The 55,562-nt window shown below is 73.1% G+C and carries 53 protein-coding genes, 1 other RNA gene and 1 pseudogene (2 of these 55 running past the window's edge); 25 read left to right on the top strand and 30 right to left on the bottom strand.

The window, feature by feature from the left end; genetic code table 11:
* From qcrA to ATJ88_RS10910, 3 genes are all read left to right on the top strand, one after another.
* Positions 1-793, top strand: partial view of a cytochrome bc1 complex Rieske iron-sulfur subunit gene (qcrA, locus tag ATJ88_RS10900; protein ID WP_098463843.1) — the 3' portion only. 257 nt of this gene lie to the left of the window's left edge; 793 of the gene's 1,050 nt are visible here — the last part of the coding sequence; the start codon falls outside the window, past its left edge; it ends in the stop codon at positions 791-793.
* A complete protein-coding gene (gene qcrB, locus ATJ88_RS10905) occupies positions 790-2,490 on the top strand; it encodes a cytochrome bc1 complex cytochrome b subunit (RefSeq protein ID WP_098463844.1) in 1,701 nt (566 codons plus the stop codon). Before qcrA ends, qcrB begins: the two co-directional genes overlap by 4 nt.
* Before the next feature lie 171 nt (positions 2,491-2,661).
* Complete coding sequence (locus tag ATJ88_RS10910) at positions 2,662-3,288, top strand: superoxide dismutase (protein WP_098463845.1); 627 nt, start codon at positions 2,662-2,664, stop codon at positions 3,286-3,288.
* Positions 3,289-4,305: 1,017 nt separating this feature from the next.
* On the opposite strand, the gene ATJ88_RS10915 is transcribed toward ATJ88_RS10910, so the two are convergent.
* The 3 genes from ATJ88_RS10915 to ctaC are packed head-to-tail and all read right to left on the bottom strand — an operon-like array spanning position 4,306 to position 7,450.
* Positions 4,306-4,707: a cytochrome c oxidase subunit 4 gene (locus ATJ88_RS10915; RefSeq protein ID WP_098463846.1), complete on the bottom strand. Its 402-nt coding sequence runs from the start codon at positions 4,705-4,707 to the stop codon at positions 4,306-4,308.
* Positions 4,704-6,524, bottom strand: a complete 1,821-nt coding sequence (ctaD, locus tag ATJ88_RS10920; RefSeq protein ID WP_098463847.1) for an aa3-type cytochrome oxidase subunit I — start codon at positions 6,522-6,524, stop codon at positions 4,704-4,706. The genes ATJ88_RS10915 and ctaD overlap by 4 nt, the downstream gene beginning before the upstream one ends.
* On the bottom strand, positions 6,524-7,450 hold the full coding sequence (ctaC, locus tag ATJ88_RS10925; RefSeq protein WP_098463848.1) for an aa3-type cytochrome oxidase subunit II: 927 nt from the start codon (positions 7,448-7,450) through the stop codon (positions 6,524-6,526). Before ctaC ends, ctaD begins: the two co-directional genes overlap by 1 nt.
* A 274-nt stretch (positions 7,451-7,724) precedes the next feature.
* Here ctaC and ATJ88_RS10930 point away from each other — a divergent pair, with 274 nt between their 5' ends.
* Positions 7,725-8,888, top strand: a complete 1,164-nt coding sequence (locus ATJ88_RS10930) for a cysteine desulfurase family protein (RefSeq protein WP_098463849.1) — start codon at positions 7,725-7,727, stop codon at positions 8,886-8,888.
* Complete coding sequence (locus tag ATJ88_RS10935; protein WP_098463850.1) at positions 8,885-9,184, top strand: sulfurtransferase TusA family protein; 300 nt, start codon at positions 8,885-8,887, stop codon at positions 9,182-9,184. The genes ATJ88_RS10930 and ATJ88_RS10935 overlap by 4 nt, the downstream gene beginning before the upstream one ends.
* Positions 9,185-9,279: 95 nt before the next feature.
* Here ATJ88_RS10935 and ATJ88_RS10940 read toward each other — a convergent pair whose 3' ends face one another.
* Together ATJ88_RS10940 and ATJ88_RS10945 are read right to left on the bottom strand one after the other, a co-directional pair.
* A complete protein-coding gene (locus ATJ88_RS10940) occupies positions 9,280-9,630 on the bottom strand; it encodes a HesB/IscA family protein (protein ID WP_098463851.1) in 351 nt (116 codons plus the stop codon).
* Positions 9,631-9,704: 74 nt separating this feature from the next.
* Entirely contained in the window at positions 9,705-10,220 is a 516-nt protein-coding gene (locus ATJ88_RS10945) for a hypothetical protein (protein WP_098463852.1), read from the bottom strand.
* Positions 10,221-10,255: 35 nt separating this feature from the next.
* Between ATJ88_RS10945 and nadA the strand changes: the two genes are divergently transcribed.
* From nadA to ATJ88_RS10960, 3 genes are all read left to right on the top strand, one after another.
* Positions 10,256-11,470, top strand: a complete 1,215-nt coding sequence (gene nadA, locus ATJ88_RS10950) for a quinolinate synthase NadA (protein WP_098463853.1) — start codon at positions 10,256-10,258, stop codon at positions 11,468-11,470.
* 14 nt (positions 11,471-11,484) lie between these two features.
* Positions 11,485-12,084, top strand: coding sequence for a DJ-1/PfpI family protein (locus ATJ88_RS10955; RefSeq protein ID WP_098463854.1), 600 nt, complete (start codon positions 11,485-11,487; stop codon positions 12,082-12,084).
* Positions 12,085-12,147: 63 nt separating this feature from the next.
* Positions 12,148-12,702, top strand: a complete 555-nt coding sequence (locus ATJ88_RS10960) for an acyl-CoA thioesterase (protein WP_098463855.1) — start codon at positions 12,148-12,150, stop codon at positions 12,700-12,702.
* A 24-nt stretch (positions 12,703-12,726) separates the two neighbouring features.
* Here the strand turns inward: ATJ88_RS10960 and ATJ88_RS10965 are convergent, their stop codons facing one another.
* The gene (locus ATJ88_RS10965; RefSeq protein WP_098463856.1) at positions 12,727-14,115 is read right to left on the bottom strand and encodes a dipeptidase; all 1,389 of its coding nucleotides are present in this window, start codon (positions 14,113-14,115) and stop codon (positions 12,727-12,729) included.
* A gap of 56 nt (positions 14,116-14,171) precedes the next feature.
* Between ATJ88_RS10965 and ATJ88_RS10970 the strand changes: the two genes are divergently transcribed.
* Positions 14,172-14,828 (top strand): DUF3043 domain-containing protein, encoded by a 657-nt coding sequence (locus ATJ88_RS10970; protein WP_098465287.1) that lies wholly within the window; start codon positions 14,172-14,174, stop codon positions 14,826-14,828.
* A 49-nt stretch (positions 14,829-14,877) separates the two neighbouring features.
* Positions 14,878-15,891, top strand: coding sequence for an aldo/keto reductase family protein (locus tag ATJ88_RS10975; protein ID WP_098463857.1), 1,014 nt, complete (start codon positions 14,878-14,880; stop codon positions 15,889-15,891).
* Between the two features lie 65 nt (positions 15,892-15,956).
* Here ATJ88_RS10975 and yczE read toward each other — a convergent pair whose 3' ends face one another.
* Entirely contained in the window at positions 15,957-16,880 is a 924-nt protein-coding gene (gene yczE, locus ATJ88_RS19120) for a membrane protein YczE (protein WP_342744846.1), read from the bottom strand.
* Between the two features lie 60 nt (positions 16,881-16,940).
* Between yczE and yczR the strand changes: the two genes are divergently transcribed.
* Positions 16,941-18,377, top strand: coding sequence for a MocR-like transcription factor YczR (gene yczR, locus ATJ88_RS10985; RefSeq protein ID WP_098463858.1), 1,437 nt, complete (start codon positions 16,941-16,943; stop codon positions 18,375-18,377).
* A 2-nt stretch (positions 18,378-18,379) separates the two neighbouring features.
* Here yczR and ATJ88_RS10990 read toward each other — a convergent pair whose 3' ends face one another.
* From ATJ88_RS10990 to ATJ88_RS11005, 4 genes are read right to left on the bottom strand one after another with little or no spacing between them, the layout of a single operon-like run.
* Positions 18,380-18,589: a hypothetical protein gene (locus tag ATJ88_RS10990; RefSeq protein ID WP_098463859.1), complete on the bottom strand. Its 210-nt coding sequence runs from the start codon at positions 18,587-18,589 to the stop codon at positions 18,380-18,382.
* Complete coding sequence (locus ATJ88_RS10995) at positions 18,586-19,665, bottom strand: quinone-dependent dihydroorotate dehydrogenase (protein ID WP_098463860.1); 1,080 nt, start codon at positions 19,663-19,665, stop codon at positions 18,586-18,588. Before ATJ88_RS10995 ends, ATJ88_RS10990 begins: the two co-directional genes overlap by 4 nt.
* Positions 19,662-20,108: a hypothetical protein gene (locus tag ATJ88_RS11000; RefSeq protein ID WP_098463861.1), complete on the bottom strand. Its 447-nt coding sequence runs from the start codon at positions 20,106-20,108 to the stop codon at positions 19,662-19,664. The genes ATJ88_RS10995 and ATJ88_RS11000 overlap by 4 nt, the downstream gene beginning before the upstream one ends.
* Positions 20,105-20,464 (bottom strand): hypothetical protein, encoded by a 360-nt coding sequence (locus ATJ88_RS11005; RefSeq protein WP_098463862.1) that lies wholly within the window; start codon positions 20,462-20,464, stop codon positions 20,105-20,107. Before ATJ88_RS11005 ends, ATJ88_RS11000 begins: the two co-directional genes overlap by 4 nt.
* 62 nt (positions 20,465-20,526) lie before the next feature.
* Here ATJ88_RS11005 and ATJ88_RS11010 point away from each other — a divergent pair, with 62 nt between their 5' ends.
* A complete protein-coding gene (locus tag ATJ88_RS11010) occupies positions 20,527-22,026 on the top strand; it encodes a leucyl aminopeptidase (RefSeq protein ID WP_098463863.1) in 1,500 nt (499 codons plus the stop codon).
* A 138-nt stretch (positions 22,027-22,164) separates the two neighbouring features.
* Here the strand turns inward: ATJ88_RS11010 and ATJ88_RS11015 are convergent, their stop codons facing one another.
* Entirely contained in the window at positions 22,165-22,533 is a 369-nt protein-coding gene (locus ATJ88_RS11015) for an oxidoreductase (RefSeq protein WP_098463864.1), read from the bottom strand.
* Between the two features lie 276 nt (positions 22,534-22,809).
* Here ATJ88_RS11015 and sucB point away from each other — a divergent pair, with 276 nt between their 5' ends.
* The gene (gene sucB / locus ATJ88_RS11020; RefSeq protein WP_098463865.1) at positions 22,810-24,579 is read left to right on the top strand and encodes a 2-oxoglutarate dehydrogenase, E2 component, dihydrolipoamide succinyltransferase; all 1,770 of its coding nucleotides are present in this window, start codon (positions 22,810-22,812) and stop codon (positions 24,577-24,579) included.
* Between the two features lie 142 nt (positions 24,580-24,721).
* Here sucB and ATJ88_RS18345 read toward each other — a convergent pair whose 3' ends face one another.
* The 3 genes from ATJ88_RS18345 to ATJ88_RS11035 all read right to left on the bottom strand — a co-directional run bounded on the left by ATJ88_RS18345 (position 24,722) and on the right by ATJ88_RS11035 (position 29,535).
* Positions 24,722-26,017, bottom strand: coding sequence for a protein kinase family protein (locus tag ATJ88_RS18345; RefSeq protein ID WP_170023602.1), 1,296 nt, complete (start codon positions 26,015-26,017; stop codon positions 24,722-24,724).
* A 91-nt stretch (positions 26,018-26,108) separates the two neighbouring features.
* Positions 26,109-27,206, bottom strand: a complete 1,098-nt coding sequence (locus ATJ88_RS11030; RefSeq protein ID WP_098463867.1) for a Gfo/Idh/MocA family protein — start codon at positions 27,204-27,206, stop codon at positions 26,109-26,111.
* Positions 27,207-27,258: 52 nt separating this feature from the next.
* Entirely contained in the window at positions 27,259-29,535 is a 2,277-nt protein-coding gene (locus tag ATJ88_RS11035) for an MMPL family transporter (protein ID WP_098465288.1), read from the bottom strand.
* Positions 29,536-29,571: 36 nt separating this feature from the next.
* Here ATJ88_RS11035 and ATJ88_RS11040 point away from each other — a divergent pair, with 36 nt between their 5' ends.
* The 4 genes from ATJ88_RS11040 (at position 29,572) to ATJ88_RS11055 (ending at position 32,643) form a co-directional block, all read left to right on the top strand.
* Entirely contained in the window at positions 29,572-30,081 is a 510-nt protein-coding gene (locus ATJ88_RS11040; RefSeq protein ID WP_098463868.1) for a MarR family winged helix-turn-helix transcriptional regulator, read from the top strand.
* A 9-nt stretch (positions 30,082-30,090) separates the two neighbouring features.
* Entirely contained in the window at positions 30,091-30,831 is a 741-nt protein-coding gene (gene lipB, locus ATJ88_RS11045; RefSeq protein ID WP_098463869.1) for a lipoyl(octanoyl) transferase LipB, read from the top strand.
* 61 nt (positions 30,832-30,892) lie between these two features.
* Positions 30,893-31,903: a lipoyl synthase gene (gene lipA, locus ATJ88_RS11050; protein WP_098463870.1), complete on the top strand. Its 1,011-nt coding sequence runs from the start codon at positions 30,893-30,895 to the stop codon at positions 31,901-31,903.
* Between the two features lie 11 nt (positions 31,904-31,914).
* Positions 31,915-32,643, top strand: a complete 729-nt coding sequence (locus ATJ88_RS11055) for a DUF4191 domain-containing protein (protein ID WP_098463871.1) — start codon at positions 31,915-31,917, stop codon at positions 32,641-32,643.
* Between the two features lie 47 nt (positions 32,644-32,690).
* On the opposite strand, the gene ATJ88_RS11060 is transcribed toward ATJ88_RS11055, so the two are convergent.
* On the bottom strand, positions 32,691-33,137 hold the full coding sequence (locus ATJ88_RS11060) for an RDD family protein (protein WP_098465289.1): 447 nt from the start codon (positions 33,135-33,137) through the stop codon (positions 32,691-32,693).
* 135 nt (positions 33,138-33,272) lie between these two features.
* On the opposite strand from ATJ88_RS11060, the gene glnA (ATJ88_RS11065) reads away from it, so the two are divergent.
* Positions 33,273-34,697, top strand: coding sequence for a type I glutamate--ammonia ligase (gene glnA / locus ATJ88_RS11065; RefSeq protein WP_098463872.1), 1,425 nt, complete (start codon positions 33,273-33,275; stop codon positions 34,695-34,697).
* Between the two features lie 215 nt (positions 34,698-34,912).
* The gene (locus ATJ88_RS11070; RefSeq protein WP_098463873.1) at positions 34,913-35,545 is read left to right on the top strand and encodes a hypothetical protein; all 633 of its coding nucleotides are present in this window, start codon (positions 34,913-34,915) and stop codon (positions 35,543-35,545) included.
* Positions 35,546-35,762: 217 nt separating this feature from the next.
* Here ATJ88_RS11070 and ATJ88_RS11075 read toward each other — a convergent pair whose 3' ends face one another.
* The 9 genes and pseudogenes from ATJ88_RS11075 to glnA (ATJ88_RS11115) all read right to left on the bottom strand — a co-directional run bounded on the left by ATJ88_RS11075 (position 35,763) and on the right by glnA (ATJ88_RS11115) (position 46,666).
* A complete protein-coding gene (locus tag ATJ88_RS11075) occupies positions 35,763-36,638 on the bottom strand; it encodes a hypothetical protein (RefSeq protein ID WP_211287501.1) in 876 nt (291 codons plus the stop codon).
* Positions 36,631-37,293 carry a helix-turn-helix domain-containing protein gene (locus ATJ88_RS11080; RefSeq protein ID WP_141538657.1) on the bottom strand — a complete coding sequence of 221 codons (663 nt, stop codon included), beginning with the start codon at positions 37,291-37,293 and terminating at the stop codon, positions 36,631-36,633. The genes ATJ88_RS11075 and ATJ88_RS11080 overlap by 8 nt, the downstream gene beginning before the upstream one ends.
* Before the next feature lie 76 nt (positions 37,294-37,369).
* A pseudogene (locus tag ATJ88_RS11085) lies at positions 37,370-37,513 on the bottom strand (citrate/2-methylcitrate synthase); the annotation flags it as partial.
* A gap of 59 nt (positions 37,514-37,572) precedes the next feature.
* A complete protein-coding gene (locus tag ATJ88_RS11090; RefSeq protein ID WP_098463876.1) occupies positions 37,573-38,904 on the bottom strand; it encodes a cytochrome b/b6 domain-containing protein in 1,332 nt (443 codons plus the stop codon).
* The gene (locus ATJ88_RS11095; RefSeq protein WP_098463877.1) at positions 38,901-39,878 is read right to left on the bottom strand and encodes an electron transfer flavoprotein subunit alpha/FixB family protein; all 978 of its coding nucleotides are present in this window, start codon (positions 39,876-39,878) and stop codon (positions 38,901-38,903) included. Before ATJ88_RS11095 ends, ATJ88_RS11090 begins: the two co-directional genes overlap by 4 nt.
* Positions 39,879-39,889: 11 nt before the next feature.
* Positions 39,890-40,666: an electron transfer flavoprotein subunit beta/FixA family protein gene (locus ATJ88_RS11100; RefSeq protein WP_098463878.1), complete on the bottom strand. Its 777-nt coding sequence runs from the start codon at positions 40,664-40,666 to the stop codon at positions 39,890-39,892.
* A gap of 240 nt (positions 40,667-40,906) precedes the next feature.
* Positions 40,907-42,001 carry a DUF808 domain-containing protein gene (locus tag ATJ88_RS11105; RefSeq protein WP_098463879.1) on the bottom strand — a complete coding sequence of 365 codons (1,095 nt, stop codon included), beginning with the start codon at positions 41,999-42,001 and terminating at the stop codon, positions 40,907-40,909.
* Between the two features lie 182 nt (positions 42,002-42,183).
* A complete protein-coding gene (locus ATJ88_RS11110) occupies positions 42,184-45,306 on the bottom strand; it encodes a bifunctional [glutamine synthetase] adenylyltransferase/[glutamine synthetase]-adenylyl-L-tyrosine phosphorylase (protein WP_098463880.1) in 3,123 nt (1,040 codons plus the stop codon).
* A 22-nt stretch (positions 45,307-45,328) separates the two neighbouring features.
* Positions 45,329-46,666, bottom strand: a complete 1,338-nt coding sequence (gene glnA, locus ATJ88_RS11115; RefSeq protein WP_098463881.1) for a type I glutamate--ammonia ligase — start codon at positions 46,664-46,666, stop codon at positions 45,329-45,331.
* A 107-nt stretch (positions 46,667-46,773) separates the two neighbouring features.
* Here glnA (ATJ88_RS11115) and panB point away from each other — a divergent pair, with 107 nt between their 5' ends.
* The gene (panB, locus tag ATJ88_RS11120; RefSeq protein WP_098463882.1) at positions 46,774-47,676 is read left to right on the top strand and encodes a 3-methyl-2-oxobutanoate hydroxymethyltransferase; all 903 of its coding nucleotides are present in this window, start codon (positions 46,774-46,776) and stop codon (positions 47,674-47,676) included.
* Positions 47,677-47,702: 26 nt separating this feature from the next.
* Here panB and ATJ88_RS11125 read toward each other — a convergent pair whose 3' ends face one another.
* Positions 47,703-47,903, bottom strand: coding sequence for a hypothetical protein (locus tag ATJ88_RS11125; protein WP_098463883.1), 201 nt, complete (start codon positions 47,901-47,903; stop codon positions 47,703-47,705).
* Between the two features lie 28 nt (positions 47,904-47,931).
* On the opposite strand from ATJ88_RS11125, the gene ppgK reads away from it, so the two are divergent.
* Positions 47,932-48,696 carry a polyphosphate--glucose phosphotransferase gene (gene ppgK, locus ATJ88_RS11130; RefSeq protein WP_098463884.1) on the top strand — a complete coding sequence of 255 codons (765 nt, stop codon included), beginning with the start codon at positions 47,932-47,934 and terminating at the stop codon, positions 48,694-48,696.
* Positions 48,697-48,761: 65 nt separating this feature from the next.
* Here the strand turns inward: ppgK and ATJ88_RS11135 are convergent, their stop codons facing one another.
* On the bottom strand, positions 48,762-49,085 hold the full coding sequence (locus tag ATJ88_RS11135; RefSeq protein ID WP_098465290.1) for an STAS domain-containing protein: 324 nt from the start codon (positions 49,083-49,085) through the stop codon (positions 48,762-48,764).
* Positions 49,086-49,246: 161 nt separating this feature from the next.
* Positions 49,247-49,861: a GNAT family N-acetyltransferase gene (locus ATJ88_RS19025; RefSeq protein ID WP_098463885.1), complete on the bottom strand. Its 615-nt coding sequence runs from the start codon at positions 49,859-49,861 to the stop codon at positions 49,247-49,249.
* Here ATJ88_RS19025 and ATJ88_RS11145 point away from each other — a divergent pair.
* From ATJ88_RS11145 to ATJ88_RS11155, 3 genes are all read left to right on the top strand, one after another.
* The gene (locus ATJ88_RS11145; protein ID WP_098463886.1) at positions 49,860-50,279 is read left to right on the top strand and encodes a hypothetical protein; all 420 of its coding nucleotides are present in this window, start codon (positions 49,860-49,862) and stop codon (positions 50,277-50,279) included. The genes ATJ88_RS19025 and ATJ88_RS11145 overlap by 2 nt on opposite strands.
* Before the next feature lie 66 nt (positions 50,280-50,345).
* Complete coding sequence (locus ATJ88_RS11150) at positions 50,346-51,743, top strand: 3' terminal RNA ribose 2'-O-methyltransferase Hen1 (protein WP_098463887.1); 1,398 nt, start codon at positions 50,346-50,348, stop codon at positions 51,741-51,743.
* A gap of 34 nt (positions 51,744-51,777) precedes the next feature.
* Positions 51,778-54,288, top strand: coding sequence for a polynucleotide kinase-phosphatase (locus ATJ88_RS11155; protein ID WP_098463888.1), 2,511 nt, complete (start codon positions 51,778-51,780; stop codon positions 54,286-54,288).
* Between the two features lie 79 nt (positions 54,289-54,367).
* Here the strand turns inward: ATJ88_RS11155 and rnpB are convergent.
* Together rnpB and ATJ88_RS11165 are read right to left on the bottom strand one after the other, a co-directional pair.
* Positions 54,368-54,763: RNase P RNA component class A (gene rnpB, locus ATJ88_RS11160), an RNA gene on the bottom strand.
* Between the two features lie 36 nt (positions 54,764-54,799).
* Positions 54,800-55,183: a tautomerase family protein gene (locus tag ATJ88_RS11165; RefSeq protein WP_098463889.1), complete on the bottom strand. Its 384-nt coding sequence runs from the start codon at positions 55,181-55,183 to the stop codon at positions 54,800-54,802.
* A gap of 90 nt (positions 55,184-55,273) precedes the next feature.
* Between ATJ88_RS11165 and ATJ88_RS11170 the strand changes: the two genes are divergently transcribed.
* A protein-coding gene (locus ATJ88_RS11170) for a YaaA family protein (RefSeq protein ID WP_098463890.1) crosses the window boundary here: on the top strand, positions 55,274-55,562 show its start. 545 nt of this gene lie beyond the right edge of the window; 289 of the gene's 834 nt are visible here — the first part of the coding sequence; the start codon lies at positions 55,274-55,276; its stop codon lies beyond the right edge, outside the window.

The raw sequence follows: 55,562 nt of genomic DNA on the forward strand, positions 1-55,562 counted from the left end.
GATCCTCCTGGGCGTGACGATGGCGATCTCGCTGCTCGGCATCGGGTTCGCCGCGATCCACTGGGCCAAGTCGCTCATGAGCGACCACGAGCACGTCGACGAGCGCCACGAGCTCAAGAGCTCCCCCGAGGTCCGTGAGGTCGCCATCGCGCACCTCGCCGACGGCGTCGAGGACTCCGGCATCGCCCGTCGCGGCGTGCTCAAGGGTGCCGCCGTGTCCGCGCTCGCGCTCTTCCCGCTGACCTTCGCCGTGCCGCTCATCTCGAGCGTCGGCGGCGACTGGAACGTCGCGAAGTTCAAGCACACCATCTGGGAGCGCGGCACCCGCCTCGCGTACGACCCCTCGGGTCGCCCGATCAAGGCGTCGGACCTCACCGTGGGCTCCGTCGCGCACGTCATTCCCGAGGCCACCGAGGAGTACATGGCCTCGCACGAGTGGATCACGGAGAAGGCCAAGGCCGTGGTCCTCCTGGTACGCCTCAACCCGGCGGACATCCGTTCCGACCAGTCGCCCGAGGGCGAGACCTGGTCGTACGACGGCATCGTCGCCTACTCGAAGATCTGCACCCACGTCGGGTGCCCGGTGGCCCTCTACGAGCAGCAGACGCACCACCTGCTCTGCCCGTGCCACCAGTCGACCTTCGACATGGCCGACGGCGCCAAGGTCGTCTTCGGGCCCGCGAACCGACCCCTGCCGCAGCTGCCCATCGCCGTCGACGACGAGGGCTACCTCATCGCGCAGGACGACTTCGCCGAGCCCATCGGACCGAGCTTCTGGGAGCGTCTGAAGTGAGCACCGACACCCGCGCGTCCACCGACGCGCCCACCACACCGGCCGGCAAGGCAGCCGACTACCTCGACCAGCGCACCAGCATCGGTGTGGCGGTCAAGGAGTTCGCCCGCAAGGTCTTCCCGGACCACTGGTCCTTCATGCTGGGCGAGATGGCGCTGTTCTCCTTCGTCGTCCTGCTGCTGTCCGGCGTCTTCCTCACCATGTTCTTCGAGCCCTCCATGGCGCTCGTCGAGTACCACGGTGACGGCCCCGAGACGATGCACGGGCAGCTCATGTCCGTCGCCTTCGCCTCCACGCTCGACCTGTCGTTCGAGGTCCGCGGCGGTCTGCTCATGCGGCAGATCCACCACTGGTCCGCCCTGATCTTCATGGCCGCGATCGTCGTCCACATGATGCGCGTGTTCTTCACCGGCGCGTTCCGCAAGCCGCGCGAGATCAACTGGCTCGTCGGCAGCCTGCTCATGATCCTCGGCCTGGCCGCCGGCTTCTCCGGCTACTCCCTGCCGGACGACGTGCTCTCCGGCAACGGTCTGCGCATCACCGACGGCGTCGTCAAGTCGATCCCCGTGGTCGGCTCGTACATGTCGTACATGATCTTCGGTGGCGAGTTCCCGGGCGAGCACATCATCCCGCGCCTGTTCACCGTGCACATCCTGCTGGTTCCCGCCCTGATCCTCGCGCTCATCGGCGTCCACCTGTTCCTCATGGTGCTGCACAAGCACACGCAGTACCCGGGTGGCGGCCGCACCGACAAGAACGTCGTCGGCTACCCGCTGTTCCCGGTCTACGTGGCCAAGATGGGCGGCAACTTCTTCATCGTGTTCGGCATCCTCGCCCTCATGGGCGCCACGATGGCGATCAACAACGTGTGGAACTACGGCCCCTACGACCCCTCCCCCGTGTCCGCCGGCGCGCAGCCCGACTGGTACATGCTGTTCCTCGAGGGATCGCTCCGCCTCATGCCGGGTTACGGCACCGAGTGGGTCCTCTTCGGCTACACCCTGTCGTGGAACATCCTCGTCCCGGCCGTCATCGTCCCGGGCCTGCTCTTCACGTTCATCTTCGCGTACCCGTTCATCGAGGCCAAGGTGACCGGCGACAAGCGCGAGCACCACGTGCTCGACCGCCCGCGCAACGTCCCGGCCCGCACCGGTCTGGGCGTCGCGTTCCTCACCGCGTTCATCATCCTGGCGCTCGCCGGGTCGAACGACCTCATCGCCACGCACTTCGGGCTCTCGATCAACGAGATCACCTGGGTGTTCCGTGTCCTGATCTTCGCCGGACCGGTCATGGCGTACTGGATCACCAAGCGCATCTGCCTGGGCCTCCAGCGCAAGGACCGTGAGCTGGTCCTGCACGGTCACGAGACGGGCCGCATCGTGCGGTTCGCCAACGGCGAGTACATCGAGGTCCACCGTCCGCTCGACGAGCAGGAGCGCTGGCTGCGCGTCAACTACGACGCCCACAAGCCGCTCGAGATCGAGCCGGCCACCGACGCTCGCGGCGTGAAGCGGCGCGGGTACCGGAAGGACAAGTCCTGGCAGAGGCTCTCGCGCTTCTTCTACGAGGACCGTGTCGAGCCGGTGACCCCGGCCGAGCTGGCCGCGGCGCACTCCCACGGCGAGCACGACGAGATCGCCCAGAACTCCCCCGCGGAGGTCACCACGGGGGCCGAGAACGTCGATCAGGAGCGCTGAGACTCCTGACGGGCTGACAAGGACCCGCGAGCCACTCCCCCGTGATCGGGGGCGGTGGACCGCGGGTCCTTGTCTACCCCGGCCGTGACGGTGCGTCACACCGCCACCCACGGTTCGACGACATGACGCCGCGCGATCGCCAGCGCGGCCCGAACTGGAAGGTACCTGAGCATGGCTGTCTACACGCTCCCCGACCTGCCCTACGACTACAGCGCCCTCGAGCCGCACATCAGCGGCAAGATCATGGAGCTGCACCACGACAAGCACCACGCCGCGTACGTGGCCGGCGCCAACACGGCGCTGGAGCAGCTCGAGGCCGCCCGTGCGTCCGGTGACCTCGGTGCGATCAACCTGCACGAGAAGAACCTCGCGTTCCACCTCGGCGGGCACACCAACCACACCGTGTTCTGGAACAACCTCTCCCCCGAGGGCGGCGGCGAGCCCGAGGGCGAGCTCGCCGAGGCGATCAAGGACCAGTTCGGTTCCTTCGCCGCGTTCCAGGCGCAGTTCGCGGCCGTCGCCAACGGCATCCAGGGCTCCGGCTGGTCCGTGCTCGGCTGGGACTCGATCGGTCAGCGCCTGGCCATCTTCCAGCTCTTCGACCAGCAGGCCAACGTGCCGGTCGGGATCACCCCGATCCTCATGCTCGACATGTGGGAGCACGCCTTCTACCTGGACTACCTCAACGTCAAGGCGGAGTACGTCAAGGCGTTCTGGAACATCGCCAACTGGCAGGACGTCGCCGCTCGCCTCGAGCGCGCGCGCACCCAGACCTCGGGTCTGATCGTCCCCGCCTGACCCACACCGGCGTCGCCAGCGACGCCGCACCGACAGGCCCGTCCACGCTCCCGCGTGGGCGGGCCTTCGTCGATCCTGCGCCCGCGACTCAGCGCAGCCAGGCGCGACTCAGCGCAGCCAGGCGCGACTCAGCGCAGCCAGACGCGACTCAGCGCAGCCAGACGCGACTCAGCGCAGCCAGGCGCGACTCAGCGCAGGTCCCGCGCACCGGACTTGGACCCCGAAGTCAGTGCGGTCGTGCGTGATCAGGGCCAACGCCGCTCGGCCTTTCACCGACAACAACGAGGTGATGGCCTGGATGTCCCCGCGGTGTCGACCAACGACCCTCCCAACGGCCTGAGGGGGGCATCCATCGCCGAGGTGGTAACGGCGACCCGATCTCGCGAGAGACAGGACGTCGATGCCGTCCCGATCCTTTGCGCGGGACCGCCCACACCCACGACCGATCGCACCTGTGTCCCTCGTGCGCCTGACGGAAATCACCACTCTGGGCGCGGATCACGACCACCCGGTCCGTCGTGAACCCTTGCCGGAAATCTCTCGCCGCGACGAACCGATCACCCGCCGATCACGTCATCCCGCCATGCGCGACGGCACGTCTATGCCCGCGGGGCCTTCGAGCTTGCAGGCCTGCAACCACCTCTACCGGTCACGATCCACGGCGACGGCGGTTCCACGGGCGCGACCGGAAGCCAAGCTGTCTCGGCCCGTCCAGTGGAGAACTCGCCCGACCTGTGACGAGCATCTGCCCGCGCCGGGACTCGCGCTGGCCGTCGGTCTTCTCGTTTGGAGTCTCTCCGGAAAGGTGTCACGGGACTGTCCTGCACGGACTTGGCGGACCGCCCAGAGCGGAGAGGACGGGCGTCGGCACTCGGCCGACATCGAGGCCACGCAGCAAGGGATCTCGCGCTGACTCGCGCCGGCCAACGCTGACTCGCGGGGCTGTAAGGAGGGAGCTGGAGACGACGAAGGGCCCGTCGCACCGAGGTGGTGCGACGGGCCCTGCGAACGGAGAGGTCAGTGCGCGTGCTGGCCGCGGCTGAACTCGAAGACCCAGCCGACGAGGCCGATGACCCCGACGATGAGGCTGATGTAGAAGACCCACCAGCCGACCGCGAGCCCGAGGAACGCGATGGCGGCGGAGGAGCCGAGCACGAGCGGCCACCAGGACCAAGGGGCGTACACGCCCTGGTCGCCGGCGCCCTGCTCGATCTCGCCTTCCTCGTCGTCCTCAGGACGCGGGTCGGTGTGCTTGGCCTGGACGACCAGGTAGGCACCGATCATCGCCATGAGGGCGCCCACGAGGGGGATCCCGAGGTAACCGACGGGCTCCTGGAAGTCGCTCAGGAAGCCGTAGACGACCCCGACGACGACGAAGAAGGGCGCGAGCCAGACGAACAGGCGGATCTCGATCTTCACTTGGTCGTCTCCTCGTCCTCGGGACGGTCGGCGTCGATCACCGTGGTGGTCGACTGCTGCTTCTCCTCGGCGAGGCTCTCCACGTACTCACGGTGCCCGTTGCGGTCGGGGCCGCCGTAGATCTGCTCCGAGAGGCCCTTCCGCTGGTCGTGGTTCTCCATCGCGGCGACCTCGGGGTGGTGCAGGTCGAACGCGGGCGACTCGCTGCGGATGCGGGGCAGCGACGTGAAGTTGTGCCGCGGCGGCGGGCAGGAGGTCGCCCACTCCAGCGAGCGGCCGTAGCCCCACGGGTCGTCGACCTCGACCTTGGGCGCGTTGCGCCAGGTCGTGTACACGTTCCACAGGAACGGCAGCGTGGAGGCGGCGAGGATGAACGCGCCGACCGTGGAGAGCTGGTTCTCCCAGGTGAAGCCCTCGTCCGGCATGTAGTCGGCGTAGCGGCGGGCCATGCCCTCGACGCCGAGCCAGTGCTGGACCAGGAACGTCATGTGGAAGCCGACGAACAGGATCCAGAAGTGGATCTTGCCGAGCCGCTCGTTGAGCATGCGGCCGGTGAACTTGGGCCACCAGAAGTAGAAGCCGGCGAACATCGCGAACACCACGGTGCCGAACACGACGTAGTGGAAGTGCGCCACGACGAAGTAGGAGTCGGACAGGTGGAAGTCGAGCGCGGGGCTGGACAGGATGATGCCGGTCAGGCCGCCGAAGAGGAAGGTCACGAGGAAGCCGATCGACCAGAGCATCGGCGTCTCGAACGTGATCTTGCCGCGCCACATCGTGCCGATCCAGTTGAAGAACTTCACACCGGTCGGGATGGCGATGAGCATCGTCATGAAGGCGAAGAACGGCAGCAGGACGGACCCGGTGACGTACATGTGGTGAGCCCACACGGTGACGGACAGCGCCGCGATGGCGATCGTCGCGTAGATCAGGCCCTTGTAGCCGAAGATCGGCTTACGGCTGAAGACCGGGAAGATCTCCGACACGATGCCGAAGAACGGCAGCGCGATGATGTACACCTCGGGGTGCCCGAAGAACCAGAAGAGGTGCTGCCACAGGACGGCACCGCCGTTGTCCGGGTTGAAGACCTGCGCGCCGAAGCGGCGGTCGGCACCGAGCGCGAACAGCGCGGAGGCCAGCGGGGGGAACGCCATCAGCACGAGGAGGCTGGTGACCAGCGTGTTCCAGGTGAAGATCGGCATGCGGAACATGGTCATGCCGGGGGCACGCATGCAGATGATCGTGGTGATGAAGTTGACCGCACCGAGGATCGTGCCGAAGCCACCGAGGGCCAGGCCGAACACCCACAAGTCTCCACCGAGCCCTGGACTGAACGTCGTGTTGGACAGTGGCGCGTAGGCGAACCATCCGAACGAGGCGGCGCCCTGCGGGGTGAAGAAGCCCGCGGCGGCGATGAGACCACCGAAGAAGAACAGCCAGTACGCGAACATGTTGAGTCGCGGGAAGGCGACGTCCGGCGCGCCGATCTGCAGGGGCATGATCACGTTGGCGAAGCCGGCGAACAGCGGGGTCGCGAACAGCAGCAGCATGATCGTGCCGTGCATCGTGAAGAGCTGGTTGTACTGCTCCTTGCTCTGCACGATCTGGATGCCGGGCATGAAGAGCTCGGCACGGATCAGCAGGGCGAGGATGCCTCCCACGGCGAACCAGAAGAACGACGTGATGAGGTACATGTACCCGATCGTCTTGTGGTCGGTGGAGGTGATCCACTTGATCACCGTCCGACCCAGGGTCTGGCGCTGCGGCCGCAGACCCGGGATCAGGTCCGCGCCGTGCGCGGTCTCGGTGGCTGCCATCAGCCCTCGACCTCCACGGTCTCGTCGTGCGCGGCACCCGAACCGGGGTGCTGCTGGCGGTTGAGGTCGAGCCCGAGCTCGCCGGTCTGGCCCTTGTCGCGGAGCTCGTCCATCTTCGCGTCGTAGGTGGCGCGGTCGACGACCTGGACGTTGAAGAGCATGCCGGAGTGGAACTCGCCGCAGAGCTCGGCGCACTTGCCGGCGTAGGTGCCCTCACGCTCGGGGACGACCTGGAACGTGTTCGTCTTGCCCGGGATCATGTCCATCTTGAACAGGAACGCAGGGATCCAGAACGAGTGGATGACGTCGCGGGAGTCGACGGTGAACTCGACCCGCTCCCCCACCGGCAGGTAGAGGGTGGGGAGCTTGTCGGACGTGCCCACGGCGCCGTCGATCTCGTCCTCGGCGGTCTCGGAGCCCGGCTCCAGCAGCTGCTGGCCGGTCTCGTACACGTCGTCGTCGAGGTAGTTGAAGTCCCAGCTCCACTGCTTGCCGATGACCTGGATGCTGACGTCGGGCTCCTCGGAGGTGTCGAGGATCGCCGTCATGTCGCGGTTCGTGTAGAAGAACAGCACGAGGATCATCAGCAGCGGGACGATCGTGTACATGATCTCGAGCGGCATGTGGTAGCGGGTCTGCACGGGCAGCCGGTGGTCGTCGCGACGCTTGCGGTAGGCCGCGACACACCAGAGCATGAGGCCCCAGGTGATGATGCCGACGATGAGGGCGGCGACCCAGGAGCCGACCCAGAGGTCGGTGATGCGTCCCGTCTGGTTGGTCACCTCGCCGTCCTCGTAGCCGGGGAGGTAGCCGCGGGAGGCGGCGTCGCTGGCGCAACCGGTGGCGAGACCCGCGACGACGACGGCGAGCGCCGTCGCGCGCAGCGCCAGCGATCGCCGGTTGCGGGGGGTTCTCTTCGAGTGCAAGGGGGGCCTTTCACGTCTCGTCCGACCGACGGCCCCAGGAGCAGGGCGCACGGGTAGACATTCGTCCTCGATGGGAGCAGCCTAGCGCGACCTTCACGGGTTCGACGCCAGAAGCACCCGAGTCCTACGTGACGCCGACCAGCACGTCCGTCGCCATCCGGAGCGTTGACGACAGCCTCCGGGCGGGTGTCAGATCGGTGGACCGGATCCGGTGCGCGCGGGGCATGATGGCCAGGCGCTCCCGCACCGTTCCGCACCCCGAGCCGAGGCCCGTGTGACACATCCCACCACCGCTCCCCCGCCCCGCACCCACCTCGACAACGGCGGGTCCGCGCCCCTGCACCCCCTCGCGCGCGAGGCGCTCGCGCAGGCCCTCGCGGACGGCTGGGCCGACCCCCGGCGCCTCCACGCGGAGGGCCGGCGCGCGGCCGCGCTGCTGGAGGGCGCCCGCGAGGCGGTGGCCACGGTGCTCGGCGCGCGCCCGCCGGAGGTGCGGTTCACGCCGTCGCACACGGCGTCCCTGCACGCCGCCGTGGCGCAGGTGTCCCGGGCCCGGCGCCGTCAGGGGCGCGACGTGGTGGTGGCAGCCACCGAGCGCGCCGCGACCCTGCACGCGGCCGAGCACGCCGCGCGGCAGGCCGACGGCCGCCGGGTCGTCGTACCGGTTGACGGCGTCGCCCGGGTGGACGTCGAGGGGTTCGTGGCGGCCCTCGGCGCGGACGGCGCCGCCCTCGCCGCGCTGCAGCACGCCAACGGCGAGGTGGGCACGGTCCAGCCGCTCGACGTCGTGCACGCCGCGGCGCGGGAGCACGGCGTGCCCCTGCTGGTCGACGCCGGGTCGAGCGTGGGTCACCTCGCGGTGCCGCACGCGTGGGACGTGCTCGCCGCCGACCCCGCCGACTGGGGCGGCCCGGCCGGCGTGGGCGTGCTCGCGGTGCGGCACCGCACCCGCACGGCCCCCGTCGGCCCCGAGGACCCGGACCCGTGGGCGCCCGGCGGTGTGAGCGTGCCCCTGGCGTTCGCGGCCGCCGTGTCCCTCCAGGCGGTGGAGGCGGACCGGGTCGCGCAGGACGCCCGGCGCCGTCGCCTCGTCGAGCGGATCCGGTCGGTGGTCGCCGGTGTCCCGGACGTCGAGGTGGTGGGCGACCCGGACGACCGGCTCCCGCACGTGGTGACGTTCTCGTTCCTCTACGTGGACGGCGAGGCGCTGGTGACGGAGCTCGACCGGGCGGGGTTCGCGGTCGGGTCGGGGTCGGCGTGCACCGCGGCCACGCTGGAGCCGTCGCACGTCCTCGCGGCGATGGGCGTCCTCACCCACGGCAACGTGCGCGTCGCGCTGGACCGGTCGACGACCGACGACGACGTCGAGCGCTTCCTGGCCGTGCTGCCGGGCGCGGTGGCGCGGGTGCGGGCGATGCTCGGGGCGGACGGGCTGTGACGACGCCCGGCGGGACGCCTGACGCGGCCGCCCCGGAGCACGTGGTGGACGCGCGCGGTCTGCGCTGCCCCCTGCCCGTGGTCCGGCTGGCGGCGCTGGCACGGGACCTGGCGCCCGGAACCGTGGTCGCCGTCCTGGCGACCGACCCCGCGGCCCGGCACGACGTCCCGGCGTGGGCCCGGATGCGCGGTCACGCCACGACGGGCGAGGAGCTCGTGGAGCCGCCTGACGGCGACGGTCGCGCGGACGACCCGCACGAGCGCTGGTGGCGGCTCACGGTGCGCCTGGGCGGCTGAGGGGCCCGGGACGACGCGAGCCGCCGGACCGTCCCCGAGGGGATCGGTCCGGCGGCTCGGGCCGGGTGGGACCGGAGCGCGTCCGGCCGACCGGGTCAGCTGAAGGAGCCCCCGCAGGCGCAGGCCTCGCCGGCGTTGGGGTTGTCGATCGTGAAGCCCTGCTTCTCGATGGTGTCCGCGAAGTCGATCTTCGCGCCCTCGAGGTAGGGGACGCTCATGCGGTCGACGACGACCTCGACGCCGTCGAAGTCGCGCAGCGCGTCGCCGTCGAGCAGGCGCTCGTCGAAGTAGAGCTGGTAGATCAGGCCGGAGCAGCCACCGGGCTGCACGGCGACGCGCAGGCGCAGGTCGTCGCGGCCCTCCTGCTCGAGGAGGCTGCGGACCTTGTCCGCGGCGACCTGGGAGAGGTCGACGCCGTGCGTGGCGATGTCGGTCGTGTCGGTCATGCTTCCTCCAACAGGCTCAGGCGTGCGGCTGTTCCCGATCCTACGCCTGCGTGGGCGCACGTCGATGACGGCGGTCACACCGGGCCGGTCGCGTCCGTGCGCGGGGCGGGGCACCAGGTGCGGGCGACGCGCGCGACGCGGCCCGGGTCGACGGGGTCGCCGACGTCGTGGGCGCCGGCGACCCCGGCGGCGGCGAGGGCACGCCGGGTGGTGCGGTCCTCACCGGTCAGGACGACGACGGGCACGGCGTGTGGCGCGGCGGCGCGGGCGGCCTCGGCCACGGGGCCGTCGTGGAGCGCGGCGGTGTCGAGGACCGCGACGTGGACGACGACGAGGTCGGCGGCGCCGACCTGCTCGTGCAGGCGGGCCAGCGCCGTCGGCACCGGGGGCGCGGTGACGCTGCCCAGGCCGAGCGCCGTCGTGGGGACGAACACGCCGGCCGGGGCGGTCGCGACGTCCGGCCCCGGGTGCACCGTGCGGGACGGGGGCGGCAGGACGACCCCGTCGACGGTGCACCGCGGCGCGGCCCCGGACCACAGGGCGGCGAGGTCGGCGGAGGCGTCGTCGGCGGTCACCAGGAGCACGTGCACGACTCGATCGTGGCACATCCTGGCGTCGTGGGAAGATGGCCCTCGTGAGCACTCTGCTGAACGAGACCTCGACGTTCGTCGAGCCGGCCGCGTCCCCGCTGCTGCTGCTCGGCCAGGGCCGCGACCTCGCCTCGGAGCGCGGGGTCGAGTGCACGGGCGCGCTGCCCGCGGCGTCCGACCCCGACCTCGTGGAGCGCGCGAGGGCGGCCCGGGCGGCCCTCGGCGACCGGGCGTTCGTCCTCGGCCACCACTACCAGCGCGACGAGGTCATCGACTTCGCGGACGTGACCGGCGACTCGTTCAAGCTCGCCCAGCGGGCCGCGGCCCGCCCGGAGGCGGAGTTCGTCATCTTCTGCGGCGTGCACTTCATGGCCGAGTCGGCGGACATCCTCACCACGGACGCCCAGCAGGTCGTGCTGCCGGACATGGCGGCGGGCTGCTCGATGGCGGACATGGCCGAGATCGGTCAGGTCGAGGAGGCCTGGGCCGTCCTGGAGGACGCCGGGATCGCCGGCGACACCGTGCCCGTGACCTACATGAACTCGACGGCCGCGATCAAGGCGTTCACGGGTCGCCACGGCGGCACGGTGTGCACGTCCTCGAACGCCCAGGTGGCGCTGCGCTGGGCGTTCGACAAGGTCGGCGGCGTGGACGGCACGGGCAAGGTGCTGTTCATGCCGGACCAGCACCTGGGCCGCAACACCGCCGTGCTGCAGCTCGGCATGAGCCTCGACGACTGCGTGGTGTTCGACCCGCGCAAGCCCGGTGGCGGCCTGACCGCCCAGGAGCTGCGGGACGCCCGGATGATCCTGTGGCGCGGGCACTGCTCGGTGCACGGCCGGTTCTCGGAGCGCAACGTCACCGACGTCCGCGCGAAGGTGCCCGGCGTCAACGTCCTGGTGCACCCGGAGTGCAAGCACGAGGTCGTCACGGCGGCCGACCTGGTGGGCTCGACGGAGTTCATCATCAAGACGCTCGACGCGGCCGAGCCGGGCTCGTCGTGGGCCATCGGCACGGAGCTGAACCTGGTGCGTCGCGTCGCCGCGGCCCACCCGGACAAGCAGGTGCACTACCTGGACTCCACGGTGTGCTTCTGCTCGACGATGAACCGCATCGACCTGCCGCACCTGGTGTGGGCCATGGAGTCCCTGCTGGAGGGCCGCGTGGTCAACCGGATCGTGGTCGACGCGGACGACGCCCACTGGGCCCGCGTGGCCCTCGACCAGATGCTGGCGCTGCCGGGGATCTGACGGGAGCGCACGCGATGAGCACCGACGGCGGGCTCCACATCGGCGTCTTCGTCTTCGACGAGGCGGAGGAGCTCGACGTCGTGGGCCCGTTCCAGGTGCTGGCGCAGTGGCAGGAGCACTCGGGGCTCAAGCCGCACGTCAGCACGTTCTCGCGCGACGGCGAGGGGGTCCGGCTCGCGAAGGGCATGCGGCTGGTCCCGGCGCGCTCGGCGGACGACGTGGGCCCGCTGCACCTGCTGGTGTACCCGGGCGGCTGGGGCACCCGGACGCTGCTGGCCGACCCCGACCACCTGGAGTGGTTGCGGCAGGTGCGCGCGCAGACGCCGGTCCTGGCGAGCGTGTGCACCGGTGCGCTGGTCCTGGCCGCGGCGGGACTGCTGGCGGGCCGCCCGGCCACCACGCACCACGACCACTACGACGACCTGGCGCGGATCGACCCGAGCGTCGTGGTGGACACCGAGGCGCGGTTCGTGGACGACGGCGACGTGGTGACGTCGGCGGGGGTGTCGGCGGGCATCGACATGGCGCTGCACCTGGTCGCGCGCCTGGAGTCGCCGGAGGTGGCCCGCGCGGTGCGGCACGCGATCCAGTACGACCCGGCGCCGCCGGCGTGACGGGTCCGTACGTCGCCCGCACAGATATCTGATACCGGACGTCACTGGTATAACGTCCCGGCCATGAGCCGCATGCTGCACCTCGCCCGGGCGACCCTGCTCCCCCGCAAGCCGCTGCCGGGGTTCGGGGCGCTCGACACCTCGACGACCGACCTGCGCGTCCACCCGGGCGACCTGGACCTCTACGGGCACGTCAACAACGGGACCTACCTGCAGATGATGGACGTCGCCCGGTCGAACCTGCTGGCCGACCTCGGCGGCCTCGGTCGCCTCAAGGAACGCGGCTGGTACCCCGTGGTGGCGTCCTCCACGATGAGCTACAAGCGCTCGCTCATGCCGTTCGAGAAGGTGCGCGTCGCGACTCGCGTCCTCGGCTGGGACGCCCGCGTCGTCTACCTGGAGCAGGTGTTCACCGTCGGCGGCTCCCACCGGGCCCGCGGCTGGGTCGCCGGCCGGTTCCTCGGCAAGGACGGCTCCCGGGTCGCGCCGCACGACGTCCTCGCCCTCCTCGTCGACGGCGAGGCCCCCGCGAGCCCCGCGCTGCCCGACGACGTCGCCGCGTGGGCCGTGGCCGTCGACGTCGCCCACCGCGAGGTCGCGGACCGTCCGGGCCACTGAGCCCGGACGGTTCGCGCGCCGACGTCAGACCGAGGCGGGGCGCCCGATCTCGCGCAGCAGCAGCGCCTCGGCGAGGACGACCTTGCGCAGCTCGCCCAGGTGGACGGACTCGTTGGCGCCGTGGGCGCGGGAGTCCGGGTCCTCGACGCCGGTGACGAGCACCGCGGCGTCCGGGTAGGACTCCAGCAGGTCGGCGATGAACGGGATCGAGCCGCCCACGCCGATGTCGACCGGGTCGGTGCCCCACGCCGCCGCGAACGCGGCGCGCGCCGCCTGCATCGCGGCCGAGTCGGCGGGCGCACCGAACGGCTTGCCGTGCTCGTGGGGCGTCCACGTCACGCGCGCACCGAACGGCGCGTGCGCCTCCAGGTGGGCGCGCAGGGCGTCGTCGGCGGCCTGCGGGTCCTGGCCCGGCGGGATCCGCAGCGAGAGCTTCGCCGAGGCGCGCGGCGCGATCGTGTTCGACGCGTGCGCGACGCTGGTCGCGTCGATGCCGATGACGGCCAGCGCCGGCTTGGTCCACAGCCGCCCGGCGAGGCTGCCCTCGCCGGACAGCCTGACGCCGTCCAGCACCGAGGAGTCGGCGCGGAAGTCGGCCTCCGCGTAGTCGACCTCGGGCTCCGGGCCCGTCACCAGACCGTCGACCGCCACGTTGCCGACCTCGTCGTGCAGGGTCGCCACCAGCCGCGCCAGCAGCGTGTTCGCGTCCAGCAGCGGACCCCCGAACATCCCGGAGTGCACGGCGTGGCCGAGCGCCTCGACGGTCACGACGCCGTCGACCAGCCCGCGCAGCGACGTCGTCAGCGCGGGCACCCCGACCTTCCAGTTCGTGGAGTCCGCGACGACGATGACGTCCGCGGCGAGCAGCTCGTGGTGGTCGGCCAGGAAGCGGGAGAAGCTCGGCGAGCCGGACTCCTCCTCCCCCTCGACGAACACCGTCACGCCGACGCCCGGGTCGGCGTCGGCCGCCGCCAGGACGCGCAGCGCCCCGACGTGCGCCATGACGCCCGCCTTGTCGTCCGCCGCGCCGCGGCCGAACAGGCGCTCGCCGACCTGCGTCGGGGTGAACGGGTCCGTGTCCCAGGTCGTCGCGTCGCCGGGCGGCTGGACGTCGTGGTGGGCGTAGAGCAGGACGGTCGGCGCGCCCGGCGCCGCGGGGCGACGGGCCACGACGGCCGGCGCGCCGGGCGTGCCGTCGGGACGCGGCGAGCGCAGGACCTGCACCTCGGGCAGCCCGGCGCCCCGCAGGAGTTCGGCGACGGCCTCGGCGCTGGCCGCGACGTGCGTCTGGTCGAAGGCCGCGGCCGACACGCTCGGGATGCGCACCAGCGCCTCGAGGTCGGCCTGGACGGCGGGGAAGTGCGCGTCGACGTGGTCCCGCAGGGCGGCCACGTCCGGGTCGGTGTGCTTCACGCCCCCACGCTAACCCGGCGTTCCCGGGCACTCGCGCGCTCGACTACCCTGGTGTGGTGTTCTCCCGCAAGCGCGACATCGCCGAGGCGTCCTCCTCCAGCACGCCCGACACCGCCGTCGACCCCGTCAAGGCCGCCGCCGACCTCGAGCTCGCGGGCCGCCCCGCGACCAAGGGCCGCCCGACGCCGAAGCGGAGCGAGGCCGAGGCGCGCAACAAGCGCCCCCTCGTGCCGAACGACCGCAAGGCCGCCCGCAAGGCGTCCCGGGAGAAGATGCGCGAGGAGCGCAACCGCGAGTACGTCGCGATGCAGACCGGCGACGAGCGGCACCTGCCCGCCCGTGACAAGGGTCCGGTGCGCCGCTACGTGCGCGACCACGTGGACGCCCGCTGGAACCTCGGCGAGTTCTTCCTGCCGGTGGCGTTCGTCTTCATCTTCCTCAACATCCTCGTCATGCAGAACCCGACGCTCAGCGCCCTGGTGCTCGTCGCGCTGTACGCGGTGGTGCTGGTGACCCTGCTCGACGCGACGATCATGTGGCAGCGCCTCAAGCGCCGCCTGCGCGACAAGTTCGGCTCCGTCGACGCGAGCGGCGCGAAGGTGTACGACGTACCGCGCGGCACGATGATGTACGCCGTCATGCGCGCCTTCCAGATCCGTCGATCGCGCCTGCCCAAGCCGATGCACAAGAAGCACGGCGTCTGGCCGGAGTGACGGCACGGCCCGGGCAGGAGGACCTCCCGGGCCGACATAGGCTGGTGCCATGGTCAACTACCGTTACCTCGGCAACAGCGGTCTCAAGATCTCGGAGATCACCTACGGCAACTGGCTCACCCACGGTTCGCAGGTCGAGAACGACGTCGCGACGCAGTGCGTGCACGCCGCCCTCGACGCCGGCATCACGTCCTTCGACACCGCCGACGTCTACGCCAACACCAAGGCGGAGCAGGTCCTCGGCGACGCGCTGAAGGGCCAGCGCCGCGAGTCCCTCGAGATCTTCACGAAGGTCTACTGGCCGACCGGCCCCGGCGGCCCCAACGACACGGGCCTGTCCCGCAAGCACGTCATGGAGTCCATCAACGGCTCCCTGCAGCGCCTCGGCACCGACTACGTCGACCTCTACCAGGCGCACCGGTACGACGTCGAGACGCCGCTCGAGGAGACGATGCAGGCGTTCGCCGACATCGTCCGCCAGGGCAAGGCGCTCTACATCGGCGTCAGCGAGTGGACCGCCGACCAGATCCGCGCGGGTGCGGCCCTGGCGAAGGAGCTCGGCTTCCAGCTCATCAGCTCCCAGCCGCAGTACTCGATGCTGTGGCGCGTCATCGAGGACGAGGTCGTCCCGACGTCGGCCGAGCTCGGCCTGTCGCAGATCGTCTGGTCACCCTTGGCCCAGGGCGTCCTGTCCGGCAAGTACGTGCCCGGCAAGGAGCTCCCCGCGGGCTCCCGCGCCACCGACACCAAGGGCGGCGCCCGCATGATCGAGCGGTTCATGCGCGACGAGGTCCTCGAGCGCGTCCAGGGCCTGCGCCCCGTCGCCGACGAGCTCGGCCTGTCCATGGCCCAGCTCTCGGTCGCGTGGGTGCTGCAGAACGACAACGTCGCGGCCGCGCTGGTCGGCGCGTCGCGGCCCGAACAGGTCGCGGAGAACGTCAAGGCCTCGGGCGTGACGATCCCCGCCGAGCTCATGGCGAAGATCGACGAGGTGCTCGGCGACGTCGTCGAGCGCGACGCAGGCAAGACCCTCGAGGGCATGCCCAAGACGCGCGTCGCCTGACGACGCCCGTCCCGACCGGCCCGGTCGCCGCACCCGCGGCGGCCGGGCCGTCGTCGTCCCCGCGCTCAGGCGCCGTGCTCGGCCCGGACCACGTCGAGGGCTCGGGCGATCTCCGCCGCCCGCCGGGCGACCCGGTCCGGGGCGTCGGCGTCGGGGCGGGGCAGGTCGGCGCCGGAGGCCCCGGGGACGTCGCCCTGCTGCCGGGTCGTCGTCCGCGGCGACGGCGCGGCTCCCGCGGCCCTGGGGGGTCGCGCGGCCGTCAGCGAGCCCGAGGGCACGAGCAGCCGGGAGCGGACCGCGAGCTGCACCACGGGCCCGACCCCGAGCGCGAAAGCGACCGTCGCCCAGCCGACGGTGCCCCCGAGCGCCCAGCCGGCCGCGACGACCGCGACCTCGATGCCGGTCTTGACGAGGCGGACCGACCAGCCGGTGCGGGCGACGACGCCGGTGAGGAGGCCGTCGCGCGGGCCGGGGCCGAGGTGCGCACCGACGTACGCGGCGGTCGCGACGCCGTTGAGGACGATCGCGCCGGCGGCGAGCGCGACGGCGCCGGCGGGCCCGGGGTGCGGCGCCACCGCCTCCAGGAGGCGCAGGAACGGCTCGATCGTCAGGGAGATGACGGCGACGTTGGCGAGCGTGCCGACGCCGGGACGCTGCCGCAACGGGATCCACGCGGCGAGCACGAGCACCGAGGAGGCGGCGACGACCACGCCCAGGGACCAGCCGGTCGTGCGGGCGAGGCCCTGGTGCAGCACGTCCCAGGGCATGGCGCCCTGCCCGGCGTGCAGGAGCATCGCCATCGAGGCGGTGAAGGCGAGCAGGCCGAGCAGGAGCTGCACGCCGCGGCGCACCGGACCGGCGGCCGTCGTCGCCCCCGGGGTCGTGGCCGGCGTGGTCGTGGCCGGCGCCGAGGGAACGGCAGGGGCGATCGGGAAGGGGGCCTCCGCCGGGTCGCAGGACCCGGACACGGGCACCGTGGTCGTCGTCATGGCCCCATCCTGCGGAGGATTGGCCTCGTCATCCATAGCCAATCGTGGGAGAGTGGCCCGGTGACGATCACGACCCCGGCCCGGGCGACCGCCGTCCGGCACCTGTCGGCCCCCGCCACCGCACGGCTCCTGGGTTCCTGGCGGGCCACCGGCCCCGCCTACGCGTCCCTGGCCGACGCCCTGCGGGCCGCCGTCCTGGCGGGCTCCCTGCCCGCGCTCACCCGGCTGCCGAGCGAGCGCGACCTCGCGAGCGCCCTGCACGTCTCCCGCACCACCACGTCCGCCGCCTACGCCCGGCTGCGCGAGCTCGGGTTCGCCACGAGCCACGTCGGGTCCGGCACGGTCACCGTGCTCCCCCGGGGCGGCCGCCACGCGGGGAGCACCCGTCCGTCCGCCGGCGACGCCCCCGTCACCGACCTCGCCGACGAGCACGCCGTCGACCTCGCCCAGGCGACCCCCGACGCGGTCGACGCCCTCCACGGCGCCTACGCGCGCGCCCTGGAGGCCCTGCCCGCCTACCTCGGCACCGGCGGCTACGCGCACCTCGGCCTCGACACGCTGCGGCGGGCCGTCGCCCGCCGGTACTCCGCCCGCGGCGTGCCGACCACCGCCGACCAGGTCCTCGTCACCACGGGCGCCCAGCAGGCGCTCGCCGTGCTCGCCACCACCCTGGTCCGGCGCGGCGAGACCGCCGTCGTGGAGTCGCCCACCTACTTCCACGGCATCGAGGTGCTGCAGCGCGCCGGGGCACGCGTGGTCGGCGTGCCGCCGGGCGACGTGGAGTCGCTGGAGTCCGCGGTGCGGGCCACCGGCGCGCGGCTCGTCTACCTCGTGCCGGACCACCACAACCCCACCGGGACGTCCCTCGACCACGACGCCCGCCGCGCCGTCGCCGACCTCGCCGCCCGGCTCGACGTCACCGTCGTCGGCGACGAGACGCTCACGGACCTCGACCTCGACGGCGTGGGTCCGTTGCCGCCGCTGGCCGGGCCGGGCACGCACCCGCGGCTCGTCAGCGTCGGGTCGGCCTCCAAGTCGTTCTGGGGCGGTCTGCGCGTCGGGTGGGTGCGGGCGGACCGGCAGCTCGTGCACCGGCTCGGCGCCGCCCGGCAGGTGCTCGACATCGCCACACCGGTGCTGGAACAGCTCGCCGTGGCCGAGCTCCTCGAGGTGGAGCACGAGATCCTGCCCGGTCGCCGGGCCGCCCTGCGCGCGCGGCGCGACCTCCTCGTCGACGAGGTGCGGGAACGGTTCCCGGACTGGGACGTCCCGCGACCGTCCGGCGGGCTCTGCCTGTGGGTCGGGCTGGGCCGGCCCGTGGCCCAGCCGCTCGCGGCCGCCGCCGTCGCCGAGGGCCTCCAGCTCTCCCCCGGTCCCCGGTTCACGCCCGACGGGACCGCGAAGGACCGCGTCCGCCTCACCTACACCCGGTCCCCCGCCGTCCTGGCGGACGCCGTGGACCGGCTGGAACGCGCGTGGCGGCGGGTCACCGGTTGACGCTACGGCGCGCGGAACACGATCGTCGGGGTGACCTGCTGTCCCTCGCCCAGGAGCCGCGCCTGCGCGGCACCCGCCGCCCGCAGGCTCCGCCAGTGCTCACCGAGCCACTGCTCGGCGTCGAACTGGGTGGTGAACACCGGGCTCAGCGACGCGTCCAGCCGCACGCCCTCGTCGGTCTCCAGCGCCCACTCCCAGCGGGGCCGGATCACGCGATGCTCCCCGCGCTGATCGAGCCGGCGGACCGCGTCAGCGCCCGGTTGATGCGCGACGGCCACAACGGGCCCTCGTAGACGAACGACGTGTAACCCTGCACCAGGTCCGCGCCGGCCCGCAGGTACCCGCGCACGTCGTCGGCCGTGCGCACCCCGCCCACGCCGATGACGACCGGGTCCGGGCCCAGGCGATCGCGCAGCCGGCGCACCACCTGCACGCCGCGCGGCAGCAGCATCGGCCCGGACAGCCCGCCCGGGCCGAGGTCGTGGCCGATGGTCGTGTTGACCGCGACCACGCCGTCGAGCCCCAGCTCGAGCGCCAGGTCGGCGACCGCGTCGACGTCCTCGTCCGCCAGGTCGGGCGCGATCTTCACCAGCAGCGGGGTGCGTCGCACCCCCGCCGCGGCGGTCGCGGCGTCCGCGGCCTCGCGCGCCGCCGACAGGATCGGCCGCAGCTCCTCGGTGGTCTGCAGGTCGCGCAGGCCCGGCGTGTTCGGGGACGACACGTTGACGACCAGGTAGTCGGCGTGCGGGGCCAGGAGCCGCGCGCACGCCGCGTAGTCGGACGCGGCGTCGGCGGCCGACGTCGTCTTGTTCTTGCCGATGTTGACGCCGACGACGGCGGCCCGGCCCGCCGGGGTACGGCGCAGCGCACGCAGCCGCTCCGCCATCTCCGCGGCGCCGTCGTTGTTGAAGCCCATCCGGTTGCGCACCCCGCGCAGGTCGAGCTCCCGCCACATGCGCGGCGTCTCGTTGCCGGGCTGCGGCCGCGGCGTCACCGTGCCGACCTCGACGAACCCGAACCCGAGCATCGTCAGGCCGCGCACCGCCCGGGCGTTCTTGTCGAAACCGCCCGCGAGACCGAACGGCGCCGGCACCGTGCGCCCGAACACCTCGACGCTGCCCGGACCGCCCGCGCCCCGACCCAGGTACGGGGCGAGCGCACCCTGGACGACGTCGCGCAGCACCGGCACCCGACCCGCGGTCTCGATCGCCCGGAACGCCAGCTCGTGCGCCCGTTCCGGGTCCATGCCCTTGAAGACGGCGTCGAACAGCAGGGAGTACGGGGTCATCGGTCCTCCGTGGATCGGGACGGCACGGGAGCGTCGGGGTTCCGGGGCCGAGTGTGCCAGAGCCACCAGAGCCCGACGAAGGGCAGGACGAACGGCACGTACCCGTAGCCCTGCCCCAGGTGCGACCACACCGTCGCCTCGGGGAACAGCTCGGGGTGCCAGAAGGACAGGGTGCCCACGACGACCACCCCGACGGCCTCCACCACGACCGCGACCCATGCGGTCCGCCGCCACGCGGGCCGTGCCCCCAGCGCCAGGGCGAGGGTGGCCACCACGTACACCGCGGCGGCGAGCAGCGACAGCAGGTACGCCAGGGGCGCCTCGTCCAGCTTGGTGGTCACCTGGTAGAGCGACCGGCCGAGCGCCGCGAACGCCAGCACCCCGTACACCGTGACGAGCAGGCGACCGAAGCCCTGCCCCGTCGACACCGCGCGTCCCGTCATGCGCCACCCTCCCAGATGATCCAGAGCCGCCACTGCAGGAACGCGACCGTCAGCGCCGCCACCAGCAGCACGACCGACGACCAGCGGGTCCGCTCCGCGAACGCCCATGCCGCCGCGATCGGCAGCAGCAGCGCCGACGTCAGCAGGTACCCCCAGAACAGCGGGCCGTCGACCGCGTGCCCGCCGGCCTGCAGAACGCCCGCGACCACCGCCTGCACCAGCAGCACGGCCTCGACGGCGGCGGCGCCGAACAGCTGGCGCAGCACCACGGCCCGGTCACGCAGGACGAACCACGCCGCCCACCCGGCGAGCGCGACGCACAACGCCAGCGCGAGGACGTAGAGGGGAAGCACCACGCCCGCAGACTACCGGGCGCGCGCGACGGCCCGACCCACCGGGCCGCGTTAGCCTGTGGTGCGTGGCTGACCTCACCCTGACTGCGAAGAACCCCGCCCGCATCGCCGCCGACGCCCTCGTCGTCGGGACGTGCCTCACGTCCGACGGCGTCGCCGTCGTCGCCGACCAGCTCCCCGCACCCCTGGTGGAGCAGATCGAGACCCTCGCCCCCCGGCTCGGCGTCACCGGCGCCCGCCAGGAGATCCGCACCCTGCCCGCCGGCCCGGACGTCGCCGCCGACGTCCTCGTCCTGACCGGCCTCGGCGAGCGCGAGCCCGACGGCACCTTCGACCGCGAGGTGCTGCGCGAGTCCGCCGGCGCCGCGGTGCGCTCGCTCGCCGGCTCCGCCTCCGTCGTCGTCGCGCTCCCCGCCGTGGACGAGGCCGAGCTGGGCGCCGTCGTCGAGGGCGCCCTCTACGGCGCCTACGCCTACACCACCTACCGGGACGCGAAGGCCGCCGCCAAGCAGGCGCCCGTCGGCACCCTCCAGGTGGCGACGACGTTCGCGCGCTCCGCCGCCGCGAAGGCCGCCGTCGAGCGTGCCGAGATCCTCGCCGCGGCCGTGCACGGCACCCGCGACCTCGTCAACACCGCCCCGAACGACCTCTACCCGGCCTCGTTCGCCGACGCCGCCAAGACCGCCGTCAAGGAGCTCGGCGCCAAGGGCGTGAAGGTGACGGTCCTGGACGACAAGCAGCTCGCCGCGGGCGGCTACGGCGGCCTCACGGGCGTCGGCCAGGGCTCCGCCCGCGGCCCCCGCCTGGTCAAGGTCGCCTACACGCCCGCGAAGGCCACCTCGAAGGTCGCGCTCGTCGGCAAGGGCATCACCTTCGACACCGGCGGCATCTCGATCAAGCCCGCGGCCGGCATGGACGCCATGAAGTCCGACATGGCCGGCGCCGCCGCCGTCCTGCACACGGTCGTGGCCGCCGCGCGCCTGGGCCTGCCCGTCGCCGTCACCGGCTACCTCTGCCTCGCCGAGAACATGCCCGGCGGCAACGCGCAGCGCCCCGGCGACGTCGTCGCGATCCGCGGCGGCAAGACCGTCGAGATCCTCAACACCGACGCCGAGGGCCGTCTCGTCATGGCCGACGGTCTCGTGTCCGCCGTCGAGGACGGCCACGACGTCGTCCTCGACATCGCCACGCTGACCGGCGCCCAGATGGTCGCGCTCGGCCGCCGCGTGTCGGGCGTCATGGGCTCCGACGACGTGCGCGACCAGGTCAAGGCCGCCGCCGACACCGTGGGCGAGCAGTTCTGGCCGATGCCGCTGCCCGACGAGCTGGCCGAGGGCCTCAAGTCGAAGGTCGCCGACATCGCGAACGTCGGGGAGCGCTGGGGCGGCATGCTCGCCGCCGGCATCTTCCTGCGCTCGTTCGTCGGTGACACCCCGTGGGCCCACCTCGACATCGCCGGCCCGGCGTTCAACGAGAAGGGCGCCTACGGCTACACGCCCGCGGGCGGCACGGGCACCGGTGTGCGCACCATGCTCGGGTTCCTCGAGAGCCGCGCCGGGGTCTGACGGCCTGGACCCGGCCGGCGGCGCCGGTCGGATCCGTGCCCGGACCGGGCCCCGGTCCTCGCGACGCGACGTCCGCACGCCCCCCACGGGGCGGTCCCCTCGGGGGGACGACGCGCCCGGCGACCGGGGCTCGTCGCGTCAGCGGCGGGTGGCGCGCCTCTTCTGCTCGGCGCGCTGGGCGGTGTTCCAGTCGCGCATGCGCTGGGGGTAGCCCGTGAAGCGGACGTTGTAGACGGGGATGCCGAGCGAGCGTGCGACCTCGAAGCCGGTCCGCTCGTCGGGGACCCGGCGTCGCGTCCACTCCCCCGTGGTCGCCACCAGCAGGACCGTGGCGGGCGTCTGCGCGTTGGGCGGCTCCACGTAGGCCTCGACGCCGACGCGGGAGGACACGAACTCCTGCAGGTGCGCGACGGCCGCGCTCCTGCCCCCGCCGGTCGCGGCGGGGGTCGCCGTCGACGACGGTGCGGGGCGGCCGAGCAGTCGGTCCAGGGCTGACCTCAGGGACATGTCGAGAGACTACCGCCGTGTCCCGGCGGTGAGCACGGTCACCGACGTTCTGACGACGACAGGCACGACCGCCAGCAAATCGTCCCGTACCGGGCACTGTGTACCGAGCATCACATTTCTCGGAGGGGGACCTCGATTGGGGCGGGGCACCAGGAAGTGACAAGATGACTCGGAGTGACCCAGGAAAGCGGCAACCCACACCCATCGGCCGACCACAGAGGTCGGCCGGTCACGGCACGTCGCCTGACCCACTGATCGAAGGAGACTCCACAGGTCATGTCTGAGAACGTGCAGCTGCCTGCACTCGGCGAGTCCGTCACCGAGGGCACCGTCACCCGCTGGCTCAAGTCGGTCGGTGACACCGTCGAGGTCGACGAGCCCTTGCTCGAGGTCTCCACCGACAAGGTCGACACGGAGATCCCGTCCCCGGTCGCCGGTGTGCTCGAGCAGATCCTCGCGGAGGAGGACGAGACCGTCGAGGTCGGTGCCGTGCTGGCCGTCATCGGCGACGGCTCCGGCGCCGGCTCCGCGGGTGCCGCCGAGCAGTCCGCCCCCGCCGAGCCCGAGGCCCCCGCCGAGCCCGAGGCCCCCGCCGAGCCCGAGCAGTCCGCCCCCGCCGAGGCCACCCCGGCCGAGGCGCCCGCCGCCGAGTCCGCCCCGGCGTCGTCCGGCCCCGCCGAGGGCACCGAGGTGACCCTCCCGGCGCTCGGCGAGTCCGTCACCGAGGGCACCGTCACCCGCTGGCTCAAGGAGGTCGGTGACGAGGTCGCCGTCGACGAGCCGCTCCTGGAGGTCTCCACCGACAAGGTGGACACCGAGGTGCCGTCCCCCGTGGCGGGCACCCTCCTGGAGGTGCGCGCCGCCGAGGACGAGACCGTCGAGGTCGGCGCCGTCCTGGCGATCATCGGCTCGGGCTCCGCGCCCGCGCCGGCGAAGACCGAGGAGAAGCCGGCTCCCGCCCCGGAGCCCGTCGGCGTCCCGGAGCCCGCCCCGGCCCCCGCCGCCGAGGAGAAGGCGCCCGCGCCCGCCCCGGCGAAGGAGTCGTCGCCCGCACCGGCGCCCGCCTCCGCGCCTGCCGCCCCGGCGCCGGCCGCGGAGTCCGCCCCGGCTGCCGGCCGTGGCTCCTACCTGACCCCGCTCGTGCGCAAGCTCGCCGCGGAGAAGGGTGTCGACGTCTCGACCCTCCAGGGCACCGGCGTCGGTGGTCGCGTCCGCAAGGAGGACGTGCTCGCCGCGGCCGAGAAGGCCGCCGCCCCGGCTCCCGCCGCTGCCGCCCCCGCGGCCCCGGCGCCGAAGAAGGCCTCGGTCCCCGAGGTCTCCCCGCTGCGCGGCACGACCGAGAAGATGTCGCGTCTGCGCAAGGTCGTCGCCGAGCGCATGCTCGAGGCGATGCAGACCCAGGCCCAGCTCACCACCGTGGTCGAGGTCGACGTCACCAAGGTCGCGAAGCTCCGCGCCCGGGCGAAGGCGGACTTCAAGGCGCGCGAGGGTGCGAACCTCACGTTCCTGCCGTTCTACACGCTGGCCGCCGTCGAGGCGCTCAAGGCCTTCCCGAAGGTCAACGCGTCGATCGACACCGACAAGGGCGAGATCACGTACCACTCCTCGGAGAACATCGGCCTCGCGGTCGACACCGAGCGTGGCCTGATCGTGCCGGTCATCAAGAACGCCGGTGACCTCAACCTGGCGGGCATCGCCCGCCAGATCGGCGACCTCGCCTCGCGCACGCGGGACAACAAGGTCGGCCCGGACGACCTGAGCGGCGCCACCTTCACCATCACCAACACCGGTTCGGGCGGGGCGCTCATCGACACCCCGATCGTCCCGGTCGGCCAGGTCGCGATCCTCGGCACCGGCACGATCACGAAGAAGCCCGTCGTGGTCACCGGTCCGGACGGTGAGGAGACCATCGCGATCCGTCAGATGGCGTACCTCTTCCTGTCGTACGACCACCGCCTGGTCGACGGCGCGGACGCCGCGCGCTTCCTCGCCGCGGTCAAGAACCGCATCGAGGAGGGCGCGTTCGAGGCCGAGCTCGGCCTCTGACGCCTCGCACGTCCCGCAGGGCGGGCACCCGCCACCCCGGTCCACGGACCGTCGGTGGCCGGGTGCCCGCCCTGCGGCGTCCCCGGCCCCGGTCGGTCCGTCCGGGCCGCGGGACGGGCTGGGACGGGGTGGGACGGGATCCTCAGCCGACGTCCGTGACCCGCCAGCCCGCGTCGGTCCAGGTCAGGTGGAGGACGGCGGTGCGCCGTGGACCGGCGGGCACCCGTGTCGTCGTGCCGTCCGCCGCGACCTGGTCGTGCGCCTCGACGACGTAGTCCACGCGCACCACGGCGGTCCCGGGCGGGGCATCCTGCTCGACCCGGGTCCCGTGCAGCGTGACGACCGGGTCGAGCACCCGCACCCCGCTCCCGACGGCGTCGGCGAGGAGCGCCGTGGTCTCGGTCTCGGCGGGCGACCCGGCGAGCACGAGGTCCCGCACGTCGCCGTCGCCCGCGAGCAGCGCGACCCGACGCAGGGTCAGGGCCTCGGCGGCGCCACCCGGGTCGGCGGGGTCGCGCACGGCCTGCGCGCCGGGCCCACCCGTCGCGGCCGAGGTCGCGGACGATCCCGTTCCCTCGGCGGCGGGCGCCGTGCCAGGACCGGTGAGGTGCAGCCCGACGGCGACGAGCAGGCCGACCACCACGACGACGCCGCCCGCCCCGACGAGCACCCGCCCCCGGTCGGTGGGGGCGGGGCCGCGTCCGGCCCGCGTGGCCGCCCTGCGGCGCGCCGTCCGGCCGGCGGGGGACGCCGGTCGCCCACGGGCCGCCCGACGAGCCCGCCGGTGCCGCACCCCGGCGCGCCCGGGGACGTCGGCCCTCCGGGCCGCGGGGCGTCCCAGCGCGGCGGCGGCGAGCGTGGCCGGTTCGGGCACCCGGACCGGCCGCGGCGGCACCGCGTCGTGCACGCGGGCCGCGAAGGTCCCGGCCTCGGGTCGCACCCGCGGCTCCGGCGCCAGGGCGGGAGCGAGCGCGGCACGCAGCGCCACGAGCTCGTCGCCGTCGCCGTCCGCGGTGAGCCCGGCGACGAGACCGGCGAGCGCGTGCACGTCGTCCGCCTCCTGCCACCGCTCCCCCGGCGGGTCGAGGCGGGGTCGCATCCGCGGGCGGCCCTCGGCGTCGACCACGACGTCCGCGGCGGTGAGCGGGCCGTGCACCAGCCCGGCGTCGTGCAGCGCGGCCAGCCCCTGGGCGAGCGTCACGAGGACGCCGGCGGCCTCGTCGGGCGCGCAGCGGCCCCGCACGGTCAGGAGGGTCGCCATGTCGGTGACGACTCCCCCGGCCCGACGCACGCGCAGCGAGCCGTCCGGGTCGGCGCGGGCGGGGCCGACGGGTTCGACCCCGTCGTGGTCGACGGCGGCGAGCCGCGTCAGCCGGTCGAGGAGCGCCTCGCGGGCGGCGGCGTCGGCGGGGACGGTGAGGACGACGTCGGTGCGCACGGCACCCATCGAACACCGCCGGGCCCCTGGCGCGCTCCGGCCGTCCACAGGCCCCCGGTGGCGGGTGCCGCGGGGCCGGCCGCCGACCGGGTCAGAGGTCGACGCGGCGGCCGTCTCGCGCCGACGCCCTCGCGGCGTCCAGCACCTCGGCCGTACGCACGGCGTCGGCGGGGTCGACGGGCGCGGGGGTGCGGCCGGCCAGCCACGGTCCGAGCTCACGGTAGAAGTCGGCGTGCCCGCCGGGCGCGACGGGCACCGGCTCACGGTCGCGGCCCCGGGTGAGCCAGCCGAGCGTCCCGGTCGGTGCGGCGTCGTCGAACACCTCCAGCGGGGAGGCGTCCTGCTCGAACGTCGTCACGAGGTAGGCGCCGGCGGTGCCCAGGACGCGGGTCCGTGGCCCCGGGGCCCCCACGACCGACCCCGCCCAGAGGCGCGAGACGACGGCGTGCGGGGAGGCCGCGACGCCGCCGCCGGGCTCGTGGGTGAGCACGAGGAAGACGTCGTCCTCCGTGGGGGTGGTCAGGGCGCGGGTCTGCGCCCACACGCTCGTGACCGGACCGAACAGGCGGGTCGCGGAGTCCACGAGGTGCGGCCCGAGGTCGAGCAGGAGCCCGCCGCCGGCGCGGTCGTTCTCCTTCCACCGCTTGCGGGGCACCGGGCGCCAACGCTCCCAGCGGCGCTCGAACGTGTGCACGTCCCCCAGGCCGCCCTGTTCCAGCAGCGCGGTCAGGGTGAGCTGCTCGGGGTCCCAGCGACGGTTGTGGAACACCGTGAACGGGGTGCCCGTGGCGGCTGCCTCGGCGACCACCGCCCGCGCCTCGTGCGCGTCCACGCCGATGGGCTTGTCGAGCACGAACGGCACCCCCGCCCGGGCCAGCGCGGCGGCCTGCTCGGCGTGCAGCGCGGTCGGGCTGGCCACGACGACGAGGTCGTAGGTCGCCCGCGCCGCCAGCAGGGAGTCGAGGTCGGGGTGCAGGCGCGCGCCGGGCCAGTCCCCCGCCGCCTGGGTGCGCCGACCGGGGTCACGGGTGACCACGGCCGTGACGGGCACCCCGGCCTCCGCCGCGAGCCGGGCGTGGATCTCCCGCCCGGCGCCGCCGTACCCGACGATCGCGACCCGTGGCGGGCGCGGCGGTGCCGCGTCCGCGGTCTGCTCGTCCGTCGTCTCGTTGCCCGTCTGCTGCGCCATGGGCTCCATGGTGCCCGACGGGCCGCAGGACGGCCCCTCGGGACACCGGGCCTCAGCGGTGCCGCGCGACCCCGCGGGCGAGCCGGGACGGCCACCACACGCGGTCGCCGACGTCGTGGACGAGCGCCGGGACGAGCAGGCTGCGCACCACGAGCGTGTCGACCAGCACGCCGAACGCGACGATGAACGCGAGCTGCGCGAGGAAGAGCAGCGGGATGACGCCGAGCGCCGCGAACGTGGCGGCCAGGACGACGCCCGCGGACGTGATGACGGAGCCCGTGACGGCGAGACCGCGCAGCACCCCGGCCCGCGTGCCGTGCACCAGGGACTCCTCACGGACGCGGGTCATGAGGAAGATCGAGTAGTCGACGCCGAGCGCCACGAGGAAGCAGAACGCGTAGAGCGGCACGGCAGGGTCGGCGCCCGGGAAGCCGAAGACGTGCTCGAACAGGATCGCGGCGACACCGAGCGCGGCACCGAAGGACAGCACGTTCGCCGCCATGAGCAGGACCGCGGCGAGGACGGAGCGCAGCAGGAGCACGAGGATCACGAGGATCACCGCCAGGACGACCGGCACGATGACGCGCAGGTCGCGCTGCCCGGCGAGCTGGGTGTCGAGGCGCTCGGCGGCGGCCCCGCCGATCAGCGTGTCGGGCGAGACGTCGTGGACGGACGCGCGCAGGGCCTCGACGGTCTCGACGGCGGCCTGGCTGTCCGACGGCGCCTCGGTGGTGACGTCGACGCGCACGCGGTCGTCGACGACGAGCGGCTCGCCCTGGGCGGGCGCCCCCGGCGCCGCGGCGGGCTGGTCGGTGACGGGCGTGGCGGCGGCGACGCCGTCGGTGCCCTCGGCGGCCGCGACGACGGCGTCGAGGTCCTCGGCGGGCGCGATGACGACCGCCGGCTGGGCGGAGACACCCTCGAAGTGCGCCGTGAGGACCTCCTCGCCGTCGACCGAGTCGACCTGCGTGAGGAAGACGTCGGAGTCGCCGGTGCCGTTCGCGTCGAGCGTCGGGACGAACGCGGCCGCGGCGGCGAGGACGAGGGCGGTGACGATCCAGGTGGCACGGTCGTGGCGGCCGACGAACGACGCGACGCGGGACCAGACGCCGTGCCCCGCGACGTCGACGGAGTCGTCGGTGCCGGTCGTCGGGGCGGCGGGCGCGGCCTCGGCGTCACCGGTGCCGGCGGCGGCCTCGACGGGGCGCGGGACCCGCGGCCAGAACACCCAGCGGGCGCGGCGGCCGCCGATGAGCAGCAGGGCGGGCAGGAGCGTGAACGCGGCGACGAACGCCGCGACGATGCCGATGGCCGCGACGGGGCCGAGGGAGCGGTTCGAGGACAGGTCGGACAGCAGCAGGCACAGCAGGCCGGCGACGACGGTGCCCGCGCTGGCCGCGATCGGCTCCCAGGACGCCTTGATCGCGCGACGCATGGCCGTCCACGGCGACGCGAGCGCCGTCAGCTCCTCGCGGTAGCGGGCGACGACGAGCAGCGCGTAGTCGACGGAGGCCCCGACCACGAGGATCGACAGGATGCCCTGCGACTGTCCGTTGAGGGTCAGTGTGCCGTTGGCGGCGAGGTGGTAGACGACCAGCCCGGCGAGGCAGAGCGCGAGCACGGCGTTGATGATGACCATGAACGGCAGGACGGGCGAGCGGTAGACGAGCCCGAGGATGACGAGGACGGCGCCGAGCGCGACGAGCAGCAGGACGGTGTCGATGGCACCGAAGGCGCCGGTGAGATCCGCGATGAAGCCGGCCGGGCCGGTGACCCAGGCCTGGAGCCCGGTGTCCGCGAGACCGCCGTCGGCCGCGGGGGCCTCGACGAGGTCGCGCAGCGCCTGGATGGACAGCCCGGCGACGCTGGACTCGTCCGCGCCGACGTCCTCGCTCGCGAGGTCGGCGTCGAGGGAGACGACGACGAGGGCCGCCTCGCCGTCCTGCGAGGGCACGACGACGGGGTCGGCGACGCTGGCGTCCCCGACGGTGCGGGGCTCGTCGCCGGAGGTGCCCTCCAGGGGGGCGTCGGGCAGGGCGTCGGCGTAGGCCTGCACGGCGGCGAGGTCGTCGCCGTCGAGGCTGCCGCCGTCGGCTCGTTCCACGACGACGAGCGCCGGGAGGGTCTCGGAGTCGGTGAACTCGGCGGCGAGCTCGGCGGCGCGCGTGGACTCGGCGCTCTCGGGCAGGAACGCGGCGGCCTCGTTGGTCTGGACGCTGCTCAGGTTGCCCTGGGCCTGACCACCGAGCGCGCCGACCGCGAGCCACACGCCGATGGCTGCCAGAATGACCAGACCACGGACGACACCCGTCCACCTATTCCTCAGCATGCTGAGTATGATGACCGACAGGAGGAACGCACGCAAGTGACCGACGCCCCGCGCTGGCCCGGCGACGCCGCACCGGCACCCACGAGCGAGGATCCCGCCCACTGGCCGACGGGCAGGCTCCTCTTCACGGTCGCGCGCCGGATCGAGCGCGAGTGGAACGCCCACCTCGCCGGGTGGGACCTCAACCACGCCGGCTTCCCCGTCCTCCTGCACCTGCTCGGCGGGCCCCGCACCCAGCGCGAGCTCGCCGACCTCAACGGCGTCACCGAGCAGACCATGAGCCGGATCGTGGCCCGCCTGGAACGGTCCGGCTACGTCACGCGCGACGACGACCCGCGCGACCGCCGCCGCCGCGCCGTCACCCTCGCCGACGCCGGACGCGCCGCCGCGATGGAGGCCGGCCGCTACCGACCCGCCGAGGACCTCGCCTCCCGCGGCCTCGACGACGACCAGGTCACCGAGCTGCGCACGCTCCTCGTCGCCATGGTCCGCGCCGGACGCGAGACCCCACAGACCCCCGACGGCGCCGTCCCGCCCGAGGGCTAGGCTGGCGCGATGGACGTGCGCAGACTGCCCGGTCTCACCGACTACCACGAGGCGTGGGCGCTCCAGCGCGACGTCCACGAGGCCGTGCGCACCGGCGCCGCCGAGGACACCCTGCTGCTCGTCGAGCACACCGACGTCTACACCGCCGGGCGCCGCACCCGCCGCGACGAGCGTCCCGACGACGGCACGCCGGTCGTCGACGTCGACCGCGGCGGCAAGATCACCTGGCACGGGCCCGGCCAGCAGGTCGTCTACCCGATCGTCCGCCTCGCCGAGCCCGTCGACGTCGTCGACTACGTCCGCGCGCTGGAGGAGGCGGTCATGGCCACCTGCGCCCGGCTCGGGCTCGACACCGTGCGCGTCGAGGGCCGCAGCGGCGTGTGGCTGCCCGCCGACCCCGGCGACACCGCCGCGGGCCGCCTTCCCCGGCGCGAGCGCAAGGTGTGCGCCATCGGCGTCCGCGTCGCCAAGGGCGTCACGATGCACGGCCTCGCCCTCAACTGCGCGGTCGACCTCGACCGGTTCGGGCACATCGTGCCGTGCGGCATCACCGACGCCGACGTCACCTCCTTGAGCGCCGAGCTCGGCCGCACCGTCACGCCCGCCGACGTCGCGGACGACCTGGTCGCCGACCTGGAGCGCGCCCTCGCCACCCGGACCGCGCCCCGCGACCCCGGCACCGGTGTTGCCGACGTCACGTCCGACGACCGGGAAGCCCGACCCCAGGGTGAACCTGCTCACGTAGGCTGACCAGGTCCGGCCGGGTCGCTCGACCCGCCCGGCGACCACCCGCTCGACGACGGAGAGAGCCGTGACGATCGCACCCGAGGGCCGCCGCATGCTGCGCATCGAGGCCCGCAACGCCACCACCCCGATCGAGAAGAAGCCCGAGTGGATCAAGACCCGGGCGGTGATGGGCCCCGAGTACCGGGAGCTCAAGGGCCTGGTGAAGGGCGGTGGCCTGCACACCGTGTGCGAGGAGGCGGGCTGCCCCAACATCTTCGAGTGCTGGGAGGACCGCGAGGCCACGTTCCTCATCGGCGGCGACCAGTGCACCCGCCGCTGCGACTTCTGCCAGATCGACACCGGCAAGCCCGCGGACTTCGACGCCGACGAGCCGCGGCGCGTCGCCGAGTCCGTCCAGCAGATGGGCCTGAAGTACTCCACCGTCACCGGCGTCGCCCGCGACGACCTGCCCGACGGCGGCGCCTGGCTGTACGCGGAGACGGTCCGCCAGATCCACGCCCTCAACCCTGGCACCGGCGTCGAGCTCCTCATCCCGGACTTCAACGCCATCCCGGAGCTGCTCGACCAGGTCAACGAGTCGCGGCCCGAGGTCATGGCGCACAACGTGGAGACCGTGCCGCGCATCTTCAAGCAGATCCGGCCCGCGTTCCGCTACGACCGGTCGCTGTCCGTCCTGACCCGCGCCCGCGAGGCCGGGCTCGTCACCAAGTCGAACCTCATCCTCGGCATGGGCGAGACCATCGACGAGGTCAAGCAGGCGCTCGTCGACCTGCGCGACGCCGGGTGCGACCTCATCACCATCACCCAGTACCTGCGCCCCTCGCTGCGCCACCATCCCGTCGAGCGGTGGGTCCGCCCCGAGGAGTTCGTCGAGCTCAGCGAGTTCGCGGAGTCCACCGGGTTCCTCGGCGTCATGGCCGGGCCGCTCGTGCGGTCCTCCTACCGCGCCGGGCGCCTGTGGGGCCAGGCGATGACGAAGCGCGGCCAGGCCGTGCCCGCCGCGCTCGCGCACCTCACCGAACCGACCACCTCGCGCCAGGAGGCGGCGAGCCTCGTCGCCCCCCGCGCCCAGTAGAATCAGGCACCATGGCCCGCACCAAGTCCGACGCCGGCGAGCCGGCGTCCACCCCGAAGCAGAAGAAGCCCAAGAAGCAGCGCTGGTACCACCAGGTGTGGTCCGCCTACCAGATGACCCGGCGGCAGGACCCGCTCATCACCTGGGTGATGCTCGCGGTGTTCTGCGGGGTCCTGGCGGTCGCGCTCCTCATCGGCTTCCTCACCGGCCACCCGATCTACGCCACGGTCGTCGGCCTGCCGTTCGCGCTGCTCGCCGCGATGTTCATCCTCACCCGCCGCGCCGAGCGCGCCGCGTACACGCAGATCGAGGGGCAGCCGGGCGCCGTCCGCGCCGCTCTCGGCACCGTGCGCGGCGGCTGGACGTTCGACGACGAGCCCGTCGCGGTGAACCGGCACCAGGACCTCGTGTTCCGCGGCGTCGGTCGCCCCGGCGTCGTCCTCGTCTCCGAGGGCCCGTCGTACCGGGTGCAGCGCATGCTCGACGACGAGCGCCGCCGCACCGCGCGCGTGCTGCAGAACGTGCCCGTCGCCACCATCCAGGTGGGCAATGAGGACGGCCAGGTGCCGCTGCCCAAGGTGGCGCGCCAGGTCCAGAAGATGAAGAAGCAGCTGACCAGCGCCGAGGCCGGCGAGGTCGGCAAGCGCCTCAAGGCGCTCGGCGGCGTGCGGCTGCCCGTGCCCAAGGGCGTCGACCCGATGAAGGCGCGCCCCGACCGCAAGGGCATGCGCGGGCGCTGAGCCCGCGCGGCACGGCCTCGGGGATCACGACCTGGCGGCCGGGACGGTCATCGACGCACGATGACGGTCCCGGCCGCCTTGTCGTGCAGCCCGCGACCGTCCGTGTCCCACACGACGGCGGGGATGACGAGGCACAGCAGCAGCGCCCGCACGGCGCTGCGGCCCAGCCCCACGAGGTGCGGGACGGACACGTCGAGGCGCCGGACCTGCAGCCGCAGCAGCGCGTGACCGAGGGTCGAGCCGACCGTCCCGACGAGGATCAGGTTCATGACGGCGAAGATGCCGAGCGTCGCCCAGGAGTCGAGGTCGAAGAACGCGTAGCTGATGGCGCTGGCCGCCGCCCAGTCGACGCACAGGGCCACCACGCGGCGCCCCAGACCCGCCCGCGAACCCGGTCCCGAGGCCGGCAGACCGAGGCTGTCCCGGTCCGTCGTCTCACCTGTCGGGACGTCGGGACCGCTCAGCCAGGACCCGAATTCTCTGCGTGTGGCCATGTTCCCCAGGGTACGCGGGGCCATCAGGGTCTACGTAACGTGGACGAAACTTCCGAGCCACGCGGGGGTAACGGTACGGTCCTAGCGTCATGGTCGCCGAGCCACGTGACCCCTTCCCCATCAAGGAGCGCATGCATGTTCACCAATGCCGAGGAGGCAATCGCCTTCACCCGTAACGAAGGGGTGGAGTTCATCGACATCCGGTTCATCGACCTGCCGGGCGTCATGCAGCACTTCAACATCCCCGTCGACCAGTTCTCGGAGGACTCCTTCACCGAGGGCCTCATGTTCGACGGCTCCTCGATCCGTGGCTTCCAGGCGATCCACGAGTCGGACATGAAGCTGGTCCCGGACGTCAAGACCGCCTTCATCGACCCGTTCCGCAAGCGCAAGACGCTCGTCATGAACTTCTCGATCGTGGACCCGTTCACGGACGAGCCGTACTCCCGCGACCCGCGCAACATCGCCGCCAAGGCCGAGGCCTACCTCGCCTCCACCGGCATCGCGGACACCGCGTTCTTCGCCCCCGAGGCCGAGTTCTACGTCTTCGACGAGGCGCGCTTCGAGACCAACTCGCACTCCTCGTTCTACTCCATCGACTCCGTCGAGGCGGCGTGGAACACCGGTCGTGAGGAGGAGGGCGGCAACAAGGCGTACAAGACGCGCTACAAGGGCGGCTACTTCCCCACCTCCCCGTCGGACCGCTTCGCGGACCTCCGCGACGACATGGTCGCCACCCTCGGCGAGGTCGGCCTGAGCGTCGAGCGCGCGCACCACGAGGTGGGCACCGCCGGCCAGCAGGAGATCAACTACCGCTTCAACACGCTGCTGCACGCGGCCGACGACCTGATGAAGTTCAAGTACGTCATCAAGAACGTCGGCTTCAACGCCGGCAAGTCGGTCACGTTCATGCCGAAGCCGATCTTCGGCGACAACGGCTCGGGCATGCACTCCCACCAGTCCCTGTGGCTGAACGGCGAGCCGCTGTTCTACGACGAGAAGGGCTACGGCGGCCTCTCGGACATCGCCCGCTGGTACATCGGCGGTCTGCTCAAGCACGCCCCCTCGCTGCTGGCCTTCACCAACCCGTCGGTGAACTCCTACCACCGCCTGGTCCCCGGCTACGAGGCCCCGGTCAACCTGGTCTACTCGGCCCGCAACCGCTCCGCCTGCATCCGCATCCCGATCACGGGCAACTCCCCGAAGGCGAAGCGCGTCGAGTTCCGCGTGCCCGACCCCTCGGCCAACCCGTACCTGGCCTTCTCGGCCCAGCTCCTCGCGGGCATCGACGGCATCAAGAACCGCATCGAGCCCCCGGCGCCGGTCGACAAGGACCTGTACGAGCTGCCCCCCGAGGAGCACGCGCAGATCGCCCAGGTGCCGTCCTCGCTCGGCGAGACCCTCGACACCCTCGAGGCCGACCACGAGTACCTGACCCAGGGTGACGTCTTCACCGAGGACCTCATCGCCACCTGGATCGACTACAAGCGCACCAACGAGATCGACCCCGTGCGTCTGCGCCCGCACCCCCACGAGTTCGAGCTCTACTACGACATCTGATCGGTGGCCCTCCTGAGGGCCTGCTGAGTCGTCACGAACGGCGGCCGTCCTGCACTCGTGTGCAGGACGGCCGCCGTTTCGCTTGCCGCAAGGAGTGGTTGGCGTACCACCCCAAAGGCAGCGCTACCCGCGCTTCGGAACCCACGCTTCCCGGCTGAGGAATGGACTCCCTCCACATCGAGCGAGACTTTCGTCCTCGGTGCATCATTTCTGTCATGCTGCCAGCCTGGATCGAAGTAGTCGCGGTCGTCGGGAGCATCGCCACTCCTTTGATCGTCGCGGGGTTCGGCGTCGTCTTCACACGACGACAGGGAAGAAACGACGAGTTGCTACGATTTCGCATTGAGTGCTACCAGCAACTCGTGCCCGACATGAACATGCTCATGTGCTACCTGACTTTCATCGGCACGTGGCGCGACACCTCCCCGCCTGCGGTTCTCGAGCTCAAGCGGCGACTTGACCGCAACTTCTACTGCGCAGCGCCCCTCTTCAGCGACTCCATCTATGACAGGTACGCAGCCTTCATGGACGCGTGCTTCCAAACCTTCGGTACCTGGGGAGAAGACGCCAAGATCCGGAGCAGCACGTTTCGCCGCCGCCCGGCCTGGAGGGGCGACTGGGACCCAGGGTGGGAGACGATGTTCGCGAAGAGCGAGTCCGAAGCAATTCCGGCCCTCGAACTTGGTGAGATCCGAAAGAAGCACGACCATCTTGTCGCTGCCCTCGTGGCTGACCTACGGTTGACGAGTACCCGGGACGCGTACACGACCAACCAGGTGTCGCTCAACGCGCATGCCCCCACTCCTCGGGACATCGGCGCGACCAACTCAGGGCTGAGCGAAAGGTGAGCGAGACACAAAGGTTGCCCCTGGCCGAGTGGTCATTGACGTCCGCACGGAGAGGGTCTTGGCCTCGCGAGGTAGCACCCTCGCAGAGTTCTCTGACCCTGAGGAAAATCGCTACGCGGGCATCGCACCTACGGGCCGTCCGCGGGCGCGAAGCCCGTGAACCACACGTGCAGCGCCTGCGAGTTGTCGTCGCGTCGCAGTCCGAAGACGCCAGGAGTCACCGACCAAGAGCACAAGCAAGTTCGGTACTGGAGATCATCGCTGACACATTGACGAGCCTAGATCCCATCGCCCCGCAGCACCGTACTGCTGCAACGTCACGCCGTGAGGATGCGGAGCGCGACCTGACCGTCGGCCTGCCGTTCAGCGGGGAGCGACCGCCACGCTCTGGCTCCGTCAGGGAGCAGCGCCTTCGCCAGCACGGCGAGACGCGCCCGGTCCGATCCGGCGAAGTGTTCGCGTTCGACGTAGGGGTCCTCGATGACGGACAACAGCAGCGCCGCGTCCTGGAGATGGCGTTCCTTGTCACGGAGTCCGTCTGGAAGGCAGGGGCCTTGAGGATCAGGGCACCGAAGGGCGACGGGACACTGACGGTGGTCGTCCGCTCGTCGACGATCCGCAGTCGCGCATGGATCGTTCGCCGGAGCGCCTGGGTTCCGCCTTCGATCGCCATCATCCGCTTGCCGCGCAGCCTCTCGATCACCCGGGGGGCGGCGTGATCGGCGACGAGGACGTCGATGACATCCGTGGCGCCGGTGACGAGATCGACCCGCGACGTGCCACGGGTGAAGCGGTGGGCGATGTCGTTGCGGTCGTCGATCGAGGGCATGAACTGGTACCCGATCGACTCCAGGGCGTTCGCGGCGACTGCTGCGACACCTCGGGTGGTCTCGACGTGGAGCACGATGTCCACGTCGTTCGTCGGACGGATCACGCCGACGCCCCGATGGATCGCGTGCAGCTGCGTCATGAGTCCCCCGACGAGCGTCCACGTGGCGTGCGGCAGCACAGCCTCGATCTCGGCGACGTTCGGCCACGGCGCGCCCCAGCCTCCGGCGGGAGCGGGCACGTCGATCACCCGGCGGTCAGCCACGGAAGCCCTCCAGGACGTCGCCGATCGCGTCCAGGCCGGCCCGTCGCTCCCTGACGTCGAGCGACTCCGCCAGGTCCAGCGCGGCGAGAACCGTCCCGCGGTCGATCAGGTCATGCACGATGTCGAGGTCCACGGTCGTCGCGCGGAGCGTGACCCGACCTTCGTCGTCACGCATCAGGCCATGGCGCCGCACGACACCGGAGACGTCCTTCGCAGCGAGATAGCCGTCGACGGCGTTCGTCTCGGCAAGGCCGAGCCGCCCGGCCAAGCCCGCCGCGTGGACGATCTCGGCCCGGAGGTGCCTTCCTGAACTCGGATGGGCTCGATACCGAGCCACGACCGCACGATTGCGGGCCCGCTCCACCAGATCGCCGGCCGTGATCGTCCGTAGCCGGGCTCGGAGGCGAGCGCGCTGCCGCTCCCCCATCCAGTCGGCCTCCGCCCCTGACAGGATCGCGACCGCGCCCCACGCCGTGAGCTCGGACCACGCTCGGACGTGCGAGGCGCCGCGCACAGCGAGCAGACGCTCGACCGACGCCTCGTCGACGACACCGCGCGCCACCTGACGCAGGTGGCCGCTCGCGACCAGGTGCTGCACACGCCGCGTGGAGACCCCCAGCCGCTCGGCGGCCTCGGACACACCGAGAAGAGTCATGACAGACAGTTTCGCATATGCGAACATGTCTGACCAGCCTCGGTCGAATCAGGCCTCACGACGCGCGGCTGACATCGTCGCCGGCGTAGAGCAGGTGGACGACCTCGTCGAACCGGCAGGTGGCCACAGGCTCCTGCAGGGGATATCCGCGGTAGAGCAGCGAGTTGGTCTCGCCGTTGACCTGGGACACGGCCGTGCGGTCCACCGTGACCCCGGCCAGGCCCCTTGCGGAACTCGACGGCGTCCATGATCACTCCTTCGTGACTGGCGGCCCGGGCGCTATCTGCTGGTGACCGTCCCGAGGCGTCGCGCCACGGGTGCGACGAGGACGGGTCGCAGGGCGGCGGCGGCGCCGACGACCACGACGACGGCCAGGGCGAAGACGCCGAGGCCGACCCAGCCGGTGTCGTCGCGGCCGGCGAACATGTGGTTGAGGTTGCGCAGGGCGCCGGTGGCGAGGACGAGGCCGACGTGGGTGACGACGAACGCGACGAAGTAGACCATCACCGGGAAGTGGACCCGGCGGGCGACGTGGACGGGCAGCACGCGGTCGAGCGTGGCCGTGGACCGCCAGTACCGGCTCATGCGGACGCCGGTCGCGACGGCGAGGGGCGCGGCGACGAACACGGTGACGAAGTAGGTGAGCTGCTGGAGGCCGTTGTAGTGGATCCAGCCGTTCTCGGTGGGCCAGTCGAGGGCCAGGTATTGCAGCGCGGCGGACGCCGCCTCGGGGACGACCGACCAGCTCGTGGGGACGATGCGCACCCACTGCCCGGTGGCGAACAGCAGGACGACGTAGACCACGCCGTTGGCGACCCAGAGGACGTCGAGGCTCTGGTGGGTCCACGACGACAGCCCGATCTTGGCGGACGGGTCGGACCGGGGTGCCCAGTAGGCCGCAGGCTGCCGTTCCCGACGCACCTGGAGGCCCGTGCGGACCACGAGGACGAGGAGGAACAGGTTGAAGAAGTGCTGCCAGGCGAGCCAGGCGGGGATGCCGACGGGGGCGTCGGCCGGCATCGGCGCGGTGCCGTCGTAGGTCGCGAGGAAGTCCCGCACGGGCGCGAGGCCGACGAGCCATCGGGCCAGGATCACGGCGACGACGAGGACCGCGAGCGCCGTGGCGGCGGGCCGGACGGTGCGCAGGACCCAGGCGGGCAGCGCCGGCACGGCGGGCCGGTCCTGCCGGGGGGCGCCCGCGTCGGTCGGCGCGATCGGCGCGCTCTCGGGATCCGTCGGGGCGGAGGCGCCCCCGGCGGGTTCGACGACGGTCGGTGCGGACGCCGCGGCGGTCAGGTCCGCTCCGGCCACGGGCTCGACGCCGCTCTCGGGGCCCGGGGCGGCGACGGGCTCGGTCGCCGGCGGGACGACGCGGGCGGGTGCGAGGCCGGCGGGCGGCCAGGGCTCGCCGCCGGCCACGCGCGGCAGACCCCGCCGCAGCGCGATCGCGCCGACCGTCGCCGCGACCGCGACCTGGTCCGTCACGGGCGCGGCGGCCGGGTCGTCGGGCTCGTCCGACGACGCCTCAGGTCTGCCGGTCACGGTGGTGGCGGGCGGCCAGGGCTCGCCACCGGGGACGCGCGGGAGACCGCGCCGCACGACCCTGGTCACGCGTCCTTCCTCTCGGCGAGGGCCTCGATGAGCTGCGGGACGACGTCGAACACGTCGCCGACGACGCCGAAGTCCGCGATCTCGAAGATCTTGGCGTCCTCGTCGGTGTTGACGGCGACGATGGTGGACGAGGTCTGCATGCCGGAGAGGTGCTGGACGGCACCGGAGATGCCGAGCGCGACGTAGAGCCGCGGCGACACGACGGCACCGGTCTGCCCGATCTGGTGGGAGGCGGGCACGTAGCCGAGGTCGACGGCGTCACGGGTGGCGCCGACGGCTGCCTCGAGGGCGTCGGCGAGCCTGCCGACGAGCGCGAAGCCCTCGGCGGAGCCGAGGCCGCGGCCGCCCGCGACGACCGTCGCGGCGCTGCGCAGGTCGGGGCCCGACGACTCCTCGACCACGGGCTCGACCGCGAGGACGGTGGCGGCGGGCAGCCCGGAGGCGACGACGTCGATCTTCTCGACGCGCGCGTCGGGGACGGCGTCGGCGCGAGTGTCGACGGCGCCCGGACGCAGGGTCACGACGAGCGCACCGAATGTCGCGGCGGACTCGACGCGGTAGCTGCCGCCGTAGGCGGCGTGGTGCGCGACGACGCCCTCGGCGTCCCGGGCGACGCCCACGGCGTCGACGGCGAGCGCGGAGCGGGTGCGCACGGCGTACCGGGCGGCGGTCTCGCGGCCGTCGACGGAGTGCGGGAGCAGGACGGCGGCGGGGCGGACGTGCTCGGCGGCGGCGGCGAGGGCGTCGACGTGGGGCACGCCCAGGGCGTCCGAGGCGGTGGGGGCGAGCAGGACGCGTCGCGCGCCGAGCGCGGCGGCACGGTCGGCCTGCTCGGCGGCGCCGTCCCCCACGAGGAGCGCGACGGGGACGCCGATGCCGGCGGCCGCGGCGAGGAGGCCCGCGCTCGACGACGCGAGGGCGCCGTCGGGGTCGCGGTCGAGGAGGACGAGGACGGGCTCGTGGGTGTCGTTCATCGGGTTTCCTCTCACGCCAGCCGGTTCTCGACGAGGAACTCGGCCAGGCGTCGCCCGGCGTCGCCGTCGTCGACGATGGTGGTGCCGGCGGTGCGGGGCGGGCGGGCTGCGATCGCGGTCATGATCGACCGGGCGGCGTCCGGGTCCTCGGGGTCGATGCCGAGGTCGGCGGTGGTGAGGGTCTCGATCGTCTTCTTCTTCGCGGCGATGATCCCCTTGAAGCCGGGCATCCGGGCGGCGGGCAGCGCCTCGGTGATCGACACGACGGCGGGCAGCGGCGCGGAGACCTGGACGTCTGCGCCGTCGGCGGCCCGGACGCCGGCGACCTCCGTGCCGGTGATCCGGACCTCGCGCAGGCTGGTGGCGGCGGGCACGCCGAGCACCTCGGCGAGCGCGGCGGGCACCGCTCCCCCTCCGCCGTCGGTCGAGATGTCCCCGGCCACGACCAGGTCGAACCCGAGGTGGTGGACGGCCGCGGCGAGCACCTCGGCGGTGAGGACGACGTCGGCACCGACGAGGCGTTCGTCGACGACGAGGCACGCGTCGGTCGCGCCGGTGGCAAGAGCCTTGCGCAGCCCGGTGAGGGCGAGCTCGGGGGCCATGGCGAGGGCGACGACCTCGGTGTCGGGGTGCTCGTCGGCGTACGCGAGGGCGACCTCGAGGGCGCGCTCGCCGATCTCGTCGAGGACGGCGTCGCTCGGGGTCCGGTCCGCGAGCCCCGTCTCCAGGGACAGGGTGCGTTCCCCGTACGTGTCGGGGACGACCTTCAACGGGACGACGATCCTCATCGGTTTCCTTCCTGGGTGCGGTCCGAGCCCACCACGTCTCTCCACCCACGATGCCGCGCGAGGCGAGCACCGCGGGGCGGACGCCCGGCTCGGCGGCATCGTCGCACACGGCGCACCGCCGCGGCAGCCGTGTCCTGGGAGGGCTCCTGCTCGTGGGAGGCGTCCGGGTCACCCTCGTGCAGCACCGCCGCGCCGGCCTCGGCGGCGACTGAGGCGCGGTCGGCCCGTCGGATCCGACCCTCAGCGGCCTTCGGCGGATCCCCTGCCACCCGGACCACCGTCCGGGTCGCTGCCGGTGCCGGTCGGGTCCTGCGTCCCGCCGTCCGCGCCGGTCGCGGCGAGCCCGGCGCCCGGTGCGCTCTCGCCCTGCGGGGCCGCGTCGTGCGCGTCGCCGTGACCGCCGCCGTGGCCCTTGCCGAACGGCAGGACGTGCATGATCGCCACCACCACGGCACCGACGAGCAGACCGATGATCGCCGAGCACAGCGTGTTGAAGCACCAGGCGAGGAACCCGCCGATGCCGGGCACGGCGTGCGCGATGGCCTCCTCGGCGTGGTGCACGAGGTCGTAGGGGGCGTGCCACCCGAGCTCGTCGACGCCGACGAGCAGGATGTGCCCGCCGACCCAGAGCATCGCGACCGTGCCGACCGTCGAGATGACGGCGAGCACCTTCGGCATGCCGGACACCAGGGACCGGCCGAGCCGCTGGCTGGTGGGCGACTCGCGGCCGGCGAGCGCGAGCCCCGCGTCGTCCATCTTCACGATGAGCGCGACCACCCCGTACACGATGACGGTGATGACCACGGCGACGACCAGCAGGATCGCGAGGCGGGCGAAGAACGGCTCCTCGGCGACCTCGTTGAGCGCGATGACCATGATCTCGGCGGACAGGATGAGGTCCGTGCGGATCGCGCCGGCGACGAGCTTCTTCTCCGCCTCCGGCCCCTCGGTCGCGGCCGGCGTCTTGTGGTCGGTGTGCCCGCGGAGCTTGCCCCAGATCTTCTCGGCGCCCTCGAAGGCGAGGTAGGTGCCGCCCAGCATGAGGATCGGCGTGAGGAGCCACGGCGCCCACTGGCTGAGGATCAGGGCCACCGGCAGGATGATGAGGACCTTGTTGCGGATCGAGCCGACGGCGATCTTCTTGACGATCGGGATCTCGCGGTCGGCCGCGACGCCGTGCACGTACTGCGGCGTGACGGCGGTGTCGTCCACGACGACGCCCGCGGCCTTGGCGGTCGCCTTGGCAGCCGCCGCGCCGACGTCGTCGATGGACGCGGCGGCCAGGCGCGCGATCGCGGCGACGTCGTCGAGCAGCCCGAGCAGGCCGGCGCTCACGCGGTCACCGCCGCGGGTCGGGCCGGGGTCAGGAGGGTCGCCCGCGCGTGGCGGGGTCCGCAGGTCAGCATGAGCACATCCTGCCGCACGGACGGCGCCCTGCGGGAGCGGTCCGCCCCGGCGGTCGCGCTCGTCGGCCCGCCGGGCGGGCCACAAGAGGTCCGGTCGCGGAGGTCGCCGGGTCAGTCCTCGCCGTAGACGAGACGCTCGACGACGGTCCGGGCCCGCCGGGACGTCCGCAGGTAGAGGTCCTCGAGCTCGACGCCGGTGCCGACGTCCCCGAGGAGCCGGGCCAGCGCGGACAGGGAGCGGGCGTCGGCGGGGAGCACGTCGGCGCGGGGCCCGCCCGTCTTGCCGGACCAGAGCACGAGCGCGGAGCGCAGGCGGGACGCGAGGTGCCAGGCCGTGCGGAGCTGGTCGGCGTCGTCGGCGTCCACGAGGTCGGCGTCCACCGCCGCGTCGAGCGCCGCGACCGTGCGCGTGGTGCGCAGCCCCTCGACCTCGTGGCCGTGCTGGAGCTGGAGGAGCTGCACGGCCCACTCGACGTCGGACACCCCGCCGCGGCCCAGCTTGAGGTGACGGGTCGGGTCGACGCCGCGCGGCAGCCGCTCGGACTCGACGCGCGCCTTGATGCGGCGCACCTCGCGCAGCGCGGCCTCCGGCAGACCGCCGACCGGATAGCGCAGCGGGTCGACCATGGCGTCGAACCGGCGGGCGAGGTCCGTCTCGCCGCCGATGGCTCCCGCCACGGGACGGGCTCGCAGCAGCGCCTGCTGCTCCCACACGCTGGCCCACCGCTCGTAGTACTCGGCGTACGAGTCGAGGGTCCGCACCAGCGCGCCCTGGCGTCCCTCGGGGCGCAGGTCGGCGTCGACGGGAAGGTTCGGCTCCGGGCCGACGGCGGACAGCAGCTTCTGCATGGTGCGCGCGGTGGCCAGCGCGAAGTCCTGGGCGAGCCGGGCGTCGGCGCCGGGGTCGGGCTGATGGGCGAACATGACGTCCGCGTCGGACCCGTAGCCCATCTCCTGCCCACCCAGCCGACCCATCGCGACCACGAGCATGCGGGTCGGGTTGGCCGTCGGGTCCGGGCCGAGCCCGAGCTCGGTGCGCGCCGCGTACTCGGCGACCCGCAGCCCGCCGACCAGCACCACGTCGGCGGCGTCGGAGATCGCGGCCTGCGCGGTCACCGGGTCGAGCACGCCCAGGGCCTCGCCGGCACCGGTGCGGGCCAGCTCCCGGCGTCGCAGCGCCCGCAGCCGGGTGGCGGCCGGGCCGGCCTCGTCCGCGCGGGTGAGCACGGCGTCGGCCTCCGCCGCGAGGCGTTCCGGGCCGCGCGGTTCCAGACGGGACGTGTCCGCCAGCCACTGGACGGCCTCGGGCGAGCGGGCGAGCGCGTCCGACAGGTAGCGCGACGACGCCAGCAGCTGCGCCAGGTGGTAGGCGGCGTTGCCGGAGTCGCGCAGCAGCCGCAGGTACCAGGGGGTGGAGCCGAGGTCGTCGGACAGCTTGCGGAACGCGAGCAGCCCGCCGTCCGGGTCGGCCCCCTCCGCGAACCAGCCGAGCATGACCGGCAGCAGCTGCCGCTGGAGCGCAGCCCGCCGCGACGTGCCCCCGGTGAGGGCCACCACGTGCCGCATCGCCCCCTCCGGGTCGCGGTAGCCGATCGCCGCGAACCGGGCACGCGCGGCGGCCGCGTCCAGCGAGATCTCGTCGTCGGACAGCTGCGCCCAGGCCGGCAGCAGCGGCCGGTAGAACACCGCCTCGTGCAGGGAACGGACCTCGCGCCGGGTGTCCCGCCACCGCTTGAGCAGGCCGTCCGCGCCGCCGGCCGCGAGCCCGAGCGACCGGGCCAGGCGTCGCAGCTCGTCCTCGCCGGTGGGCAGCAGGTGGGTACGGCGCAGCCGGTAGAGCTGCACGCGGTGCTCCAGCGCCCGCAGGAACCGGTAGCAGTCCCCCATGCGCACCGCGTGCTCGCGACCCACGAACCCCTCGGCCGCCAGCGCGGCCAGCGCGTCCAGGGTGTTGGCCTGGTGGATGCCGTCGTCCGTGCGGCCGTGCACGAGCTGCAGGAGCTGCACCGTGAACTCGACGTCCCGCAGCCCGCCCTTGCCGAGCTTGATCTGCCGGTCCGCCTCCGCGCTGGGCACGTGGTCCTCCACGCGGCGGCGCATCGCCTGGGCGTCCTCGACGAAGTGGTCCCGGTTGACGGCGGACCACACGAACGGCGCGGTCACCTCGCGGTACGCCTCGCCGAGCGCGACGTCGCCCGCGACGGGCCGGGCCTTGAGGAGCGCCTGGAACTCCCAGGTCTCCGCCCACCGCTCGTAGTAGGCGACGTGGCTGGCCAGCGTCCGCACCAGAGGGCCCTGCTTGCCCTCGGGCCGCAGCGCCGCGTCCACCTCCCACAGCGCGGGCTCGATCGACGTGCCGCCGCACACCTTCTGCAGCCGGGAGGCGAGCTGGGTGCCGATCCGCAGCGCCGTCGGCTCGTCGACGACGGGCTCGTCGTCGACCAGAGCGGGCTCGCACACGTAGACGACGTCGACGTCGGAGAGGTAGTTGAGCTCCCGGCCGCCCGTCTTGCCCATCCCCAGCACGGCGAGGCGGACCTCGCGGCCGTGCCCGGGGAGCTGGGCGCGCGCGACGGCCAGCGCGGCGTCCAGCGCGGCCGCCGCCAGGTCGGCCAGCGCGGCCGCGACACCCGGCAGGACGGCCAGGGGGTCGCTCGCCGTCAGGTCGGTCGCCGCGATGCGCAGCAGCCGCGCCCGGTAGGCGCGCCGCAGGGCGTCCGTCGCGGTGCGGGCGTCCGGGTCCGGCCACGCCGGCGCGTCGTCCCGGGCGGGGTCCGGCGCCGCGACGGGGACGTCCGCGTCCGGGTCCGCGCCGACGGCGCGCAACAGCTCGGCCCGCACGGCGCCCGGGTCGACGCCGATGCCGCGGTCGCCCTCGCCGAGGACGTCCAGCACCTCCGGCCGCCGGACGAGCTCGTCGCCCAGCGCGCTCGACGCGCCGAGCACGGCGAGCAGCCGGGCGCGGGTGGCGGCGGCGTCGGCGTGGCGCAGCGCCTGCAGACGGTCCTGGGCACGCTCCACCCCGGCGAGCCGCACGATCTGCAGCAGCGCCAGGTCCGGGTCGGCCGTGGCCGCGAGCTCCAGGAGCAGGACGTCGTCGTCCTCGCCGACCAGGGCCCGCAGCGCCGGGTCCTCCCAGAGCCCCGCGGACCGCGTGAGGTCCGCGAACCCCGCCCGCAGCAGCCTGCGGGTCGGGGTCTCGCGGCGGCCCCGTCCCGACGTGGTCGAGCTCACCGCGACGACGCCCCCGACCTGCTCACAGGAACTGCAGCGACGTCTGCAGCTCGTACGGCGTGACCTGCGAGCGGTACGCGGCCCACTCGTTGCGCTTGTTGCGCAGCACGAAGTCGAAGACGTGCTCGCCGAGTGTCTCGGCCACGAGCTCGGACGACTCCATGAGCTCGACCGCCTCGTCGAGCGACTCGGGCAGCGGGGCGATCCCCAGCGCGCGACGCTCGGCGTCGGTCAGCTCCCACACGTCGTCCTCGGTGGCCTCGGGCAGGTCGTAGCCCTCCTCGATGCCCTTCATGCCCGCGGCGAGCAGCACCGCGAACGCGAGGTACGGGTTCGCGGCCGAGTCGAGCGCGCGGTACTCGATGCGCGACGAGTTGCCCTTGCCCGGCTTGTACATGGGCACGCGCACCAGCGCGGAGCGGTTGTTGTGGCCCCAGCAGATGTAGCTGGGCGCCTCGGCGCCGCCCCACAGCCGCTTGTACGAGTTGACGTGCTGGTTCGTCACCGCGGTGATCTCGCCCGCGTGGACGAGCAGGCCGGCGATGAACTGGCGGGCCGTCTTGGACAGCTCGAACTGCGCGCCGGGCTCGTGGAACGCGTTGCGGTCGCCCTCGAACAGCGACATGTGGGTGTGCATGCCCGAGCCCGGCTGGTTCGCCAGCGGCTTCGGCATGAAGGACGCGAACACGCCCTGCTCGAGCGCGACCTCCTTGACGACCGTGCGGAACGTCATGAGGTTGTCGGCCGTGGCGAGGGCGTCCGCGTACCGCAGGTCGATCTCGTTCTGGCCCGGGCCGGCCTCGTGGTGGGAGAACTCCACCGAGATGCCCATCGACTCCAGCATGGTGATCGCCGCGCGACGGAAGTCGTGCGTGCTGCCGCGCGCCAGGTGGTCGAAGTACCCGCCGTTGTCGACCGGCACGAGCGGGGCGTCCGGCGAGGTGACCTGGTTGAACAGGTAGAACTCGACCTCGGGGTGCGTGTAGAAGGTGAAGCCCTTGTCGCTCGCCTTCGCGAGCGCCCGCTTGAGGACGTTGCGGGAGTCCGCCAGGGACGGCGAGCCGTCCGGCGTGAGGATGTCGCAGAACATGCGACCCGTGCCGTGCCGTTCCCCGCGCCACGGCAGGACCTGGAACGTCGTCGGGTCGGGCTTGGCGATCATGTCGGCCTCGTAGACGCGGGTCAGCCCCTCGATGGAGCTCCCGTCGAACCCGATGCCCTCGACGAACGCCTGCTCGAGCTCGGCGGGCGCCACCGCGACCGACTTCAGCACCCCGAGCACGTCGGTGAACCAGAGTCGGATGAAGCGGATGTCGCGCTCCTCGACCGTGCGGAGCACGAACTCCTGCTGCCTGTCCATGTGCCCATCCTGCCCGATACGTGTGAACCGTGGGTGACGCGCCACGACGGCGGCGTCGATCCGGCCGGGACCGAGGTCCCGGACCGCCGTCGCCTACGCTAGCGACCATGGCAGCATCGGGCCACAACCCCTCCCCCCAGACCGAGCCGACCGCCGGTGTGAGGTCCGTCACGCCGGACCCCGCCGTCCCGGGCGGCATCGCCCCTGGTGCGCGCCGCGTGCGCGTCCACCACCTGCGGCAGGCGAAGGAGCGCGGCGAGAAGATCACCATGCTCACCGCCTACGACGCCGCCACGGCGGCGCTGTTCGACGCCGCGGGCGTCGACACCCTGCTCGTGGGCGACTCGATCGGCAACACCATGCTCGGCCACGCGACGACGCTCCCCGTGACGCTCGACGACATGGTCCGCGCAGGTCGCGCCGTCGCGTCCGCGGCGCGGCGCGCGTTCGTCGTCGTCGACCTCCCCTTCGGCACGTACGAGGAGGGACCCGCCCAGGCCCTCGCCTCGGCCGTGCGGATCATGAAGGAGACCGGCGCGTCCGCCGTGAAGCTCGAGGGCGGACGGCGCAGCGCCGCGCAGATCCAGGCCCTCACCGAGGCCGGCATCCCCGTCGTCGGGCACCTCGGGTACACGCCGCAGTCGGAGAACGCGCTCGGCGGACCGCGCGTCCAGGGCCGCGGCGACGAGGCCGCCGAGGACCTCAGCCAGGACGCCCTCGCCGTCCAGGAGGCCGGGGCGTGCGGCGTGGTGCTGGAGATGGTGCCGCGCGAGCTCGCGGCCCGCATCACCGAGTTCCTCGCCATCCCCACGATCGGGATCGGTGCGGGCCCCGACGTCGACGGCCAGGTCCTGGTGTGGACCGACATGGCCGGGATGACCGGCTGGTCGCCGCGGTTCGCGCGCCGGTTCGCCGAGGCCGGCGCGCTCCTGCGCGAGGCCGCGCAGGAGTACGCCGACGCCGTCCGCTCCGGCGAGTTCCCGACGGCGGAGCACACGTTCGAGCAGTGACGCCCGCGCCGGGGCGGGCCCTGCGGTCAGCCCCGGCGCCAGTCCTCGTCCTCGGACTCCCAGTCGTCGTTGCGCTGCGACGCCGTGTCCAGGGCCTTGGCCGCCTCCTCGCGGGTCGGGTACGGGCCCATGAGGTGCGACCACGACGACTTCTCGTCCGCGGTCTCCACCTGACCGGTCTTCGTGTTGAACCAGAACTGCCCACCGCCGTTGTTCTTCTCGCTCATGACCCGAGCATGCACCAGGATGGGTGCCATGGCTGAGCAGAGCACGCAGCAGGTGGCCTTCGGCATCGACATCGGCGGGTCCGGGATCAAGGGCGCCCCGGTCGACCTCGCCACCGGCGAGTTCGCCGCGGAGCGGCAGCGGATCCCCACCCCGCACAGGTCGACGCCCGACGCCGTGGCGGACGTCGTCGCCGAGCTGGTCGCCGGGTTCGACCTGCCGGACGACTCACCGGTCGGCGTGGCGTTCCCCGCGCCCCTCGACCACGGCGTCATCCGTTTCATCGCGAACCTGCACAAGTCGTGGAAGAGCGTCGACCTGCCCGCGCTGCTGCACGACCGGACCGGTCGCGAGGTGGTGGCGGTCAACGACGCCGACGCCGCCGGCGTGGGTGAGCACCGGTACGGCGCGGCCGCCGGACACGACGGCGTCGTCCTCGTGGTGACCCTCGGCACCGGCATCGGGTCGGCGCTGCTGGTCGACGGCGTCCTGGTCCCGAACACCGAGCTCGGGCACCTGGAGATCGACGGGCACGACGCCGAGTCGCGGGCCGCCGACTCGGCCCGGCAGCGCGAGGAGCTGTCGTACGAGAAGTGGGCCAAGCGGCTCCAGCGGTACTTCGAGACCGTCGAGATGCTGCTGTCGCCCGACCTGATCGTCGTCGGCGGCGGCGTGAGCAAGCACCACGAGAAGTTCCTGCCGCTGCTGGACCTGCGCGCCGAGATCATCCCCGCCACCCTGCGCAACAAGGCGGGGATCGTCGGCGCGGCGTCCCTGGCGGCGCGCCCGCACTGACGCCGGACCGCACCCACGGACGACCGTGGAGCCCTCGCCCGCACCGGGCGGGGGCTCCACCGGCGTCAGCCCGCGACCAGCGCGTCCAGGTGCAGGGTGCGCAGCACGTCGCGGACCTCCGGCGGCGGGCCGTGCACCGACACCTGCAGACCCTCGTCGCGCCCGATGCGGCAGAGCTGGACGAGGAACGCGATCCCCGCCGAGTCGATGAACGTCACGCGGGCGACGTCCACGACGACGGGCAGGTCACGCTGGAAAGCGCCGGCGAGCGCCGCCGACGCCTGGTTCCGCAGGGCGCTGTCGATCTCGCCCCACAGGGTCACCCTGCTCACGGTCGGCTCCTGCGCGAGCAGGATGCCCCCGGACCTGACCTCACTGGTGAGTGTCACCGTCGCACCTTCGTCCTCGGAGTCCACGCCCCCTGCGTGCCACGGCGCGGCACCGGCGTGCTCGGACTCGTGACCTCGTCGTCACGATGCGGCCACCGTACTCCCGGGCGACGCTCAGGTAAAGCGCCCCTTGGCCTTTCTTGACCGAATTTTCACCCTCGTCACCGGGACGAAACCTCGTCGAAGTCGATGCGCAGGACGCGGCGCCGCGAAGTCGGCGCCGACACCTCGGTCAGCCCCGCCGCCGCGAACACCTGCGGCGTCCCCACGCTCGCCTCGTCCCACACCACCTCCCCGCCGTCCGCCGCCACGATCGGGTACCCCTCCAGCGCCGCCGCACCCCGCGACCGGGCGAACTCCACCGCCGCGGCCGCCAGCTCGTACGTCAGCCCCTCGCCCCGGAACCCCGCGCGCACGACGAAGCACGCCGCCACCCACACGTCCGCGTCGTCCCGGTCCTCGTGCCGGCCGCGCCACGCCACCGGACTGCGACCGAAGTAGCGCCGGTACGTCGGTCGCGGCGCCACCGCCACCCACCCCACCGGCTCGCCGTCGTCGTACGCCACCAGACCGCTCGTCGACGACGCCGCCGGGTCGCCCGCGCACGACTGCTCCGCCAGCCGCATCCGCCGCTCCCCCACCGGCATGTCCCACCACAGCCGGTCCCCCAGCACCTGCCGCTGGCACTGGCAGCGGCCCGCCTGCGACGTGCCCAGCACCGTCTGCACGTCGTCGAACGGGACCTCGTTCGCGGGACGGAACTCCAGGGCGGCCATGCGCGGCAGGCTACGCACCCCTGCCGACCCCGGCACGCGGGGGCCTCCCGCGCGCCGGGACCTGCTGGACGCCGACCTCGAGCACCACCCCGTGCACCTCGTCGCCGTGGTCGTCGGCGCCGCCGCCGGCTACGCGTTCGGTGCCTACCGGGCGCGCACGACGTACGTGCGGGCCGTACCGCAGCATCGCGGGCTCGTGCTCCGCTACGGCGTCGAGTCGTTCGTCGCCCTGGGGATCCTCGTCGTCATCAAGATCGTCGCCGAGCAGGACCTCCTGCCGGACGGTGACGTGTTCCGCGGCGTCGTCGCCGCGCTGCTCGGCTTCCTCGTCGTCGAATCCTTCGCCCGCGTCCTGACGCTGCTGCGCCGCTACCCGGGCGACCGCGCCGGGTCCCCGGCCCCGGAGGCCGGCTCGTGACGGCGGGCAGCGCCGACCTGGGGAAACACGCTGCAACGGACGGGCGCGGTCCGGCATGATGCAGGCGTGCTCCTGACCCTGACGACCACGCACCGCCCCGCCACCGACCTGGGCCACCTGCTGCACAAGCACCCCGACCGGGTCCAGGAGTTCGCGCAGTCCTTCGGGACCGCCACGGTGCTCTACCCGGAGGCGTCGGACGAACGCTGCACCGTCGCGCTGCTGGTCGAGATCGACCCGGTGCGCCTCGCCCGCACCGCCGGCCGCGGCACGCCCGACTTCTCGCTGTCCCAGTACGTCAACGACCGCTCGTACGCGGCGTCGTCGCTGCTCGGCGTGGCGCTGGCCGACGTGTTCAGCACGGCGCGCCGCGGACGGTCGGACTCCCGCCAGCACCTCGCCGACGCCCCGCTGCCGCTGGAGGTGCACGTCCCCGTGCTGCCGTGCCGCGGCGGGCCGGAGATCGCCCACCGGCTGTTCGGGCCGCTGGGCTGGAGCGTCACCGCGACCCCGGTCCCGTTGGACGACCGCTTCCCGGCCTGGGGCGACTCGCGGTACGTCTCCCTCACCCTGACCGGCGACGTCCGCCTCGCCGACGCCCTCAACCAGCTCCACGTGCTCCTGCCCGTGCTGGACGAGGCCAAGCACTACTGGCAGGGCGACGACGAGGTCGACAAGCTGCTCCGCTCCGGGGAGACCTGGCTGGCCGGGCACCCCGAACGCGAGCTCGTCACCCGCAGGTACCTCGGCCGCCGCACCACGCTCGCGCATACCGCCCTGACCCGCCTGGCAGAGCTGGACGGCAGCACGGGGAGCAGCCTCGCCCCGGCCGAGGACGAGGAGGTCGCGCAGCCGCCGGAGCAGCGTGTCTCGCTCAACGCCCAGCGGCACGAGGCCGTCCTCGCGACCCTGCTGGAGCTGGGGGCGGGTTCCGTCGTCGACCTGGGCTGCGGTCCGGGACAGTTCCTCGCACGACTCGTCGACGAGCCGTCGTTCACGCGGGTCGCGGGCGTCGACGTCTCGACCCGTTCCCTGCGCACCGCGGCCCGCCGCCTGCACCTCGACACCCTCAGCGAGCGCCAGGCCGCCCGCGTCAACCTGTTCCAGGGTGCGCTGACCTACACCGACGCCCGGTTCGCGGGTTTCGACGCCGCCGTGCTGATGGAGGTGATCGAGCACGTCGACCCGCCCCGGCTGGCCGCGCTCGAACGCGTCGTGCTGGGCACGGCCCGGCCCGGCGTCGTCCTGGTGACCACCCCCAACGCCGAGTACAACGCGAACTACGAGGGCCTGACCGGGATGCGTCACCCCGACCACCGGTTCGAGTGGGACCGTGCCACGTTCCAGCGGTGGGCCGAGCGCGCCGCCGCCGAGCACGGTTACGAGGTCACGTTCCGCGGGATCGGCGACGTCGACCCCGCACGCGGCACCCCCACGCAGATGGCGGTGTTCCGCCGTGGCTGAGCGCACCACCCCCGAGGAAGGCAGGACCCCCCGCATGGAGCAGACGCGGCAGATCGGCGTGCCCGCCACCGGGCTGGTGCTGCTCGTCGGCGTGTCCGGCAGCGGCAAGTCCACGTTCGGCGCCCGCCACTTCGGGCCCCACCAGGTGATCTCCTCCGACTTCTGCCGGGCGCTGGTCTCCGACGACGAGAACGACCAGGACGCCACCCCGGACGCCTTCGACGTCCTGCACTACATCGTCGGCACGCGGCTGCGGCGGGGACTGCTCACCGTCGTCGACGCCACGAATGTGCAGGCCGCGGCCCGCGCCTCCCTCGTGCGGCTCGCCAAGGAGCACCACGTCCTCGTCGACGCGATCGTGCTCGACGTCCCCGAGTCGGTCGCGATCGAGCGCAACGCCGCCCGGCCGGACCGGTCGTTCGGCGCGCACGTCGTCACCCGCCAGCAGCGCGACCTCAAGCGCTCCCTGAAGCACCTGCGCAAGGAAGGATTCCGGCGCGTCCATGTGCTGCGCGGCGACGACGTCGAGCACGCCGTCGTCACCCCCGAGAAGCCGTGGAACGACCGGTCCGACCTGCACGGACCGTTCGACGTCGTCGGTGACGTGCACGGCTGCGCCGCCGAGCTGGTGCTGCTGCTGGGACGGCTCGGCTACGACGTCGAACGCGACACCGCAGGGCGGGCCGTCGGCGCGGTGCACCCCGCCGGCCGGACGGCGGTGTTCGTCGGCGACCTCGTCGACCGCGGCCCCGACACCCCCGGCGTGCTGCGCCTCGTCATGGGGATGGTCGCGGCCGGGACCGCGCTGTGCGTCGCCGGCAACCACGAGGCCAAGCTCGTCCGGGCGCTCAGGGGCGCCAAGGTGCAGGTGCGGCACGGCCTCGCCGAGTCCCTCGCCCAGCTCGCCGCCGAGGACGAGGTGTTCACCCGCGACGCGACCACGTTCATGGACCGCCTCATCAGCCACTACGTGCTCGACGACGGGCGCCTCGTCGTCGCGCACGCCGGGCTCAAGGAGGCCTACCACGGGCGCGCGTCGGCGCGGGTGCGGTCGTTCGCCCTGTACGGCGACACCACCGGCGAGACCGACGAGTACGGCCTGCCCGTGCGCCACCCCTGGGCCCGCGAGTACCGGGGCGCCGCCGTGGTCGTCTACGGGCACACCCCCGTGGTGGAGCCCGAGTGGGTCAACAACACGATCTGCCTCGACACCGGCGTCGTGTTCGGCGGGAAGCTCACCGCGCTGCGCTACCCCGAGAAGGAGATCGTCCAGGTCGCCGCGCTGGAGCAGCACTTCGAGCCGGTCCGACCGCTCGCCCCGCCGACCGGCACCGAGGAGCGCGAGCCGACCGCGCTGGCCGTCACGGACGTCACCGGCACCCGCTGGCTCACCACCGAGCACTCCGGCAAGGTCAAGGTCCCCGAGGAGAACGCGGCCGCCGCGCTGGAGGTCATGAGCCGGTTCGCCGTCGACCCGCGCTGGCTGGTGTACCTCCCGCCCACGATGGCGCCCGCGCCCGCGTCCCGTCTCGACGGGTTCCTGGAGCATCCCGAGCAGGCGTTCGAGGAGTACGCCCGCGCGGGCGTCACCGAGGTCGTGTGCGAGGAGAAGCACATGGGCTCGCGCGCGGTGGCCGTGCTCGCCCGCGACGCCGACGCCGCCCGCCGCCGGTTCGCCGTCGCCGACGGCCGCACCGGCACCGTGTACACGCGCACGGGGCGTGCGTTCTTCGGCGACGACGCGATCGTGGCCCGCCTCACCACGGCGGTCGCGCCCCTGTTCGACGCCCTCGACACCGACTGGCTCGCCCTCGACTGCGAGCTGCTGCCCTGGTCCGCCAAGGCGGAAGGGCTCATCAAGGAGCAGTACGCGTCCGTCGGAGCTGCGGCCACCACCGCGCTGCCCGCCGTCTCCGCGGCCCTGACGCGCGCCACCGCCCGCGGCCTCGACGTCGCCGACCTCGCCGAGCGGACCGACCGGCGTGCCGCCAACGCGGCCTCCTACCGCGCCGCCTACGGCTCCTACGTGCGCCCCACCGACGGGCTCGACGGCGTCACCGTCGCCCCGTTCCAGGTGCTCGCCGCACAGGGCCGCAACCTCGCCGCGACCGAGAGCCACCGCTGGCACCTGGAGCAGATCGCCCGGCTCACCGACCCGCTCGTCACGCACACCCGGCACCGCTACGTCGACCTCGCCTCGCCCGAGCAGCGTGACGCCGCCACCCGCTGGTGGCTCGACCTCACCGCGTCCGGCGGCGAAGGCATGGTCGTCAAGCCCGTCACGCCCGGCCGGCGCCTCCAGCCCGGTCTCAAGGTCCGCGGACGCGAGTACCTACGCATCGTCTACGGCCCCGACTACACCGACTCCCTCGACCTGCTGCGCGACCGTCGCCTCGGCCGCAAGCGCGCCCTCGCGCTCCACGAGCACGGCCTCGGCCTCGAAGCGCTCAGCAGGTTCGTCGCCGGAGAACCCCTGTGGCGGGTGCACGAGACCGTCTTCGCCGTCCTCGCCCTGGAGTCGGAGCCCGTCGACCCACGGCTCTGAACGGAGCGCGCACCCCTCGGCACAGACCCTGTTCTCGGCCCGCAAGCACTGCCTTGACATGCTCGGACCGGGAGAGGTGCGGACGAGTCGGTCTGTACGCCGGGTTCTGTCCCCGTGCCCGGTTGCCCCGGCACGGGTGACGGTCATCCATCTAGGCCCTGCGTTGCCGCAGGGCTCGAGCGGTCTACCCGGCTGCGCTTCTCGCGAGGAGAATCGGGCGGGCCGCCCTCGATCACAGCCTGTCTGACCTTGCTCCAGGTGGGGTTTACCGAGCCACGACCGTCACCGGCCGTGCTGGTGGTCTCTTACACCACCGTTTCACCCTTACCCGCACGCCGAGGCGAGCGGGCGGTCTGTTCTCTGTGGCACTGTCCCGCGGGTCACCCCGGGTGGCCGTTAGCCACCACCTTGCCCTTCGGAGCCCGGACGTTCCTCGGCACCGCCGAAGCGGTGACGCGACCGTCCGACCGACTCGTCCGCCCGGCAAGGATACCCGCTGGTGGGCGGGCGCTCAGACGTCGACGCGGTACCCGAGGGCGAGCTCGTCCCCGGCGAGGCCGCGGATGCCCCAGTTCTCGCGGGGGCTCTCCAGGACGACCAGCTCCAGGTCGTCGGTGCTCAGCCCGAGCGCGGGGGCGACGTCGTCGAACATCGCCCGGACGAGCGCACGCTTGGCCTCCGGGGAGCGCCCTGCGAAGCACACGACCTCCACGACGAGGTACGCGTCCGAGCGCGGCGCGACGAGGTCGCCGTCGTCCAGCAGGAAGAAGCGGTGGAACCGCTTGTCCGCCGGGATCTGCCACGCCCCGACGAGGGCGGCGTGCAGGACGTCGGACACCTCGCCGCGGCGCTCGCCCCACACGGACCGGTTGCCGGAGATCTTCACCTGGACCATGCCCCCGACCCTAGGGCGCGCCGTGTGCGTCCGGCCACACCGCCCCCGGCGCCCCGCACTCGCGATGCCGCTCACCTCTAGGCTGTCGGGGTGCTGATCTGCCTGCCGCCCTCCGAGGGCAAGACCCCCGCTCCCGAGGGCGCGGCCCCGGTGGACCTCGCGGCGCTGCCGGCGCCCGCGCTGACGCCGCGCCGCGAGAAGGTGCTGGACGCCCTCGCCGAGGTGAGCGCCCGCACCGACGCCACGGACGTGCTCAAGGTGAGCGCCGGGCTGGCGGACGAGGTCGCCCGCAACACGACCCTGCGCACCGCCCCCGCGGCGCCCGCCACCGACGTCTACACGGGCGTGCTGTACGCGGCGGCCGGGCTCGGCACCCTCG

Origin of the sequence: Isoptericola jiangsuensis, from assembly GCF_002563715.1 — a bacterium.
Classification (GTDB): domain Bacteria; phylum Actinomycetota; class Actinomycetes; order Actinomycetales; family Cellulomonadaceae; genus Isoptericola; species Isoptericola jiangsuensis.

What these genes read in the sequence shown, in the direction of transcription:
- ATJ88_RS10975 (WP_098463857.1), top strand. Translation starts at nt 14,878, where the DNA reads ATGGTCAACTACCGTTACCTCGGCAACAGCGGTCTCAAGATCTCGGAG.
- ATJ88_RS10995 (WP_098463860.1), bottom strand. Translation starts at nt 19,665, where the DNA reads ATGACCCCGTACTCCCTGCTGTTCGACGCCGTCTTCAAGGGCATGGAC.
- ATJ88_RS11155 (WP_098463888.1), top strand. Translation starts at nt 51,778, where the DNA reads ATGGAGCAGACGCGGCAGATCGGCGTGCCCGCCACCGGGCTGGTGCTG.
- ATJ88_RS11035 (WP_098465288.1), bottom strand. Translation starts at nt 29,535, where the DNA reads ATGCTGAGGAATAGGTGGACGGGTGTCGTCCGTGGTCTGGTCATTCTG.
- ATJ88_RS11100 (WP_098463878.1), bottom strand. Translation starts at nt 40,666, where the DNA reads ATGAGGATCGTCGTCCCGTTGAAGGTCGTCCCCGACACGTACGGGGAA.
- ATJ88_RS10955 (WP_098463854.1), top strand. Translation starts at nt 11,485, where the DNA reads ATGAGCACCGACGGCGGGCTCCACATCGGCGTCTTCGTCTTCGACGAG.
- ATJ88_RS11060 (WP_098465289.1), bottom strand. Translation starts at nt 33,137, where the DNA reads ATGGCCACACGCAGAGAATTCGGGTCCTGGCTGAGCGGTCCCGACGTC.
- ATJ88_RS11165 (WP_098463889.1), bottom strand. Translation starts at nt 55,183, where the DNA reads ATGGTCCAGGTGAAGATCTCCGGCAACCGGTCCGTGTGGGGCGAGCGC.
- ATJ88_RS11030 (WP_098463867.1), bottom strand. Translation starts at nt 27,206, where the DNA reads ATGGCGCAGCAGACGGGCAACGAGACGACGGACGAGCAGACCGCGGAC.
- sucB (WP_098463865.1), top strand. Translation starts at nt 22,810, where the DNA reads ATGTCTGAGAACGTGCAGCTGCCTGCACTCGGCGAGTCCGTCACCGAG.
- panB (WP_098463882.1), top strand. Translation starts at nt 46,774, where the DNA reads ATGGCAGCATCGGGCCACAACCCCTCCCCCCAGACCGAGCCGACCGCC.
- ATJ88_RS11145 (WP_098463886.1), top strand. Translation starts at nt 49,860, where the DNA reads ATGCGCGGCAGGCTACGCACCCCTGCCGACCCCGGCACGCGGGGGCCT.
- ATJ88_RS11015 (WP_098463864.1), bottom strand. Translation starts at nt 22,533, where the DNA reads ATGTCCCTGAGGTCAGCCCTGGACCGACTGCTCGGCCGCCCCGCACCG.
- nadA (WP_098463853.1), top strand. Translation starts at nt 10,256, where the DNA reads ATGGCCCTCGTGAGCACTCTGCTGAACGAGACCTCGACGTTCGTCGAG.
- ATJ88_RS11000 (WP_098463861.1), bottom strand. Translation starts at nt 20,108, where the DNA reads ATGACGGGACGCGCGGTGTCGACGGGGCAGGGCTTCGGTCGCCTGCTC.
- ATJ88_RS10940 (WP_098463851.1), bottom strand. Translation starts at nt 9,630, where the DNA reads ATGACCGACACGACCGACATCGCCACGCACGGCGTCGACCTCTCCCAG.
- lipB (WP_098463869.1), top strand. Translation starts at nt 30,091, where the DNA reads ATGGACGTGCGCAGACTGCCCGGTCTCACCGACTACCACGAGGCGTGG.
- ppgK (WP_098463884.1), top strand. Translation starts at nt 47,932, where the DNA reads ATGGCTGAGCAGAGCACGCAGCAGGTGGCCTTCGGCATCGACATCGGC.
- glnA (WP_098463881.1), bottom strand. Translation starts at nt 46,666, where the DNA reads ATGGACAGGCAGCAGGAGTTCGTGCTCCGCACGGTCGAGGAGCGCGAC.
- ATJ88_RS19025 (WP_098463885.1), bottom strand. Translation starts at nt 49,861, where the DNA reads ATGGCCGCCCTGGAGTTCCGTCCCGCGAACGAGGTCCCGTTCGACGAC.
- ctaD (WP_098463847.1), bottom strand. Translation starts at nt 6,524, where the DNA reads ATGGCAGCCACCGAGACCGCGCACGGCGCGGACCTGATCCCGGGTCTG.
- ATJ88_RS10910 (WP_098463845.1), top strand. Translation starts at nt 2,662, where the DNA reads ATGGCTGTCTACACGCTCCCCGACCTGCCCTACGACTACAGCGCCCTC.
- ATJ88_RS11070 (WP_098463873.1), top strand. Translation starts at nt 34,913, where the DNA reads ATGCTGCCAGCCTGGATCGAAGTAGTCGCGGTCGTCGGGAGCATCGCC.
- ATJ88_RS11125 (WP_098463883.1), bottom strand. Translation starts at nt 47,903, where the DNA reads ATGAGCGAGAAGAACAACGGCGGTGGGCAGTTCTGGTTCAACACGAAG.
- glnA (WP_098463872.1), top strand. Translation starts at nt 33,273, where the DNA reads ATGTTCACCAATGCCGAGGAGGCAATCGCCTTCACCCGTAACGAAGGG.
- ATJ88_RS11095 (WP_098463877.1), bottom strand. Translation starts at nt 39,878, where the DNA reads ATGAACGACACCCACGAGCCCGTCCTCGTCCTCCTCGACCGCGACCCC.
- ATJ88_RS11055 (WP_098463871.1), top strand. Translation starts at nt 31,915, where the DNA reads ATGGCCCGCACCAAGTCCGACGCCGGCGAGCCGGCGTCCACCCCGAAG.
- ATJ88_RS11080 (WP_141538657.1), bottom strand. Translation starts at nt 37,293, where the DNA reads ATGACTCTTCTCGGTGTGTCCGAGGCCGCCGAGCGGCTGGGGGTCTCC.
- ATJ88_RS10960 (WP_098463855.1), top strand. Translation starts at nt 12,148, where the DNA reads ATGAGCCGCATGCTGCACCTCGCCCGGGCGACCCTGCTCCCCCGCAAG.
- yczE (WP_342744846.1), bottom strand. Translation starts at nt 16,880, where the DNA reads ATGACGACGACCACGGTGCCCGTGTCCGGGTCCTGCGACCCGGCGGAG.